This is a genomic window from Pseudomonas sp. B1-22 (genome assembly GCF_050474425.1).
Lineage (GTDB): Bacteria > Pseudomonadota > Gammaproteobacteria > Pseudomonadales > Pseudomonadaceae > Pseudomonas.
Genome location: NZ_JBCHVH010000005.1, coordinates 511,553 through 567,145, shown reverse-complemented (window position 1 = coordinate 567,145; position 55,593 = coordinate 511,553). Strand labels below are relative to the sequence as shown.

Annotated in this window: 51 protein-coding genes (2 of these 51 only partly in view); 29 read left to right on the top strand and 22 right to left on the bottom strand. The window is 65.5% G+C overall.

Annotated features, from left to right (window positions below; genetic code table 11):
* The 6 genes from ACQ5BL_RS21450 to ACQ5BL_RS21425 form a co-directional block, all read left to right on the top strand.
* Positions 1-1,027, top strand: the 3' portion of a protein-coding gene (locus ACQ5BL_RS21450) for a flavin-containing monooxygenase (protein ID WP_243807004.1). The gene continues 449 nt to the left of window position 1, outside the view; the window shows 1,027 of its 1,476 coding nt (coding positions 450-1,476); the start codon falls outside the window, past its left edge; its stop codon occupies positions 1,025-1,027.
* On the top strand, positions 1,011-1,958 hold the full coding sequence (locus ACQ5BL_RS21445) for an alpha/beta hydrolase (RefSeq protein WP_243807003.1): 948 nt from the start codon (positions 1,011-1,013) through the stop codon (positions 1,956-1,958). Before ACQ5BL_RS21450 ends, ACQ5BL_RS21445 begins: the two co-directional genes overlap by 17 nt.
* Positions 1,955-2,716: an SDR family oxidoreductase gene (locus tag ACQ5BL_RS21440; protein ID WP_243807002.1), complete on the top strand. Its 762-nt coding sequence runs from the start codon at positions 1,955-1,957 to the stop codon at positions 2,714-2,716. Before ACQ5BL_RS21445 ends, ACQ5BL_RS21440 begins: the two co-directional genes overlap by 4 nt.
* Positions 2,717-2,866: 150 nt before the next feature.
* Entirely contained in the window at positions 2,867-3,550 is a 684-nt protein-coding gene (locus ACQ5BL_RS21435) for a hypothetical protein (RefSeq protein WP_243807001.1), read from the top strand.
* Between the two features lie 382 nt (positions 3,551-3,932).
* The gene (locus tag ACQ5BL_RS21430) at positions 3,933-4,274 is read left to right on the top strand and encodes a ribonuclease E inhibitor RraB (RefSeq protein ID WP_207887148.1); all 342 of its coding nucleotides are present in this window, start codon (positions 3,933-3,935) and stop codon (positions 4,272-4,274) included.
* Between the two features lie 154 nt (positions 4,275-4,428).
* The gene (locus ACQ5BL_RS21425; RefSeq protein WP_243807000.1) at positions 4,429-5,133 is read left to right on the top strand and encodes a type 1 glutamine amidotransferase; all 705 of its coding nucleotides are present in this window, start codon (positions 4,429-4,431) and stop codon (positions 5,131-5,133) included.
* Positions 5,134-5,275: 142 nt separating this feature from the next.
* Here the strand turns inward: ACQ5BL_RS21425 and ACQ5BL_RS21420 are convergent, their stop codons facing one another.
* From ACQ5BL_RS21420 to ydcS, 5 genes are all read right to left on the bottom strand, one after another.
* Complete coding sequence (locus ACQ5BL_RS21420) at positions 5,276-6,700, bottom strand: gamma-aminobutyraldehyde dehydrogenase (protein WP_243806999.1); 1,425 nt, start codon at positions 6,698-6,700, stop codon at positions 5,276-5,278.
* Positions 6,701-6,853: 153 nt separating this feature from the next.
* The gene (locus ACQ5BL_RS21415) at positions 6,854-7,675 is read right to left on the bottom strand and encodes an ABC transporter permease (RefSeq protein ID WP_243806998.1); all 822 of its coding nucleotides are present in this window, start codon (positions 7,673-7,675) and stop codon (positions 6,854-6,856) included.
* Positions 7,665-8,516 carry an ABC transporter permease gene (locus ACQ5BL_RS21410; protein WP_243807054.1) on the bottom strand — a complete coding sequence of 284 codons (852 nt, stop codon included), beginning with the start codon at positions 8,514-8,516 and terminating at the stop codon, positions 7,665-7,667. The genes ACQ5BL_RS21415 and ACQ5BL_RS21410 overlap by 11 nt, the downstream gene beginning before the upstream one ends.
* Positions 8,517-8,563: 47 nt before the next feature.
* On the bottom strand, positions 8,564-9,583 hold the full coding sequence (locus ACQ5BL_RS21405; protein WP_430293235.1) for an ABC transporter ATP-binding protein: 1,020 nt from the start codon (positions 9,581-9,583) through the stop codon (positions 8,564-8,566).
* Positions 9,584-9,747: 164 nt separating this feature from the next.
* Positions 9,748-10,920, bottom strand: coding sequence for a putative ABC transporter substrate-binding protein YdcS (ydcS, locus tag ACQ5BL_RS21400; RefSeq protein WP_243806996.1), 1,173 nt, complete (start codon positions 10,918-10,920; stop codon positions 9,748-9,750).
* A gap of 346 nt (positions 10,921-11,266) precedes the next feature.
* On the opposite strand from ydcS, the gene ACQ5BL_RS21395 reads away from it, so the two are divergent.
* The 4 genes from ACQ5BL_RS21395 (at position 11,267) to ACQ5BL_RS21380 (ending at position 15,258) form a co-directional block, all read left to right on the top strand.
* Positions 11,267-12,679 (top strand): circularly permuted type 2 ATP-grasp protein, encoded by a 1,413-nt coding sequence (locus tag ACQ5BL_RS21395; protein ID WP_207887153.1) that lies wholly within the window; start codon positions 11,267-11,269, stop codon positions 12,677-12,679.
* A gap of 2 nt (positions 12,680-12,681) precedes the next feature.
* Complete coding sequence (locus ACQ5BL_RS21390) at positions 12,682-13,632, top strand: alpha-E domain-containing protein (RefSeq protein WP_243806995.1); 951 nt, start codon at positions 12,682-12,684, stop codon at positions 13,630-13,632.
* Positions 13,629-14,456, top strand: coding sequence for a transglutaminase family protein (locus tag ACQ5BL_RS21385; protein ID WP_243806994.1), 828 nt, complete (start codon positions 13,629-13,631; stop codon positions 14,454-14,456). The genes ACQ5BL_RS21390 and ACQ5BL_RS21385 overlap by 4 nt, the downstream gene beginning before the upstream one ends.
* 67 nt (positions 14,457-14,523) lie before the next feature.
* A complete protein-coding gene (locus tag ACQ5BL_RS21380; protein WP_243806993.1) occupies positions 14,524-15,258 on the top strand; it encodes a proteasome-type protease in 735 nt (244 codons plus the stop codon).
* Between the two features lie 248 nt (positions 15,259-15,506).
* Here the strand turns inward: ACQ5BL_RS21380 and ACQ5BL_RS21375 are convergent, their stop codons facing one another.
* Positions 15,507-16,310, bottom strand: coding sequence for a cytochrome c (locus ACQ5BL_RS21375; RefSeq protein ID WP_243806992.1), 804 nt, complete (start codon positions 16,308-16,310; stop codon positions 15,507-15,509).
* A 674-nt stretch (positions 16,311-16,984) separates the two neighbouring features.
* Between ACQ5BL_RS21375 and ACQ5BL_RS21370 the strand changes: the two genes are divergently transcribed.
* The 4 genes from ACQ5BL_RS21370 to ACQ5BL_RS21355 all read left to right on the top strand — a co-directional run bounded on the left by ACQ5BL_RS21370 (position 16,985) and on the right by ACQ5BL_RS21355 (position 22,202).
* Positions 16,985-18,190, top strand: a complete 1,206-nt coding sequence (locus ACQ5BL_RS21370) for an acetyl-CoA C-acetyltransferase (RefSeq protein WP_243806991.1) — start codon at positions 16,985-16,987, stop codon at positions 18,188-18,190.
* Between the two features lie 104 nt (positions 18,191-18,294).
* Positions 18,295-20,439: a 3-hydroxyacyl-CoA dehydrogenase NAD-binding domain-containing protein gene (locus ACQ5BL_RS21365; RefSeq protein ID WP_243806990.1), complete on the top strand. Its 2,145-nt coding sequence runs from the start codon at positions 18,295-18,297 to the stop codon at positions 20,437-20,439.
* Positions 20,440-20,705: 266 nt separating this feature from the next.
* On the top strand, positions 20,706-21,260 hold the full coding sequence (locus tag ACQ5BL_RS21360; RefSeq protein WP_243806989.1) for a cysteine hydrolase family protein: 555 nt from the start codon (positions 20,706-20,708) through the stop codon (positions 21,258-21,260).
* A 204-nt stretch (positions 21,261-21,464) separates the two neighbouring features.
* Entirely contained in the window at positions 21,465-22,202 is a 738-nt protein-coding gene (locus tag ACQ5BL_RS21355; protein WP_207887161.1) for an amidotransferase, read from the top strand.
* Between the two features lie 256 nt (positions 22,203-22,458).
* Here the strand turns inward: ACQ5BL_RS21355 and ACQ5BL_RS21350 are convergent, their stop codons facing one another.
* The 4 genes from ACQ5BL_RS21350 to ACQ5BL_RS21335 all read right to left on the bottom strand — a co-directional run bounded on the left by ACQ5BL_RS21350 (position 22,459) and on the right by ACQ5BL_RS21335 (position 25,216).
* A complete protein-coding gene (locus tag ACQ5BL_RS21350) occupies positions 22,459-23,430 on the bottom strand; it encodes a magnesium and cobalt transport protein CorA (RefSeq protein WP_243806988.1) in 972 nt (323 codons plus the stop codon).
* 104 nt (positions 23,431-23,534) lie between these two features.
* Positions 23,535-23,756, bottom strand: coding sequence for a hypothetical protein (locus tag ACQ5BL_RS21345; RefSeq protein WP_243806987.1), 222 nt, complete (start codon positions 23,754-23,756; stop codon positions 23,535-23,537).
* Positions 23,757-24,160: 404 nt separating this feature from the next.
* Positions 24,161-24,346, bottom strand: a complete 186-nt coding sequence (locus tag ACQ5BL_RS21340; protein ID WP_207887164.1) for a hypothetical protein — start codon at positions 24,344-24,346, stop codon at positions 24,161-24,163.
* A gap of 180 nt (positions 24,347-24,526) precedes the next feature.
* Positions 24,527-25,216: a crotonase/enoyl-CoA hydratase family protein gene (locus tag ACQ5BL_RS21335; RefSeq protein ID WP_207887165.1), complete on the bottom strand. Its 690-nt coding sequence runs from the start codon at positions 25,214-25,216 to the stop codon at positions 24,527-24,529.
* A gap of 210 nt (positions 25,217-25,426) precedes the next feature.
* On the opposite strand from ACQ5BL_RS21335, the gene ACQ5BL_RS21330 reads away from it, so the two are divergent.
* Positions 25,427-26,701: a hypothetical protein gene (locus tag ACQ5BL_RS21330; RefSeq protein ID WP_243806986.1), complete on the top strand. Its 1,275-nt coding sequence runs from the start codon at positions 25,427-25,429 to the stop codon at positions 26,699-26,701.
* Positions 26,702-26,722: 21 nt separating this feature from the next.
* Entirely contained in the window at positions 26,723-27,007 is a 285-nt protein-coding gene (locus ACQ5BL_RS21325; protein ID WP_152222548.1) for a GNAT family N-acetyltransferase, read from the top strand.
* 212 nt (positions 27,008-27,219) lie between these two features.
* Here the strand turns inward: ACQ5BL_RS21325 and ACQ5BL_RS21320 are convergent, their stop codons facing one another.
* Together ACQ5BL_RS21320 and ACQ5BL_RS21315 are read right to left on the bottom strand one after the other, a co-directional pair.
* Positions 27,220-28,296, bottom strand: a complete 1,077-nt coding sequence (locus ACQ5BL_RS21320; protein ID WP_207887167.1) for a 3-deoxy-7-phosphoheptulonate synthase — start codon at positions 28,294-28,296, stop codon at positions 27,220-27,222.
* A gap of 179 nt (positions 28,297-28,475) precedes the next feature.
* Positions 28,476-28,895, bottom strand: a complete 420-nt coding sequence (locus ACQ5BL_RS21315) for a PilZ domain-containing protein (protein ID WP_207887168.1) — start codon at positions 28,893-28,895, stop codon at positions 28,476-28,478.
* On the opposite strand from ACQ5BL_RS21315, the gene ACQ5BL_RS21310 reads away from it, so the two are divergent.
* From ACQ5BL_RS21310 to cysB, 5 genes are all read left to right on the top strand, one after another.
* A complete protein-coding gene (locus tag ACQ5BL_RS21310; RefSeq protein WP_243806985.1) occupies positions 28,894-29,280 on the top strand; it encodes a thioredoxin in 387 nt (128 codons plus the stop codon). The two genes, ACQ5BL_RS21315 and ACQ5BL_RS21310, sit on opposite strands and share 2 nt — an antisense overlap.
* Complete coding sequence (locus ACQ5BL_RS21305) at positions 29,280-30,227, top strand: putative 2-dehydropantoate 2-reductase (RefSeq protein WP_243806984.1); 948 nt, start codon at positions 29,280-29,282, stop codon at positions 30,225-30,227. Before ACQ5BL_RS21310 ends, ACQ5BL_RS21305 begins: the two co-directional genes overlap by 1 nt.
* Positions 30,228-30,248: 21 nt before the next feature.
* A complete protein-coding gene (locus ACQ5BL_RS21300) occupies positions 30,249-31,160 on the top strand; it encodes a 5'-nucleotidase (RefSeq protein ID WP_243806983.1) in 912 nt (303 codons plus the stop codon).
* Positions 31,161-31,252: 92 nt separating this feature from the next.
* Complete coding sequence (locus ACQ5BL_RS21295) at positions 31,253-31,738, top strand: universal stress protein (protein WP_207887172.1); 486 nt, start codon at positions 31,253-31,255, stop codon at positions 31,736-31,738.
* Positions 31,739-31,904: 166 nt separating this feature from the next.
* Positions 31,905-32,879 carry an HTH-type transcriptional regulator CysB gene (cysB, locus tag ACQ5BL_RS21290; RefSeq protein ID WP_207887173.1) on the top strand — a complete coding sequence of 325 codons (975 nt, stop codon included), beginning with the start codon at positions 31,905-31,907 and terminating at the stop codon, positions 32,877-32,879.
* A gap of 625 nt (positions 32,880-33,504) precedes the next feature.
* Here cysB and ACQ5BL_RS21285 read toward each other — a convergent pair.
* The 3 genes from ACQ5BL_RS21285 to ACQ5BL_RS21275 all read right to left on the bottom strand — a co-directional run bounded on the left by ACQ5BL_RS21285 (position 33,505) and on the right by ACQ5BL_RS21275 (position 35,926).
* Positions 33,505-34,689, bottom strand: coding sequence for an MFS transporter (locus tag ACQ5BL_RS21285; RefSeq protein WP_243806982.1), 1,185 nt, complete (start codon positions 34,687-34,689; stop codon positions 33,505-33,507).
* A 74-nt stretch (positions 34,690-34,763) separates the two neighbouring features.
* On the bottom strand, positions 34,764-35,108 hold the full coding sequence (locus ACQ5BL_RS21280) for a hypothetical protein (protein ID WP_243806981.1): 345 nt from the start codon (positions 35,106-35,108) through the stop codon (positions 34,764-34,766).
* A gap of 83 nt (positions 35,109-35,191) precedes the next feature.
* Positions 35,192-35,926, bottom strand: a complete 735-nt coding sequence (locus tag ACQ5BL_RS21275; RefSeq protein WP_243806980.1) for a phosphoadenylyl-sulfate reductase — start codon at positions 35,924-35,926, stop codon at positions 35,192-35,194.
* A 188-nt stretch (positions 35,927-36,114) separates the two neighbouring features.
* Here ACQ5BL_RS21275 and thrH point away from each other — a divergent pair, with 188 nt between their 5' ends.
* Entirely contained in the window at positions 36,115-36,732 is a 618-nt protein-coding gene (thrH, locus tag ACQ5BL_RS21270) for a bifunctional phosphoserine phosphatase/homoserine phosphotransferase ThrH (RefSeq protein ID WP_243806979.1), read from the top strand.
* Positions 36,733-36,944: 212 nt separating this feature from the next.
* Here the strand turns inward: thrH and pabB are convergent, their stop codons facing one another.
* The gene (gene pabB, locus ACQ5BL_RS21265; protein WP_243806978.1) at positions 36,945-38,288 is read right to left on the bottom strand and encodes an aminodeoxychorismate synthase component I; all 1,344 of its coding nucleotides are present in this window, start codon (positions 38,286-38,288) and stop codon (positions 36,945-36,947) included.
* A gap of 163 nt (positions 38,289-38,451) precedes the next feature.
* On the opposite strand from pabB, the gene ACQ5BL_RS21260 reads away from it, so the two are divergent.
* The 7 genes from ACQ5BL_RS21260 (at position 38,452) to ACQ5BL_RS21230 (ending at position 49,277) form a co-directional block, all read left to right on the top strand.
* Complete coding sequence (locus ACQ5BL_RS21260) at positions 38,452-41,160, top strand: LuxR C-terminal-related transcriptional regulator (RefSeq protein ID WP_243806977.1); 2,709 nt, start codon at positions 38,452-38,454, stop codon at positions 41,158-41,160.
* Positions 41,161-43,884: a helix-turn-helix transcriptional regulator gene (locus ACQ5BL_RS21255; protein ID WP_243806976.1), complete on the top strand. Its 2,724-nt coding sequence runs from the start codon at positions 41,161-41,163 to the stop codon at positions 43,882-43,884.
* A 229-nt stretch (positions 43,885-44,113) separates the two neighbouring features.
* Complete coding sequence (locus ACQ5BL_RS21250) at positions 44,114-44,569, top strand: DUF6160 family protein (protein ID WP_243806975.1); 456 nt, start codon at positions 44,114-44,116, stop codon at positions 44,567-44,569.
* A gap of 80 nt (positions 44,570-44,649) precedes the next feature.
* Complete coding sequence (locus tag ACQ5BL_RS21245; protein ID WP_243806974.1) at positions 44,650-45,411, top strand: C39 family peptidase; 762 nt, start codon at positions 44,650-44,652, stop codon at positions 45,409-45,411.
* 48 nt (positions 45,412-45,459) lie between these two features.
* Positions 45,460-46,464 (top strand): transporter, encoded by a 1,005-nt coding sequence (locus ACQ5BL_RS21240; protein WP_243806973.1) that lies wholly within the window; start codon positions 45,460-45,462, stop codon positions 46,462-46,464.
* An 18-nt stretch (positions 46,465-46,482) separates the two neighbouring features.
* Positions 46,483-48,081, top strand: coding sequence for an outer membrane protein transport protein (locus ACQ5BL_RS21235; protein WP_243806972.1), 1,599 nt, complete (start codon positions 46,483-46,485; stop codon positions 48,079-48,081).
* Positions 48,082-48,092: 11 nt separating this feature from the next.
* Positions 48,093-49,277 carry a MalM family protein gene (locus ACQ5BL_RS21230; RefSeq protein ID WP_430293234.1) on the top strand — a complete coding sequence of 395 codons (1,185 nt, stop codon included), beginning with the start codon at positions 48,093-48,095 and terminating at the stop codon, positions 49,275-49,277.
* A gap of 239 nt (positions 49,278-49,516) precedes the next feature.
* On the opposite strand, the gene ACQ5BL_RS21225 is transcribed toward ACQ5BL_RS21230, so the two are convergent.
* The 6 genes from ACQ5BL_RS21225 to ppsR all read right to left on the bottom strand — a co-directional run.
* Positions 49,517-50,503: an alpha-L-glutamate ligase-like protein gene (locus tag ACQ5BL_RS21225; protein ID WP_207887185.1), complete on the bottom strand. Its 987-nt coding sequence runs from the start codon at positions 50,501-50,503 to the stop codon at positions 49,517-49,519.
* A gap of 3 nt (positions 50,504-50,506) precedes the next feature.
* Complete coding sequence (locus ACQ5BL_RS21220; RefSeq protein WP_243806971.1) at positions 50,507-52,039, bottom strand: inactive transglutaminase family protein; 1,533 nt, start codon at positions 52,037-52,039, stop codon at positions 50,507-50,509.
* Between the two features lie 4 nt (positions 52,040-52,043).
* Positions 52,044-52,583, bottom strand: a complete 540-nt coding sequence (locus ACQ5BL_RS21215) for an ATP-dependent zinc protease family protein (protein ID WP_207887187.1) — start codon at positions 52,581-52,583, stop codon at positions 52,044-52,046.
* 252 nt (positions 52,584-52,835) lie between these two features.
* A complete protein-coding gene (locus ACQ5BL_RS21210) occupies positions 52,836-53,726 on the bottom strand; it encodes a DUF2950 domain-containing protein (protein ID WP_243806970.1) in 891 nt (296 codons plus the stop codon).
* A 10-nt stretch (positions 53,727-53,736) separates the two neighbouring features.
* Entirely contained in the window at positions 53,737-55,398 is a 1,662-nt protein-coding gene (locus tag ACQ5BL_RS21205) for a DUF3300 domain-containing protein (protein ID WP_243806969.1), read from the bottom strand.
* 160 nt (positions 55,399-55,558) lie between these two features.
* On the bottom strand, positions 55,559-55,593 hold the final stretch of the coding sequence (ppsR, locus tag ACQ5BL_RS21200) for a posphoenolpyruvate synthetase regulatory kinase/phosphorylase PpsR (protein WP_207888454.1). The gene runs 784 nt beyond the window's last position; the window shows 35 of its 819 coding nt (coding positions 785-819); the start codon falls outside the window, past its right edge; it ends in the stop codon at positions 55,559-55,561.

The following is a 55,593-nucleotide window of genomic DNA, read 5'->3' as shown; positions in this document are numbered from 1 at the left end:
GCATCTGCCTGGCATCGAGCGTTTCCAGGGCAAGGCCTTCCACTCCGCGCAGTGGGATGACCAGGCGAAGCTGCAAGGCGGCCGCGTGGCGGTGATCGGCACAGGCGCCAGCGCCATCCAGTTCGTTCCGCAGATCGCGCCGAAGGTGGCTGAACTGCTGCTGTTCCAGCGCAGTGCGGCCTATGTGATTCCCAAGCCGGACCGTCCCTATGCCGCCTGGGAGCGCAGCCTGAAGGCGCGCCTGCCGTGGCTGCAACGGCTCGATCGTGGGCTCAAGTACATCCAGCACGAGGCGCGGGCGCTGGCCTTCACCGTGTTCCCGCCGCTGATGAAGGTGATGCGCCTGAGCTTCCATCGTCACCTGCAGCGGGGCATTCCCGACGCCGGCCTGCGCGCGCGGCTGGAGCCGGATTATCCGCTGGGCTGCAAGCGCATCCTGATCAGCAACGACTACTACCCGGCGCTGGCGCGCAGCAATGTGAAGCTGGTGGATACCGGCATCCGCGAAGTCACCGAGGACGCCATCGTCACCCGCGACGGCCAGCGCCATCCGGTGGATACCATCATCTACGGCACCGGTTTCGCCGCCACCGAGTTCCTCGCGCCGATGCGCGTCCAGGGCCTCGGCGGGCGCGAGCTGAACCAGGCGTGGAAAGAGGGCGCCGAGGCCTACAAGGGCATCAGTGTCAGCGGCTTCCCCAACCTGTTCATCCTCTACGGGCCGAACACCAACCTGGGGCACAACTCGATCATCTACATGCTGGAAAGCCAGTTTCCCTACGTGCTCGGCTGCCTGCAGCGGATCCGCCGCGAGGGCCTGAAGTACCTGGACGTGAAACCCCAGGTGCAGCAGCGTTTCAACCAGCACCTGCAGCACGAGTTGCGCCATACCATCTGGGAACGCGGCTGCAACAGCTGGTACAAGACTGCCAGCGGGCGCAATACCGTCAACTGGCCGGGCTTCACCTTCCGCTATCGCCAACAGACTCGTCAGCCGGAGTTCGCCGACTATGACTGCATCCGTTGAACCGCAGGTGCCGCTGTCCCTTGGCCAGAAGATCCTCACCGCTGCCTTGCGCGGCCTGCTCAACCTGCTGTTCCGCGGCCTGATGGGGCCGCAGTTGCCGGTGCAGGCGCAGCGCGCGCTGCTGCGCGGGCTGACCGCCGCGACCCTGACGCCGCGTGGCGTGCAGCGCGAGCAGACGACTCTGGGCGGGCTGCCCTGCGAAGTCTGGCGGCCCCGCGAGGGCAGGGCGGGGACGGTGATCCTCTACCTGCACGGCGGCGCCTATCTGGTCGGCTCGCCGGCCACCCACCGGGCCATCACCGCCAACCTGGCGCGGCTCTGCCAGGCGGAGGTCTGGGCGCTGGATTACCGCCTGGCGCCGGAGCACCCGTTCCCGGCCCAGCGTGATGATGCGGTGGCGGCCTACCGCGCGCTGCTGGACAAGGGCATCCCGTCTTCGGCCATTGCCATTGCCGGGGATTCCGCCGGCGGCCACCTGACCCTGCAACTGGCGCTGCAAGCGAAGGCGCTCGGCCTGCCGGCGCCCGGTGCGCTGGTGACCTTCTCGCCGGTGACTGACCTGACTTCCGAGCACCTGCACGCACCGGCGGCGGGCGATCCCCTGATTACCCGCGCCTGGATCGACAGCGCCATGGCGATGTTCTGCCCGCCCGGCGTGCCTCGCGGTGATGCGCAGCTGTCGCCGCTGTATGCCGATCTCACCGGCCTGCCGCCGCTGCTGATCCAGGTCGGCGAGGATGAAGTGCTGCGCAACGATAGCCTGCGTTTTGCCGATGCCGCTCGGCGCCATGGCGCCGTGGTGAAGCTGCAGCGCTTCCCGAACTGCTGGCACGTATTCCAGGCCCACGCCGGGGTGCTGAAGGTGGCCGACCGCGCCCTGCAGGATGTCGCCAGTTTCGTTGCCCAACATCTGCAGGGAGTGCGTGGATGAACAACATCCTGATCAGCGGCGCCGCCTCGGGCATTGGCGCCGCTACCGCAAGGCTCTTCCACCAGCGTGGCTGGCGCGTCGGCCTGCTCGACCTGAACCCCGAGCCGCTGGCGGCGCTTGCCGTGGAGCTCGGCGGCGCCTGGCGGCGTGCGCTGGATGTCACCGATGCCGAGGCGGTGACTGCCGCCGTACGCGAATACGCCGAAGACAGCGACGGCGGTCTGCGCCTGCTGTTCAACTGCGCGGGCATCCTGCGCTTCGGCCGCTTCGAGGACATCAGCCTGGCCGATCACCAGCGCATCATCGCGATCAACGTGCAGGGCGTGCTCAACTGCTGCCATGCCGCGCTGCCATACCTCAAGCGCACGCCGGGCGCGCAGGTGCTGAACATGGGCTCGGCCTCGGGACTGTACGGCGTGCCGCAGATGGCCAGCTATTCCGCCTCCAAGTTCGCCATTCGCGGGCTGACGGAGGCGCTGGAGCTGGAGTGGCGCGAGCACGGCATTCGCGTCGCCGACCTGATGCCACCCTTCGTGCGCACGCCGATGGTCGCCAGCCAAGCGGTCGAGCCGCCGGTACTGCGCCGGCTGGGCGTGACCCTGAGCGCCGAGGACATCGCCCAGGCGGCCTGGCGCCAGGCGCAGAGCCGGGCGGTGCACCGGCCCATTGGCGCGCTGTTCCGGGCGATGTACTGGTCCGGCCAGCTGTCGCCGCCGGCGCTCAATCGCTGGGTGATGGCCTGGCTCAGCCGCGCCTGAGATTCGCCGCGAGAGATCGCGCACGCTCTGTCTCAAGGCTTTGCGCGATTTTCATCGAGGGGCTGCCCGTGACGGCCGGAGCCTCGTAGACTCCCACGCCGGCGCCGTGGATGCGGCGCCGGTTCGTACGGTCTTCAAGGAATCTGCTCCATGCAGCGCCCCCGCCTTTCCTGGAAAGCGGCCTGGCAACAGGCCTGGAACGATGTCACAAGTCCTTTCGATCGCCTCAGCGAAGGGGCTTTTGGCGTGGTCATGGCCTTGACCATCATCTCGGTCATTCCCGCCGCCGCCGACGGCGCCGGGCGTTACGACCTGATCGTCGCCGCGCTGGGCTGCAACCTGGCCTGGGGAATGGTCGACGCGATGATGACCCTGGTGGGCATCCGTGTCCGCCTGGATCATGCCCACGAGCGTCTGCATGCCCTGCGCGGGGCGGAACAGGAGGCCTGCTTCCGCGACGGCCTGCGCGACTTTCTTCCCGACGTGGTGGTCGATGGCATGTTGCCCGACGAGGTGCAGCGCATGCACCGTAATCTGCTGGCCTCCGGGATGGGAACCGGCGCGGCGCCGAGGCTGGGCCGCGAGCACTGGCTGGCCTGGCTGGTGCTGGGCTCGCATACCTTCGTCGCCACCTTCCCGATCATCCTGCCGTTGCTGCTGGTTCCTGACGACCTGTTGGCCTTGCGCGCCGCCCAGTCGATCGGGCTGGCCATGCTGTTCATCCTGGGGTGGCGCTTGGCGCGCTGGGCCGGCGGCTCGCCGTGGAAGTCCTCGCTGGGCTTCACCGCCCTCGGGGTGCTGATGACCGGCATCTGCCTGGCCCTGGGCGGATAGTGTTTCAGGCTGTTTCAGCCGTGGGTGTTGGTCTTCGGCTGAAACCTGCGCGGCGCTGCGACCTTGTGCTGGGCGTGCTGGGCGTGCTGGTGCCGGGTACCGGTCGTGCCGAATTGCCGCCTGTCGCCGCTGCCCGGGCTGAAACGGTGAAGTAGCGGCAACTCGCCGGCAGAGGCGCTACGCTGGTGAGGTAGCCTTCGCAATCCGCCAAGGGATAGTGCCTTTCAGCGTGTTCGGCGGATCTGGCTTCCAATGGGGGGACGTTGTTTGACTTGGCGTTTCCTGTGGCACATAGAGGTGCCCGGAACGCATCCTTGCCGCCGGCAAGGGGCGTTCGTTGGCGGGAAATAAACTCTGAACGTCTCGAAAGGAGGTGCGTACCATGGAAAAGCCCCTCTCGGAGGATATCAGCGTCAACGTGTTGCGCCGGATGAAGGAGGGTGGCTTCGATTTCGCTCGCATTCATCCCATCGATTTTTTCGCCATCTTTCCCGATGAACAGAATGCCCGTAAGGCCGCCCGGCAATTCCGCGGCGAGTCGCTGAGAGCGCAGGTCGAAGCCCGCGACGATGGTGGGTGGAGCCTGCAGATCAGCAAGGTGATGTTCGCGACCCACGCGGGCATCGGCGCCTTCGAACACGACCTGGAGGAAGTCGTGGCGCCGCTGGGAGGTGTTCTGGACGGCTGGGGCGTGACCCAGGAAGTGAGTTCCCTGCGTCCCTAGCAGCAACGCGTTCCGGGCCGTCGACTGACGGCCATGATTGTCTACCCGCAACCGCATACGCGCCGTCACCCACCGTGACGGCGCGGTTTACGTGCGGGTACGCCGGGGTTTATGGCGACTTCTCGATACGGCAGACTGCCGTGCGGAGGTGACCATGACCGATATTCTGATTCTGACCCACGTCGATTTCTGCCCGCCGGGCCACCTGGCCACGGTGCTGGACCGTTGCGGCCTGTCGTTCGAGGTGCGCCGCGCCGACCTCGATGAGCTGCAGGGCTATGACCTGGAGCGGCCTAGGGCGGTCGCGATCATGGGCGGGCCGATGAGTGTCAATGACGATACGCCGTGGCTGCGTACGGAAATCGCGGCGATCCGCCGTTTCATCGAGCGCGACGTGCCGATGATCGGCCACTGCCTGGGTGGGCAATTGCTGGCCAAGGCGCTGGGCGCGGACATCCGTCGTCTGCCCTACACCGAAATGGGCTGGCAGCCGATGCGTCGCCTGGAGTCGCAGAGCCCGTGGCTGGCGCACTTGCCGGACGAATTCCCGATCTACCAGTGGCACGGCGATACCTTCGACCTGCCCGAGGGTGCGACGCACCTGCTTTCCAGCCCCTGGTGCGAGAACCAGGCCTTCAGCTTTGGCGAGCGCATCCTCGGCCTGCAGGGACACCCGGAGATGACCGAGGAACTGGTGAGCGGCTGGATCAATGGCTGGCCGGAATACCTCGACCCCAGCCAGCCGAGCCAGGAAAGCGCGGAGGTGATGCTGGCCGAGCTGCCGCAGAAGGTCGCGGCGATGAACCGGGTGGCGGAAGGGTTCTACAGCCATTGGCTGAAGCTGGCCGGGTTGGTTTGATCGGCGCCTCGCTTCACACCCATGGTGCATGGCGCACTTTGTAGGATGGCGTGGAGCGCAGCGATACCCATCGATGCCGCGCTTCCGTCAGCATGGGTATCGCTGCGCTCCACCCATCCTACGTGTCACGTACCCAGCCGCTTCAATGCTTGATCATGATGTGCCGCGCCACGGTGTAGTCCTCCAGGCCGTACATCGACAGGTCCTTGCCGTAGCCGGACTGCTTGAAGCCGCCGTGGGGCATTTCGCTGCACAGCATGAAGTGGGTATTCACCCAGGTGCAGCCGTACTGCAGGCGCGCGGCTACCCGTGAGGCGCGGCCGACGTCGCGGGTCCAGACCGAGGAGGCGAGACCGTAGTCGGAGTCGTTGGCCCAGCGCACCGCCTCGTCCGCATCGCTGAAGGGCGTCACCGAGACCACCGGGCCGAACACCTCGCGGCGGACGATCTCGTCGTCCTGCTCGGCATTGGCCACCACCGTCGGTTCGTAGAAGAAGCCCTTGCCGCTGACGATGTTGCCGCCGGTGGCGATGCGGATGTGCGGGCTGGCCTTGGCCCGTTCGACGAAGCCGGAGACGCGCTCGCGCTGCGCCGCGGTGATCAGTGGGCCGAGTTCGGTGTTCGGGTCGTTCTGCAGCCCCGTCTTCAGGCTGCCGACGGCGCTGGCCAGGTCGGCGACGAAGTTGTCGTAGATCTTCTTGCCGGCATAGATGCGGCAGGCGGCGGTGCAGTCCTGGCCGGCGTTGTAGAAGCCGAAGGTGCGGATGCCGGCCACCACGTCCGCAAGGTCCGCGTCGTCGAACACAATCACCGGGGCCTTGCCGCCCAGTTCCATGTGCAGGCGCTTCACGCTGTCGGCGGCACTCCTGATGATCGCCTTGCCGGTGCCCACCGAGCCGGTGAGGGAAACCATGCGTACCAGGTCGTGGCTCACCAGTGGCGAGCCTACGGTCGGGCCACGGCCGAAGACCAGGTTGACCACCCCGGCGGGGAACAGCTCGGCGATGAATTCGGCCACGCGCAGCGCGGTCATCGGGGTCTGTTCCGAGGGCTTGAGCACCACGCAGTTGCCGGCGGCCAGGGCCGGGCCGAGTTTCCAGGCGGCCATCATCAGTGGGTAGTTCCACGGCGCGATGGAGGCGACCACGCCCACCGGGTCGCGGCGGATCATCGAGGTGAAACCGGGCAGGTATTCGCCGGCGGCGGAGCCGGGCAGCACGCGGCAGGCGCCGGCGAAGAAGCGGAACACGTCGGCGATGGCCGGGATCTCGTCGTTCAGCGCGGCGGAGTAGGGCTTGCCGCAGTTGTCGGATTCCAGGCGGGCCAGCTCCTCGGCGTGCTCCTCGATGCGGTCGGCCAGGCGCAGCAGGAGCATGGCGCGGTCCTTCGGCGCGGTCTGCGACCAGCTGTCGAAGGCATGGTCGGCGGCGCGTACGGCGGCGTCCACCTGCGCTTCGCTGGCCTCGGCGATCTGCCCGAGCACCTCGCCGGTGGCGGGGTTGAGGATGTCCAGCTTCTCGCCTTCGCCGGCGATGAACTGGCCGTTGATCAGGAGTTTGGTTTGCATGGGGGCTCCTCCTTCAATGGGTTTCCCCTCACCCCAACCCTCTCCCGGAGGGAGAGGGGGCTGTCCTCTGCACAGTGGTATCCCGCTGCACGGATGCTCCCTCTCCCTTCAGGGAGAGGGCTGGGGAGAGGGCGTTTCGCAAAACGCCAAGAGTCATTTCCCACTCCCCGCCACGTCGCTGGTCCCGCGCGTCAGGTAGTAGGCGCCGAGGATCGGCAGCATGGTGGCGAGCATCACCAGCATCGCCACCACGTTGGTGATCGGCACGTCGCGCGGGCGGGTCAGCTGGTTGAGTAGCCACAGCGGCAGGGTGCGCTCGTGGCCGGCGGTGAAGGTGGTGACGATGATCTCGTCGAACGACAGGGCGAAGGCCAGCATGCCGCCGGCCAGCAGCGCCGTGGCGATGTTCGGCAGGATGATGTAGCGGAAGGTCTGCCAGCCGTCGGCGCCCAGGTCCATGCTGGCCTCGATCAGGCTGTGCGAGGTGCGGCGGAAGCGGGCGATGACGTTGTTGTAGACGATCACCACGCAGAAGGTCGCATGGCCGATGACGATGGTCAGGAAGCCCGGCTCGATGCCGAGGGTCTTGAATGCCGAGAGCAGGGCGATACCGGTGATGATGCCGGGCAGGGCGATGGGCAGGATCAGCATCAGCGAGATGCTCTCCTTGCCGAAGAAGTCGCGGCGGTACAGCGCGCCGGCGGCCAGCGTGCCAAGGACCATGGCGATCAGCGTGGCCACGCAGGCGATCTTCACCGACAGCCAGATGGAGTCGAGCACGTCGCCGCGCTGGAAAGCGATGCTGAACCACTTCAGGGTGAAGCCCTGCAGCGGGAAGCTGTAGGCGGACTCCTCGGTGTTGAAGGCGTAAAGCAGGATCACCAGGATCGGGAAGTGCAGGAACACCAGCCCACCCCAGGCAGCCAGGCGCAGGAACCAGGAGGGGCGATCCGTGGAATGTGCGTCAGAGCGCATCGAAGGCCCCCAGCCGCTTGGCGATGGACAGGTACACGGCGATCAGAACGATGGGCACCAGGGTGAAGGCCGCTGCCAGCGGCATGTTGCCGATTGCACCCTGCTGCACGTAGACCATGGTGCCGATGAACAGCCCGCTGGGGCCCACCAGCTGGGGGATGATGAAGTCGCCCAGGGTCAGGCTGAAGGTGAAGATCGAGCCGGCCACCACGCCGGGAAACGCCAGCGGCAGGACCACCTGGAAGAAGGTCTGCCGCGGATGCGCGCCGAGGTCCGCCGAGGCTTGCAGCAACGACGGCGGCAGGCGTTCCAGCGAGGCCTGGATCGGCAGGATCATGAACGGCAGCCAGATGTAGGTGAACACCCAGAAGCGCCCGATGTGCGAGGTGGACAGGGTGTTGCCGCCGACGCCGGGCACGTCCAGCAACAGGCCGAGCGGAGCGAGCAGGTGCAGGCGCTCGATCACCCAGTAAAGGATGCCGCCCTTGGCCAGGATCACGGTCCAGGCATAGGCCTTGACGATGTAGCTGGCCCACATCGGCAGCATTACCGCGATGTAGAAGAAGGCCTTTTCCTTGGGCCCGGCGTAGCGCGCCATGTAGTAGGCGATGGGGAAGGCGAGGATGGCGCTGGCGATGGAGACGCTGATGGCCATGCCCAGGGTGCGCAGCACGATGTCGTAGTTGGCCGGGTTGATCAGCGCCTTGTAGTTGGCCAGGGTCAGCTCCGGCGTTACCGCCATGGTGAAGTCGTCGAAGGTGTAGAAGCTCTGCCAGAGCAGGGCGAACAGCGAGCCGATGTAGATCACCCCGAACCACAGCAGCGGCGGAATCAGCAGCATCAGCAGGTACAGCGTACTGCGCCGGTAGAGGAAACTGGAGATCGCCCTCACGGCGCGGGCTCCTCGAGCAGCGGGACCAGCGCGCTGCGTGCCCAATGGGCGGTGACCGTGTCGCCCGGTTTCGGCCGCTGCTCCTCGCGTTCGCCATTGGGCAGGGCCGCGACCAGGCGGCCGCCGTTATCCAGTTCGATCTCGTAGCGGCTGCTGGCGCCCATGTACTGCACGTCGAACAGGGTGCCGCTGACTTCCAGCTCGCCGTCGCCGGCACGGCCGAAGCGTACGTGCTCGGGGCGCAGGGAGTGCGGCCGGGTTTCGCCGAGCAGGCGCTGGGCGAGGTCGCCGCGCAGCACGTTGGCGGTGCCGACGAACTCGGCGACGAAGCGCGTGGCCGGTTTCATGTAGAGGTTGCGCGGGGTGTCGACCTGCTCGATGCGGCCCTTGTTGAACACCGCCACGCGGTCGGACATGGACAGCGCCTCGCCCTGGTCGTGGGTGACGAAGATGAAGGTGATGCCCAGCTGGCGCTGCAGCTTCTTCAGCTCCACCTGCATCTGCTCGCGCAGCTTGAGGTCCAGTGCCCCGAGGGGTTCGTCCAGCAGCAGCACGCGCGGGCGATTCACCAGGGCGCGGGCCAGCGCCACGCGTTGTCGCTGGCCGCCGGAGAGCTGCGCCGGCTTGCGGGAGCCGTAGCCGCCCAGGGCGACCATGCCCAGGGCTTCCTCGGCGCGTTTCAGGCGTTCGGTTTTGGCCACGCCCTTCACCTTGAGGCCGTAGGCCACGTTGTCCAGCACGTTCATGTGCGGGAACAGCGCGTAGTCCTGGAACACGGTGTTGACGTCGCGCTCGTAGGGCGGCAGGCCGGCGGCTTCATGGCCATGAATACGGATGGAGCCCGAAGTCGGCTGCTCGAAGCCGGCGATCAGGCGCAGGCAGGTGGTCTTGCCCGAGCCCGACGGGCCGAGCATGGAGAAGAACTCGCCATCACGGATCTCGATGGACACCCGGTCGACGGCGCGGACGTCGCCGTAGTGACGGCTCACCTCGGTGAACTGGACGGCTGTGGGCATGCTGCTGGCTACCTGAGTGGCGGGGCTGCATCAGAAAAGGTAGCGCATGGGGGCGAGGGTGCTCGGGAGGGGGCTCTTCGTAGGAGCGAGCTTGCTCGCGAACCCGCTGCGGGGCTGTTCGCGAGCAAGCTCGCTCCTACAGAAAAGCGGTCAGTGCCGGGGGATCACCTCCCGCCCATGATCGCGATGTAGTCCTGCGTCCACCGGCTGTATGGCACGCACTGCCCCTGGGCGCACTTGGCCTGCGGGGTCTTCCAGAAGGCGATGCGGTCGAACTGGTCATAGCCGTTGGTGGCGCAGCCCTGCGGACCGAGCAACTGGCTGCCGGTGCAGCCGGCGGGTGAGGCGGGCACCGAGCCGAACCAGGCGGCCACGTCGCCCTGCACCTTGGGTTCCAGCGACCAGTTCAGCCACTTGTAGGCGCAGGTCGGGTGCTTGGCGTCGACGTGCATCATGGTGGTGTCGGCCCAGCCGGTCACCCCTTCGACCGGGATGGTCGATTCGATCGGCTGCTTCTCGCCCACCAGCGCGTTGACCTGGTACGGCCAGGAGCCGGACGCGGCCACGCCCTCGTTCTTGAAGTCGCTCATCTGCACCGTGGCGTCATGCCAGTAGCGGTGGATCAGCTTCTGCTGGTCGCGCAGCAGCTTGAGGGTGGCGGCGTACTGTTCCTCGTTGAGCTCGTAGGGGTCCTGGATGCCCAGGGCGGGATTGGTGGTCTTCAGGTAGAGCGCGGCGTCGGCGATATAGATCGGCCCATCGTAGGCCTGCACACGGCCCTTGTTGCTCTTGCCGTCGGGCAGCTTCTGCTCGCTGAACACCACGCTCCAGCTCAGCGGCGCCTTGGGGAAGACCTTGGTGTTGTACATCAGCACGTTCGGGCCCCACTGATAGGGCGTGCCGTAGTGCTTGCCGTCCACCGTGTGCCACGGCGCGTTCTGCAGGCGCGGGTCGACGTTCTTCCAGTTGGGCACCAGGGCGATGTTGATCGGCTGCACGCGCTTGCCGTAGACCAGCCGCAGGGAGGCATCGCCGGAGGCGGTGACCAGGTCGTAGCCGCCCTTGGCCATCAGGCTGACCATCTCGTCGGAAGTGGCGGCGGTCTTCACGTTGACCTTGCAGCCGGTGTCCTTCTCGAACTGGGTCACCCAGTCGTAGTTCTTGTCGCTCTCGCCGCGTTCGATGTAGCCGGGCCAGGCGATGATGTCGAGGGCGCCTTCGGGTTGGCCCAGTTGCTTGAGCGCCTCGGCGGCCTGGAGGGAGGCGCTGCCGAGCAGGCTGGCGCAGGCGAAGGCCAGCGCCGCGACTTTCCCTGAAGACAAATGCACTGATGACATGAGTCGACTCCTGTTGTTCTTCGTTGTCGGAGCCTCTGCGGCCGAACCGCGCCGTAAGGTCGGCACCTGGTTGATAGCGATGTGCCCTATCGGGAGGGGCTCTTGCAGCGTAGTTCCGGCCCCGGAGACTGACAAGAAAGCCCCTGTGCCCCGCAAAGCCCCGCCCGCCGGCCATCGCGGCCCCAAACGGGGCGCGCCGGGGCGTAGCGGCCGGCAAAGCGCACCAAGCGGGTGCGGGGTGTTCGGGCAGCCTTTGCAAGTTATTGAATCAACAGGAAATCGACCTCTGGCACGGGCCTTGCGGTGTCCTTCCCATCCGAGGATGAGCGGCAACAAGGAGTAGAAAATGGCTCGGGTGTTCTATGACGAAATGCATGACGCCGCTGGCGCCTGCCGACCGCACTACACGGAGTTCGCCCGCTGGCTGGCGGACATGCCCGGCGAACAGTTGCAACAGCGCCGCCGCGAGGCCGACCTGCTGTTCTACCGCGCCGGGATCACCTTCACCCTCTATGGCGACGACCAGGGCACCGAGCGCCTGATCCCCTTCGACACCATCCCGCGCAGCATTCCCGCCAGCGAATGGAAGATCATCGAGGCCGGCTGCATCCAGCGGGTGCAGGCGCTCAACCTGTTCCTCGCCGACCTCTACCACGACCAGCGCATCCTCAAGGAAGGCCTGATCCCGCCCGAGCAGGTCCTGGCCAACGACCAGTACCAGCTCGCCATGCAGGGCCTGGACGTACCCGGCAACGTCTACGCGCACATCGCCGGCATCGACCTGGTGCGCGACGGCAACGGCGCCTACTACGTCCTCGAGGACAACCTGCGTACCCCCAGCGGCGTCTCCTACATGCTGGAGAACCGCAAGATGATGATGCGCCTGTTCCCCGAGCTGTTCGGCGCCCAGCGCATCGCGCCCATCGACCACTACCCGAACCTGCTGCTCGACACCCTGCGCCAGGCCAGCGAAGTGGAGCAGCCCTGCGTGGTGGTACTGACGCCCGGCCGCTTCAACAGCGCCTACTTCGAGCACGCCTTCCTCGCCCGCGAGATGGGCGTGGAGCTGGTGGAGGGCGCCGACCTGTTCGTCCGCGACGAGCGCGTCTACATGCGCACCACCGCCGGCCCGATGCCGGTGGACGTGATCTACCGGCGGGTCGACGACGACTTCCTCGACCCGCTGGCCTTCAACCCCGACTCCATGCTCGGCGTGCCCGGCCTGCTGGCCGCTTATCGCGCGGGCAACGTGGTGCTGGCCAACGCCATCGGCACCGGGGTGGCCGACGACAAATCCGTCTACCCCTACGTGCCGGAGATGATCCGTTTCTACCTCGACCAGGAACCCATCCTGCACAACGTGCCGACCTGGCAGTGCCGCCGCCCGCAGGACCTGTCCCACGTGCTGGCGCACCTGCCCGAGCTGGTGGTGAAGGAAGCCCAGGGCTCCGGCGGCTACGGCATGCTGGTCGGGCCGGCCGCCAGCAGCGCCGAGATCGAAGCCTTCCGCGCCCGCCTGATGGCGCGGCCGGAGGCCTATATCGCGCAGCCGACGCTGAGTCTGTCGACCTGCCCGACCTTCGTCGAGAACGGCATCGCCCCGCGTCACATCGACCTGCGGCCCTTTGTGCTGTCCGCACCGGACAACGTGCGCCTGGTGCCCGGTGGGCTGACCCGCGTGGCGCTGCGCGAGGGCTCGCTGGTGGTCAACTCGTCACAGGGCGGCGGTACCAAGGACACCTGGGTGGTGGAGGACTGATCATGCTGAGCCGTACCGCTTCCGATCTGTACTGGATGTCCCGTTACCTGGAGCGCGCCGAGAACCTCGCGCGCATGCTCGACGTGTCCTACTCGCTGTCGATGATGCCCCAGGACGGCCGTGGCGATGGCCTGGAAGAACTGGCCATGCCACTGCTGATCACCGGCAACCTCGATGCCTACCTCGCCCGCCACGGCGAGCCGCACGCCGAGCGCCTGCTGAACTTCTTCGCCCTGGATGCGCAGAACCCGGCGAGCATCTACTCCTGCTTTGGCGCGGCCCGCGCTGGCGCCCATGCGGTGCGCGGACGGATCACCACCGACATGTGGGAGAACATCAACGCCACCTGGCTGGAGATGCGCGATATCGCCCAGCAGGGGCTGCTGCGCTATGGCATCAGCCACTTCTGCGAGTGGGTGAAGGACCGCTCGCACCTGTTCCGCGGCGCCACCTTCGGCACCAGCATGCGCAACGACGCCTTCCACTTCATTCGCCTGGGCACCTACATCGAGCGCGCCGACAACACCCTGCGCCTGCTCGATGCCCGCCAGCAGGTACTGGGCGAGCACGGCGCCGGCCCGGCCGAGGGTTCGGCGCGCGGCTACTACCAGTGGACGGCGCTGCTGCGCGCGCTGTCGGCCTTCGAGGGTTACACCGAGCTGTACCGCGATGCGCTCAACGCGCGGAACATCGCCGAACTCCTGCTGCTGCGCGAGGATGTGCCGCGCTCGCTGCTGGCCTGCGCCGAGGAACTGCGCCAGATCCTCGCCAGCCTGCCCGGCGCCAACGGCCGCCCGGCCCAGCGCCTGGCCGCCGAGCTGGAGGCGCGGGTGCGCTACACCGGCATCGACGAAGTGCTGGGCAGCGGCCTGCATCCCTGGATCACCGACCATATCGGGCTGGTCCGCCAGCTCGCCAACGCCATTCACAGCTCGTACCTGGAGGCCGCATGAAACTCTCCATCCGCCATGACACCACCTACCGCTACGAAGACCAGGTGCGCGCGAGCATCCAGTACCTGCGCCTGACCCCCCAGGAAAGCGAGCGCCAGCACGTGCTCGACTGGCAACTGCACCTGCCTCGCCCTGCGCACCCGCAGCGCGATGCGTATGGCAACATTCTCCATGTGCTGACCCTGGACGAGCCCCACGAGGCCATCGTCATCGCCGCCCACGGCCACGTGGAAATCGACGAGGAGAACGAGCGCGAGCACGATCACCTGTCGCCGCTGCCGTTCCTGCGCAGCACCCGCCTGACCCAGGCCGACGGCGCGTTGCAGGAATTCGCCCGCGCCCAGTGCGCCGAGCGCCGCGACCGCAAGGCAATGATCCGCCTGATGCAGGCCTTGAACGAACGCATCGCCTATGTGCCCGGCTCGACCCAGGTGGACAGCACCGCCGCCGAGGCCTTCGCGGCCGGGCAGGGCGTCTGCCAGGACCATGCCCACGTCTTCCTCGCCTGCCTGCGCCACCTCGGCGTACCGGCGCGCTATGTCTCCGGCTACCTCTACACCGATGTCGAGGACCATCTCGCCAGCCATGCCTGGGCCGAGGCCTGGCTGGACGACGCCTGGTACAGCTTCGACGTGACCAACGTGCTGGACCGCCCCGAGCGTCACCTGAAGCTGGCGGTAGGCCTGGACTACCTCGACGCCTGCCCGGTGCGCGGCATGCGTCGGGGCGGCGGTGGGGAGCAGATGCACGCCCGCGTTACCGTGGCGCCGGGGCACCTGCAGCAGATGCAGCAGATGCAGCAGATGCAGCAGGCGCAGCAGTGAGGATGCATGGCACAAGCATCGGCACCGGCATAAGATCGGTGCCAGTTCCCGCTGCCATGAGAAAGCCATGACCTACTGCGTCGCCATGAACCTCACCCAGGGCCTGGTCTTCGTTTCCGATTCGCGCACCAACGCCGGCGTCGACAACATCGCCGTGTTCCGCAAGCTGCACATCTTCGGCACGGCGGGGGAGCGCCTGATCGTGGTGCAGAGCGCCGGCAACCTGGCCACTTCGCAGTCGGTCATCAGCGTGCTGCGCCAGCGCATGGGCAGCGACGAGCCGAACCTGGGCACGGTGGAGAACCTGTTCGAGGCTGCGCGTCTCGTGGGTTCGACGCTGCGCGAGGTGGTCGACCACGACGAGAACATCGGCCAGAACCAGGGCGTCGACCTGGGTAGCTCGTTCCTGGTCGGCGGGCAGATCGGCGAGGAAGTGCCGCGCCTGTTCAACGTCTACCCGCAGGGCAATTTCATCGAATCCACCCGCGACACGCCTTACTTCCAGATCGGCGAGAGCAAGTACGGCAAGCCGATCATCGACCGCGCCATGAGCTACGCCACCCCGCTGGAACAGGCCCTGCGCTGTGCGCTGATCAGCTTCGACTCGACCATCCGCAGCAACCTCTCGGTGGGCATGCCGCTGGACCTGCTGGTGTACCGCGAGGGCAGCCTGGAGGTGCCGGCGGGCTACCGTATCCAGGAGGGCGACCCGTACTTCGAGGGGATTCGCAGCCAGTGGGGGGCGGGGCTGCGCCAACTGCTGGGCGAGCTGCCGGCGCCGCCGGGGGATTACTGGCACTGATGATGGATTTGGGGCGGAGTGCTCTGGTAGGAGCGGACTCTGTCCGCGATCGACTTATCGCCGCTCCGGCCGGCCAGGGAACCGGGGTAAATCAATCGCGGACGGAGTCCGCTCCTACGCCCGCCGGTGATAGTTTCGTAGGGCGCGGTATGCGCCCTACGAGCTGAAAATCGCCACACCCTGTAGGAGCGCGCCATGCGCGCGATCGCGGGCATGGCCCGCTCCTACAGGTTCACTCCGGCGTGCAGTCAACTGCCAGCCTTCACCTTCCGTCCCGCCATGTGCTTCAGGTAGGCGACGATCTGGTCCAGCTCCTTGTCGCTGACGACATCAGCGGCGAAGCCCTTCATCCGCGCCTCCGGCCAGTGCCGCAGGCTCTGCGGGTCGCGGATGTACTGCTTGAGGTAGCCGGCGGCGAAGTACTCGGTAGGGTTGTGCGGCAGGTTCAGGTCCGGGCCGAACTGCGAGTCGCCGGCGCCGTTCAGGCGGTGGCAGGCCAGGCAGTTTTTCTGGAACTGGGCGAAGCCGGCCTGCACCGGTTTTGAGGCGTCCTTGGCGGGTAGCAGGGTCGGGAAACGCTCGGCCAGCGGTTTGAGGTAGCGGATGCTGGCGACCTGGAAGGGCCATTGCTCCGGGCCGATGCCGGCGGCTTTCGGATCGGTCCATACCAGGTAGAACGGCCCGGCGGACGGCTTGCCCTCGGCCAGCGGCGGCCAGGGTTTGTCGGCCTGCTCGATGGCCAGCCAGGCGCGCGAGCCTTTTTCCGCCAGCAGCGGCGCGGCCGGTAGTTCGGCGGCGAAGCCATCCAGTGCTACCGCCTGCAGGTGATCGGCGGACTTCACGCCATCCAGCAGCGCGGCCAGGGGCACGGCGCGGTAGTGCATGGTGCGGTTGTAGGAGACGTCGGCGGGAATCTCGATGTCCTGCGCCTTGGGATTGGCCAGCAGTTGCTCGGTGGTCAGGCGATGCTGGCCATCGGGCAGTTCAAGGGTCAGGGTGGCGGCGAAGGACGTGGGGCAGAGCAGCAGCAAGGACAGCAGCAGTGGACGCATGGAGGTTCGGTTCCGTGAACGGGGAGGGCCGGCGAACCATAGCAGAAGGTGGGGATGTGGGGAGGTGACTCCCGCGCTGCGTTGACCGTGGCTCGCTGATAGCGGCACGCGGTGCGCAGCAACGGGATCGTTGGTGTGTTGTCCCTAACCGACCAGACGACTCAGATTGGGGATGATCAGTACAACAGTGGTGGCAAAGACGATCAGGCTAGCCTGACGCCATTTTCTCGATTGTTGATGATCCATCATGGCCTTCCGCCTTTCTTGTTGTTGGCGCGGTTCCGATCCGCACTCACGGCCTGTCGGCAGTGGAGCCAGCGCCTTGGCTTCTGACCGCCCCGGCAAAACCCGGCAGCGGCACTCTTCGCAGTGTCTGCCAAATGGAGTCTAAGCCTAGTGCGACGTGGGCTTAGACCATCTGGCAGCAAGTCCTGCAGTTCCAGGCATATTCCATCTATATGAACAGCGCGTGACAGCTCTGGCCCGCCTGTCGACCGTTTGTCCGGCATTTTGCGCAGGCCTTTTCCAGAGCCTTCGCCCTCCGGCCCGCCGGTCGGAGGTTGAGCGTGGCGGTCAATGCGCCTGAGCGCTGCGGTCATTGTCGGTGTCCGCCACGCCGCTAAGGTAGGCCGACACGCCACGCCTGCGTGACGACAACTCTAAGAGAGAACGCCATGACCGAAGCATTCATTTACGACGCGGTGCGTACTCCCCGCGGCAAAGGCAAGAAGGACGGAGCGCTGCACAGCGTCAAACCGGTCAACCTGATGGCCGGTGTCCTGCGTGCGCTGCAGCAGCGCAACCAGCTCGATACCGCCCAGGTCGACGACATCGTCCTGGGCTGCGTGACCCCGGTGGGCGACCAGGGCGCGGACATCGCCAAGACCGCCGCGCTGGTGGCCGACTGGGACGAACAGGTGGCCGGCGTGCAGATCAACCGCTTCTGCGCCTCGGGCCTGGAGGCGGTCAACCTGGGCGCCATGAAGGTGCGCTCGGGCTTCGAGGACCTGGTGGTGGTCGGCGGCGTGGAGTCCATGTCCCGCGTGCCCATGGGCTCCGACGGCGGCGCCTGGGCGCTGGACCCGGAAACCAACCTGCACACCAGCTTCGTCCCCCAGGGTATCGGCGCCGACCTGATCGCCACCCTGGAAGGCTTCAGCCGCGCTGACGTCGATGCCTTCGCCCTGCGCTCCCAGCAGAAGGCCGCCAAGGCCCGCGCCGAAGGCCTGTTCGCCAAATCCCTGGTGCCGGTGACCGACCAGAACGGCATCGTCCTGCTCGACCATGACGAATTCATCCGCGCCGATTCCACCCTCGAAGGCCTCGGCGCGCTCAAGCCCAGCTTCGAGATGATGGGGCAGATGGGCTTCGATGCCACCGCGCTGCGCAAGTACAGCTTCGTCGAGCGCATCGAGCACGTGCACACACCGGGCAACAGCTCCGGCATCGTCGACGGCGCCGCCGCCATGCTCATCGGTTCCGAGGCCAAGGGCCGCGAGCTGGGCCTGAAGGCCCGCGGGCGCATCGTCGCCACCGCGGTGACCAGCACCGACCCGACCATCATGCTCACCGGCCCCGCGCCGGCGACCCGCAAGGCGCTGGCCAAGGCGGGGCTCAAGGCCGAGGACATTGACCTCTACGAGGTCAACGAAGCCTTCGCCTCGGTGGTGATGAAGTTCATGAAGGACATGGGCGTGCCGGAGAGCAAGGTCAACGTCAACGGCGGCTCCATCGCCATGGGCCACCCGCTGGGCGCCACCGGCTGCATGATCCTCGGCACCCTGCTGGATGAGCTGGAGCGGCGCAACCTGCGCTACGGCCTGGCCACCCTTTGCGTGGGCGGCGGCATGGGCATTGCGACGATTATCGAACGAATCTGATCTTGTAGGAGCGAGGGGGACGCCTAGTCCTTGCTCGCGAACCTCCCAGAGCTTCGCGAGCAAGCTCGCTCCTACAGGTCTCCCACCCTGGGAAGAGAACAAAAATGACTGACGCCATCCGTTACGAGAAAGGCCAGGACAACATTGTCGTCCTGACCATGGACATGCCCGGCCAGAGCGCCAACACCATGAACGGTGTGTACCGCGAGGCCATGGCCGCCACCGTGGCGCGCCTGGAAGCCGAAAAGGATTCGATCGCTGGCGTGGTGATCACCTCGGCGAAGAAGACCTTCTTCGCCGGCGGCGACCTCAATGAACTGATCAAGGTGACCAAGGCTGATGCCCAGGCTTTCTACGAAGGCATCCTGGTTATCAAGGGCCAGCTGCGTCGCCTGGAGACCCTCGGCAAGCCCGTGGTCGCCGCCATCAACGGTGCAGCCTTGGGCGGCGGCTGGGAAATCTGCCTGGCCTGCCATCACCGCATCGCCCTGGATGAAAGCCACGTCCAGCTCGGCCTGCCGGAAGTCACCCTGGGCCTGCTGCCCGGCGGTGGCGGCGTGGTGCGCATGGTGCGCCTGCTCGGCCTGGAGAAGGCGCTGCCGTACTTGGCCGAAGGCAAGAAGGTGCGCCCGGACCAGGCGCTCAAGGCCGGCCTTATCCACCAGCTGGCCACCAGCCGCGAAGACATGCTGGCCAAGGCCCGCGAGTGGATCGCCGCCAATCCGGCCGCCAAGCAACCTTGGGACAGCGCCGGCTACAAGATTCCCGGCGGCACGCCGTCCAGCCCCGCTGTGGCGCAGATGCTGGCCATCGCCCCGTCCGTGCTGCGCGACAAGACCAAGGGCTGCTTCCCGGCGCCGGAGAAGATCATGTGCGCTGCCGTCGAAGGTGCGCAGGTGGATTTCGACACCGCGCAGCTGATCGAGGCGCGCTATTTCACCGAGCTGACCACCGGCCAGGTGGCGAAGAACATGATTGGTACCTTCTGGTTCCAGCTCAACGAGATCAACGCCGGCAAGTCCCGCCCGCAGGGCATCCCGCCGCAGCAAACAAAAAAGGTCGGGGTGATTGGCGCCGGCATGATGGGCGCGGGCATCGCCTACGTTTCGGCCGCCGCCGGCATCGAGGTGGTGCTCAAGGACGTTTCCCTCGAAGCGGCAGAGAAGGGCAAGGCCTACTCCGCCGGCCTGCTGGACAAGAAGGTCGGCAAGGGCCAGATGAGCGCCGAGAAGCGCGACGCCTTCCTCGCGCTGATCAAGCCGACCTCCAGTGATGCCGATTTCGAGGGCTGCGACCTGATCATCGAAGCGGTGTTCGAGGACCGTGGCCTGAAGGCCAAGGTCAGCGCCGCCGCAGAAAGCGCCGCGCTGCCGGATGCGGTGATCGCCTCCAACACATCGACCCTGCCGATCACCGGCCTGGCCGAAGCCGTGGCGCAGCCGCAGAAGTTCATCGGTCTGCACTTCTTCAGCCCGGTGGACAAGATGCCGCTGGTGGAGATCATCCGTGGCGAGAAGACCGACGACTCCACCCTGGCCCGCGCCTTCGACTACGTCCTGCAGATCAAGAAGACCCCGATCGTCGTTCACGACAGTCGCGGCTTCTTCACCTCCCGCGTGTTCGGCACCTTCACCAACGAAGGCCTGGCCATGCTCGGCGAGGGCGTGTCGGCGGCGATGATCGAGAACCAGGCGCGCCAGGCCGGCATGCCGGTGGGCCCGCTGGCGATCAGCGACGAAGTATCGATGAGCCTGATGACCCACATCCGCGAGCAGACCCGCAAGGACCTGGAAGCCGAAGGCAAGCAGTTGCCCAGGCACCCGGCCTTCGCCGTGGTGGACCTGATGGTCAAGGAGTACAAGCGCCCCGGCAAAGCCGCTGGCGCCGGTTTCTACGACTATCCCGCCAATGGCAGGAAGCACCTGTGGCCGGAGCTGAAGCAGCGCTTCGAGAAGGCCGACGCGCAGATCTCCGCCGAGGATGTGCGCGACCGCATCCTCTTCGTGCAGGCCATCGAGACCGTGCGTTGCGTGGAGGAGGGCGTGCTGACCTCCACCGCCGACGCCAACATCGGCTCGATCTTCGGCATCGGCTTCGCCGCCTGGAGCGGCGGCGCGCTGCAGTTCATCAACCAGTACGGGCTGAAGGACTTCGTCGCCCGCGCCGAGTACCTGGCCGAGCAGTACGGCGAGCGTTTCCTGCCGCCGGCACTGTTGCTGGAGAAGGCGGCGCGGGGGGAGAACTTCTAAGTCAGCTCCTCAAGAGCCCCTCACCCTAACCCTGACTGCGCGTCCCGCTCCTCAAGCGGGAGAGGGGACCGTTCGGCGCAGGATGAAACTACAGCGTCAGCCGGCACGAACTGCCCCCTCTCCCTCTGGGAGAGGGTTGGGGTGAGGGGGACGTTCTGGCGCGAAGTTTCAAGTGCACTACCAGAAGTAAGCCGGTCCCATGGCCGGTTTTTTCTTGCCCGCACAGGCCGTAGGATGACGGCTTCCCACCAGCACGGATCGCCCCGATGACACCTCCCGCCCTGTTGATCATCGACCAGCAGAAAGGCATGCGCGAAAGCCCCGAGCCGCGCAACAACCCGCAGGCCGAGCAGCGCATCGGCGAACTGCTGGCCGCGTGGCGCCAGGCCGGCTGGCCACTGGTGCACATCCGCCACATCTCCCGCACGCCCGGCTCGCCTTTTTGGCCGGGCCAGCCGGGTGCGGAGTTCCAGGAGGAGCTGGCGCCGCTGGAGCATGAGCACGTGGTGGAGAAGAACGTCCCCGACGCCTTCATCAACAGCGGCCTGGAGCGCTGGCTCCGGGTGCGTGGCATCGACTCGGTGGTGATCTGCGGCGTCAGCACCAACAACTCGGTCGAGGCCACGGCCCGTACGGCGGGCAACCTGGGCTTCGCCACGCGGGTCGTGGCGGACGCCTGCTATGCCTTCGACAAGCCCGATTTCAACGGTGTGCGGCGCAGCGCGGAGGAGGTCCACGCCATGTCCCTGGCCAACCTGCAAGGCGAATATGCGCAAGTGGGGGACGCGAACTCGATCCTGCGAACGCTGTCCCTGGGCTGAGTCCTTGCCGACCGGCCGTCACCCTTGTGCGTCCACGCAATTGAAGGGTGACGGGTTTTCCGGTATTTCCCCTGAAATTCCTGCACAAGAATCGTCTTCGGCATCTTGTGCGGTGAAAAAAATGGGCGTAATTTTCACGCGCGTTTCATCAGTGCCAGGAAAACCATTCTTATCAGCCGCTAACCCCCCAGGAATCACCCCTGCATGTCGTTGCACATCTGCATTCTGGAAACCGACATCCTCCGCCCCGAGCTGATCGACCAGTACAAAGGCTATGGCTGGATGTTCCAGCAACTGTTCGCCAAGCAACCCGTTCCGGCCGAGTTCAAGGTCTACAACGTGGTGGAAGGGCATTACCCGCCCGACGATGAGAAGTACGACGCCTACCTGGTGACAGGCAGCAAGGCGGACTCCTTCGGCGACGACCCCTGGATCCAGAAGCTCAAGGACTATGTGCTGGAGCGATACCAGCGTGGCGACAAGCTGCTGGGCGTGTGCTTCGGCCACCAGTTGCTGGCCCTGGTGCTGGGCGGCAAGGCCGAGCGCGCCAGTCAGGGCTGGGGCGTGGGCATCCACGACTACCGCATCGAGGAGCAGCCGGAGTGGATGAGCCCGGCGCCGGGCGATGGCCTGACCCTGCTGGTCAGCCACCAGGACCAGGTCACCGAACTGCCCCACGGCGCGCGCCGTATCGCGTCGAGCGATTTCTGCCCGAACGCCGCCTACGCCATTGGCGACCAGGTGCTGTGCTTCCAGGGCCACCCGGAGTTCCAGAGCGATTACTCCCAGGCGATACTCGAACTGCGCAAGCACGTGTTCAGCGAGCCGGTATTCCAGTCCGGCATCGACAGCCTCGTTCGTCCGCACCAGGGCACTGCCGTGGGCGAGTGGATGATGCGCTTCGTGCAGCAGGGCCGCGAGAAGAAGCAGAACGCTGCCTGATTCCTGCTGCGTCCCATGAAAACGCCGCTCATTCGAGCGGCGTTTTCGTTTGTGTGGTTGCGCCTTTCGGCGCCATCGCGGGCATGGCCCGCTCCTACGGGTTCTGGCGTCATGCTGAGGCGTCCTTCCGGAGGGCGCGCATTCCGCCGCGACGGATTTCGCGGACAAGGTCCGCTCCTACGATCGCCGGATATTGCCGCGTCGTCCTTGTAGGAGCGGGCCATGCCCGCGATCCGGCCGCGAGGCCGGCCAGGCCTCAGAGCCACTCCGCCTGCTTGAAGCTGATGTACAACCCGACGCAGCCCAGCACCAGTAGGCCCATGACCAGGAAGTAGCCGTAGTGCCAGTGCAACTCCGGAATGTATTCGAAGTTCATGCCGTAGATGCCGGCCACCGCCGTGGGAAAGGCGAGGATCGCCGCCCAGGCGGCGAACTTGCGCTGCACTACGCTTTGCCGTGAAGACTCCAGCGCCAGCCCCACCTCGATGGTCTGGGTGGCCACGTCGCGCAGGGTGGTGAGGTCTTCCAGCAGGCGATTCACATGGATCGCCACGTCGCGGAAGTAGGGGCGCATCTGCTTGTCGATGAAGGGGAAGTCCAGGCGCTGCAGCTCCTGGCAGATCTCCACCATGGGTGCGGCATAGTGCTTGAGCCTGAGCACCTCGCGGCGCAGGCCGTAGATCTTCTCGATCTGCTCCTGGGTCAGCGACTTGCGCAGCACCTGTTGCTCCACTTCCTCGATTTCCCCGCGGATGGCTTCCACCACCGGTTCGTAGTTGCTGACCACGAAGTCGAGCAGGGCATAAAGCACGAAGTCGGTGCCGTGGGCCAGTAGGAGTGGCCGCGCCTCGCAACGCTGGCGCACCTGGGAATAGGACTGCGAGAAGCCGTGGCGGGCGCTGATGATGTAGCCAATGCCGGCGAACAGGTGGGTTTCCACGAACATCAGCCGACTGTCGGCGCGGATTGGCGAATAGATCACCATGAACAGCGCATCGCCGAAGGTCTCCAGCTTCGGTCGGCTGTGCTTTTCCAGGGCGTCGGAGACGGCCAGTTCGTGCAGGTTGAACTGCCGCTGCAGGTTGAACATTTCTTCCGGTGTCGGCTCCTGCAACCCCGTCCAGACAAAATGATCGGGCTGGCAGGCCCAGCGATAACCGTCCTCCAGGGGAATATCGGAGACCTTGCGGCCCTTGCTGTAGACGGCGGATGCAATGACACGGCCCATGGTGACCCCCGCAACTGGCTGGCGCGCGGGACGGTTCGCCCCACGATGCAGACGCTCACGCGGACAGTGTTGGACAAGCTGGCCGGCTGCGCCAGCCGGAAGGCTCAGGAGTGAGGGCGAAGGGAGTTCTGCAGGCCCTGCAGGGCCACCGGCAGCGCCTGGTTGATGCGGGTGAAGAGTCCGCTTCGGTCGATGTTGTCCACCGGTGCGCGGCGGGCGCTGTCGTAGCCGACGGCCAGTGCCATGACGACCAGGATCACCATGGTGTAGAGCCCCAGGACGGCGAGGGCGCCGTTGCGAGCGTAGCGGTGGGCTTGGCGATTCATGGTGGCGATCCGGGCGGGTGGAAACGATGGCTCAGTGTCGCTGTCGCCCTGCCGGCTGAATAACGAAGCCGGTTGCTTTCGTGTATCAGGGAAATTGATGGGGGCTCGGGAGGCGCCCGGCGAAGGCGAGGCTGGAGCACGTCGGGCCTTGCCTGAAGGCGTTTGCCCGATACCGGCATGGCGAGCCGCGTGGTACGGCCTTGCCTGGCGAACGGCGGGGCGGGCTGGGCGCTGTTGGTGGAGCGCTGCCTGGACGACCCGCGGGGCGCAGTGGTGGTCTACCGCAAGGGTGTGGCTGCAGCCGAGTGAGGACATCCCGTCGCCCTTGATAAGCCCGGCCACAAGCCGGGCTTTTCGCACAGGGCTGGACGGCATGATGTCACCTGCAGCGGGCGGGGGCGGAGTCAGCCTTGCTTGGCAGTGGCTTCCACGGTGTGGCTGGCCGCCTGCTCGGTCACTTGCTGCTGGGCGCTCTGGGTCAGCTCCAGCATGCGGTTCTGCATCAGCGGGGATTCTTCGGCGAAGCTGGCCTGGGCGGCGAGGGCGGTCACAGCGGCGAAGACGGTAGCGGCGATAACGTTGAGTTTCATGGTGAACACCTCCGATGGTGTTGCTTTGGGTTCATCCATAGGTTAATGCGCAATAATTTTTAAAAAATAGCGATTCGGCTTAATCAGTATTTACAAAAACGTAACAGTTGACCCGGGCAAATGAACGATGCGGACAGAAAAAAGCCCGGCGCGGGGCCGGGCTTTTCTTCAGCGTTGACCTCAGGCGAGGTGCTGCTTGTCCTGCTCGATGGCGCGGTCGAGGGTCTCCAGCAACTGCTTGCGCACCTTCAGCTTGGTGTTGCGGTGGGCGGTCATGTTGAGCTTCTTCAGGTGGCGTGCCGCTTCCAGGGCCGCTTCCTGCAGCTGCTCGGCCGCTACCACCTTGTCGAGGAAGCCGGCGTCCACGGCATCGCGGGGGTTGAACATCTCGGCGTTGATCACCGAGCGGGTGAAGGCCGAGCGACGCAGGCGGTCGCGGGCCAGTTCGATGCCCACGTGGTGCATGGTCATGCCGATGGCGACTTCGTTGAGGCCGATCTGGAACGGGCCGTCGACGCCGATCCGGTAGTCCGCCGAGAGCAGGATGAAAGCACCCTTGGCCACGGCATGGCCGGTGCAGGCGACGATGACCGGGTAGGGGTGGGAGAGCATACGGCGCGCCAGGGTGGAACCGGCGGCTACCAGGCTCACGGCGTTTTCCGGGCCGGAGGTCATCACCTTCAGGTCGTAACCGCCGGAGAGGATGCCCGGCTGGCCGGTAACGATGACTACGGCCCGATCCTGTTCCGCCTGATCCAGCGCCTGGTTGAAGGCCTCGATGACGGCGGGGGAGATCGCGTTCACCTTGCCGTTGCTCAGGGTCAGGGTGGCGATGCCGTCTTCGAGTTGGTAGGTGATCAGCTCACTCATGGCGGTAGTCCTTGGTTGGAAGTGGGCCAGAACATACTGACGGGGGGAGCGTGCGTAAAGCACTTTGGCTGACCGGTGAGTCACCCGTAATCCGGGCTCTGTGGGGATTCGCACACATTTCCGGGAAGCCGTCGTGGAGGGCATTCGACAGTGCTGTTAAGCTGCCACTATTGCCCGTGATGCCCCCGCTCTCGCAAGGACCGCCACCCCATGTCGAAACTGGTCAAATGGATATTCCTCGCTCTGGTCGCCGTCGCCCTGATCATCAAGGCGTCGTTGTGGCTGTCCGTGCGCAGCATCGTCAACGACGCGATCGCACAGTTATCGCCGATGATGGAGATCAGCTACGGCGGCATTTCCTCGTCCTTCGACGGCCGGGTGGGTCTCAAGAACGTGGTGATCAAGGTGCCCATGGCGCGGGACAGCCTCAAGGTTGCCCATGCCCAGTTGAAGTTCGACGGCTTGCGGGAACTGTTGAGCTTCAAGGAGCGCCTGGCCGAGCGCAAGCTGCCCGAGCAGTTGACGCTGGAGCTGCAGGGTGTCGAGCTGGAGGTGGCCGGCCCGTTCGTGCAGCAGCTGTATGCCGTGCCCGCCGAGAAGAGCGCCTTCACCGCGATGAGCGAAGTGGCTTGCGGCGACGTTCGCAACATCGGTGTCGATGAATTGCTGCAGATGGGCTATCGCACCCTGCAATCGGACCTTGAATTCTCCTACCGCTTCGAGCCCGGTGCGCAGAAGCTCAGCTTCAGCCTGCGCAACGACGCCCGCGACATGCTGGACCTGCACCTGAGCATGTTGCTGATGAATGTGTCCGAACGTCCGGGCGACATGCGCGTGAACCCGCCACGAATCGAGCAGGTCACCGTGGAGATGGACGACAACCAGTACCAGCGCCGGGTCACCGAGTTCTGCCGTGGCAAGCTCGGCCTCGACCAGAAGGCCTACGTGGCGCTGTCGCTGGAGAAGTTCGACCAGGCCCTGCGCCAGCAGCGCATCGCACTGGACAAGCCGGTGCTCGATGCCTATGGCCGCTACCTGAGCGATCCCCGTTCGCTGCGCGTCGAGCTGACCCCGACCGAGGGGATGACGTGGGATGGTCTACAGTTCTTCGAGCCCAAGGATGTGATCGGGATGCTGCGTCCGAGCGTCCTGGTCAACCAGGAGGCGGTGACGCCGTTGGGTTTCACCTGGGTCGATCCTCTGAAGCACAAAATCACTCCTGAAAACGACCTTCAAATGGTTTCGGCTGAAGAAACGGTTGAGTCGAAGCCTAGAACGCAGCAATATGAGTTCGTTAATGTTGACAGCCTTGCCCAGTACACTGGCAAGCGCCTGCAGTTCATCACGTTTGATGGTGCCTATTACCAGGGTGTGCTGCACAAGGTGGAGAACGGTCGAGCCTATATCACTGTCCTGTTAGGGACAGGCTCGGCGGAAATGTTCCTCCGCCTGAACAAGATCAATCAGGTGCGGGTCATGTTGTGAGGCCCCAGAAGGAGAGAGCAAGTGAGTGAGTCGTTGTCCATCCATCACGATGAAACCAGCCACCAGTTCGTCACGACGGTGGATGGCCATCGCGCCTATCTGGCCTATATGGATCTGGGCAAACAGACGCTCGACATCTACCGCACCTTCGTTCCGGACACTTTGCGTGGCCGTGGTATTGCCGCCGCTCTCACCGAACACGCCCTGCAGTACGCCGAGCGCAAAGGCTACAGCGTTATCCCGTCGTGCTCCTACGTGGAACGCTACCTGGAGCGCCGCCAGCGGCATACCGATACCGCGCTCTGATAGCCACAGACATGGAAAGCCCCGCTGATGCGGGGCTTTTTCTTGGGCGGCTTTTTGTTGTGGGAGCGAGCTTGCTCGCGAACGGAGTTACTCGAAACTCCTTGGCTGGGCGGTTCGCGAGCAAGCTCGCTCCTACAGATTCCCAGCCCAGGCAGCGATCGTGAAGGCGTAAAAAAGCCGGGCAATGCCCGGCTTTTTCATTACCGCAAACCTCAGCCGCGCTGACGCTTGGGCAGGACGTCCTTGAGCTTGGCGTGCATGCTGCGCACGGCCTTTTCGGTGGCGTCCCAGTCGATGCAGGCATCGGTGACGGATACGCCGTACTGCAGCTGGCACAGGTCCTTCGGGATCGACTGGTTGCCCCAGTTCAGGTGGCTTTCCACCATCAGGCCGACGATGGAGTTGTTGCCTTCGGCGATCTGGTTGGCGACGTTGTCCATCACCAGCGGCTGCAGGGCCGGGTCCTTGTTGGAGTTGGCGTGGCTGCAGTCGACCATGATGTTCAGCGGGATCTTCGCCTTGTTCAGCTCCTGCTCGCACAGGGCAACGCTGACCGAGTCATAGTTCGGCTTGCCGTTGCCGCCGCGCAGTACCACGTGGCCATAGGGGTTGCCCTTGGTGGTGACGATGGACACGCCGCCCAGCTGGTTGATGCCGAGGAAGCGGTGCGGGCTGGAGACCGATTGCAGGGCGTTGATCGCTACGGTCAGGCTGCCGTCGGTGCCGTTCTTGAAGCCGACCGCCGAGGACAGGCCGGAGGCCATTTCGCGGTGGGTCTGGGATTCGGTGGTGCGTGCGCCGATGGCCGACCAGCTGATCAGGTCCTGCAGGTACTGCGGGGAGATCGGGTCGAGCGCTTCGGTGGCGGTGGGCAGGCCCATCTCGGCGAGGTCCCGCAGCAGCTGGCGACCGATGTGCAGGCCGTCCTGGATCTTGAAGGAGTCGTCCAGGTAGGGGTCGTTGATCAGGCCTTTCCAGCCGACGGTGGTGCGCGGCTTCTCGAAGTACACGCGCATCACCAGGAACAGGGTGTCGGATACTTCCGCGGCCAGCACCTTCAGGCGCTCGGCGTATTCGTGGGCGGCCTTGATATCGTGGATCGAGCAGGGGCCGATTACCACGAACAGGCGGTGGTCCTTGCCGTCGAGAATGTCGCGGACGACCTGGCGGCCGTGGGCGACGGTGCGCAGGGCGGCGTCGGTCAGGGGGATTTCGCGCTTGAGCTGCTCCGGCGTGATCAGGGTCTCGTTGGAGGCAACGTTAAGGTCGTCGATCTGTAAATCAGCCATCGTGGTACTCAATCAGGTCACGGGTGCCGGCCGCCAGGAATCCCCGTGCGATGGGGCTCAGGCAGATATTCGCTAAGGGGAACCCGAACCTTAACCGGTCCGACGCTGGCTCGACAATGGCCTTTGGCAGGAAAATGCCCGGACCACGGGCATTTGCGCGACTTTCTGCGCGAGTGGCGTCAGAGTGCGCAAAACAATGGGAAGTCCGCGGCGTTGCGCGCGATCCATTCCAGGGCGAGTTCCTCGAATGACAGCGTGCTGCCGGTTTCATGCTCGCGTTGGCGCCGATAGCGCTCTATCTGGCACACCTGCTCGACCATGCGGGCGCGGAACAGCGTGTCTTCGTCGATGAAGGCAATGCCCACCAGGTAGTCGTCGTTCTGCTTGCGGCTCCAGGCCACCACGCCCGGATAGCGCGCCGAGTCGCCCAGCAGGGGAATGCGCAGCTCGATGGAGGTGCCACGGCGAAAGCCCCGCGGCGAGTTGCACGCCACACCGCCGAGGCTGATATTGTGCAGGCGCTGGCGCGGCAGGAAGGTCTGTTTGCGAATGACCAGCTCAACCGGAAGGTCACAGGGGTGACGCAGGAACTGCCGCATGACGGAATGCTCCGACCGCAATCTTTCTAGTATTGGCCATTTGAGTATAGTGCCGGCGCTGGAGCTGACCGACCTGGACGCCGACCGTCGGCTGCTTTCCCTGTCGGGCACATCGCTGCTGGTGTTCACCAGCGAGGGTTGCTCCTCCTGCCGCTGGGCGCGGGCGAAGCTGCCGGAATTCGGCCTGCCCGTGGACCGCCTGTGCTGGGTCGACGCCGGCCGCAGCGGCGGTCTGGTGACGCGCTACGGCGTATTCCACCTCCCGGCGATGTTCCTGGTGCGCGACGGCCACTTCCTCGGCCCGGTCCATGCCGCCCTGCGCCCCGAATCCCTGATCGACGCCGTGTGCGCTGGACTGTCGCGCCCGGCTGAGGAGTTACCTTGATGAATCTGCGAATCGGCATCATTGGAACCGGCGCCATCGGCGGTTTCTATGGCCTGATGCTGGCCCGCGCCGGCCATGACGTGCATTTCCTGCTGCGCAGCGAATACCCGGCAGTGGCGGAGAACGGTCTGCGCCTGAACAGTCAGGTGCATGGCGAACTGAGCCTGGCGCCGGTGAATGCCTATGACGATGTCGAGCACATGCCGCCCTGTGACTGGCTGCTGGTCGGCGCCAAAACCACCAGCAATGCCAGCCTGGCGCCCCTGATCGCCCAGGCGGCCTCCCGTGGCGCCAAGGTCCTGCTGCTGCAGAATGGCCTGGCGGTCGAGGACGAACTGCGGGCGTTGCTGCCCGATCACCTGCATCTGCTGGGCGGTCTCTGCTTCATCTGCGTGCACCGCAGCGCGCCGGGTGTCATCGAGCACCAGGCCTTCGGCGCGGTGAACATCGGTTATCACTCGGGCCCTGCTGTAGACGAGCAGGCGCGCGCGGCGATAGTCGAGGAGGGCGTCGGGCTGTTCCAGAGCGCCGAGCTGGGTTCCAACGCCATGCCCAGCCTTGAGCACGCGCGCTGGCAGAAACTGGTGTGGAACATTCCCTACAACGGTCTCTCGGTGCTGCTCGACAGCGGCACCCGGGCGATCATGGACAATCCCGACAGCCGGGCGCTGGTGGCCGAGTTGATGGAGGAGGTGGTGGCTGGCGCGAAAGCCTGTGGCCATGCGTTGCCGCCGAACATCGTCGGCGCGATGCTGGCCTCGACCGACGCCATGCCGGACTACCTGCCGAGCATGTACCACGACTTTGCGCAGCACCGTCCGCTGGAGCTGGGCGCGATCTACGCGGCACCGCTGGCGGCGGCACGCGAAGCCGGCAACGAGATGCCGAAGATCGAGGCGCTGTACCGCGCCCTGCGCTTCATCGACGCGCGCAACCAGGCTCGTTGAGCCACATCATCGGAGAGCGACATGGCGAAGGGGCTGGGCGACAAGCTGGTGGTGGCGATTTCCTCGCGGGCGCTGTTCGACCTGCGCGAGAGCCACCAGGTGTATGAGCGCGAGGGCGTCGAAGCCTATCGGCAGTACCAGATCGCCCGCGAGGACGAGGTGCTGCCACCGGGCGATGCCTTCGCCCTGGTGCAGAAGCTGCTGGCGCTCAACGGCGACTCCGACAGCGCGCCGGTGGAGGTCATCCTGGTCTCGCGCAACAGCGCCGATACCGGCCTGCGCGTGTTCAACTCGATCCAGCACTACGGCCTGGGCATTTCCCGCGCTGCCTTCGTCGGCGGCCGCAGTCCGTATCCGTACCTGAAGGCGTTCAACTGCCATCTGTTCCTCTCCACCCACATCGACGACGTGCGCAATGCGCTGGAGGCCGGTTTCGCCGCCGCCACCATTCTCTCCGGCGGCACCCGGCGCGAGAGCAACGGCGAGCTGCGTTTCGCCTTCGACGGCGATGCGGTGCTGTTTTCCGACGACTCCGAGCGCGTCTACCAGCAGGGCGGGCTGGAAGCGTTCCAGACCCATGAGCGCGAATCCGCCCGCGAGCCGCTGGGCGGCGGTCCGTTCAAGCCCTTCCTCGCTGCGCTCAACCGGGTGCAGCAGGCGTTCCCGCAGGAGTCCTGCCCGATCCGCACGGCGCTGGTCACCGCCCGCTCGGCGCCGGCCCACGAACGGGTGATCCGCACGCTGCGCGAGTGGGATATCCGTCTCGACGAATCGCTGTTCCTCGGCGGCCTGGACAAGGCCGCATTCCTCGAAGCCTTCGCCGCCGACGTGTTCTTCGACGACCAGGCGGGGCATTGCGAGACGGCCCGCGAGGTAGTGGCTACCGGCCACGTTCCGCACGGCGTGAGCAACGAAAAGCAAACCGCCGGATAGCCGCCAGGCCCCGATATACGGTCCCTGCGGAGCACCTCGCGTTCTGCTGCTACGCTGCTGATAGGCCCGCCGTGCAGGCAGTAGGAGGCCGCATGATCCGATCGATTCTTTACGCCACCGACCTTGGTCTTTATGCACCTTATGTTCTCCAGCATGCCCTCTCGCTGGCGCGGGCCTATGGGGTCCAGTTGTATGTGGTGCACGCGGTGGAGCCGCTCGGGCTGTTCGCCGAGTCGGTGCTGCAAACCTATCTGGACGAAAACACGCTCAAGGAAATGCGCGCCAATGGCCTGGCCAACGTGATGGGCAGCATCGAGCAGCGCGTGATGGAAGGGTTCCGCGACGAGCTGGGGGAGCCGCGTCAGGATGCCGAGCTGATCCATTCCGTGCGGGTCATTCAGGGGGACCCGCCCATGGTGATCCTCGATGAAGCGCGGCGTCTGGGGGTGGACCTGATAGTGGCCGGCAGCCACAGCCACGGGGAGGGGCTGAATACGCCGCTGGGGCGCACCGCAGGGCGTCTGGTGCAATTGGCAGAGGTGCCGGTGTACCTGGTGCCGATGCTCCTGCATCGCTGAGCGCGGTGTGACAATGCGTCGGGTAAACCCTGAATTTCCGTAAGGCTTTAGACGAATGGCGTGCAGGGCTAAAAAAAACGTCTAGTTTTATTCCTTAAACCATTAATATGGTTATAAAACCATAAGCCCTGATCGCGGGTCGCGACATTCTTTCCGAGGAAATTCCATGAAGCTTCAGCAACTGCGCTATATCTGGGAAGTCGCGCATCACGATCTGAACGTCTCGGCCACTGCTCAAAGCCTGTATACCTCCCAGCCCGGCATCAGCAAGCAGATCCGCCTGCTCGAAGACGAACTGGGTGTCGAAGTCTTCGCCCGCAGCGGCAAGCACCTTACCCGCGTCACCCCGGCCGGCGAGCGCATCATCAATACCGCCGGCGAGATCCTGCGCAAGGTCGAGAGCATCAAGCAGATCGCCCAGGAGTTCTCCAACGAGAAGAAGGGCACGCTGTCCATCGCCACCACCCACACCCAGGCGCGTTATGCGCTGCCGGGCGTGATCAGCGGCTTCATCAAGCAGTACCCGGACGTCTCCCTGCACATGCACCAGGGCACGCCGATGCAGATCGCCGAAATGGCTGCCGACGGCACCGTCGACTTCGCCATCGCCACCGAGGCGCTGGAGCTGTTCGGCGACCTGATCATGATGCCGTGCTACCGCTGGAACCGCTGCGTGATCGTGCCCCAGGGCCACCCGCTGACCAAGGTGCCGAAGCTGACCCTGGAGCTGCTGGCCGAGCAGCCCATCGTTACCTACGTATTCGGCTTCACTGGCCGCTCCAAGCTGGACGAGGCCTTCAACCAGCGCGGCCTGGTGCCGAAGGTGGTATTCACCGCCGCCGACGCCGACGTGATCAAGACCTATGTGCGCCTGGGCCTGGGCGTGGGCATCGTCGCCCACATGGCGGTCGATCCGAAGCTCGACAGCGACCTGGTAATGCTCGACGCCAGCCACCTGTTCGAGTCCAGCGTGACCAAGATCGGTTTCCGTCGCGGGACCTTCCTGCGCGGCTTCATGTGCGACTTCATCGAGAAGTTCGCCCCCCACCTGACCCGCGATCTGCTGTCCAAGGCCGTGCAGTGCCACAACAAGACCGAGCTGGATGAGCTGTTCGAAGGGATCGAATTGCCGGTTTACTGATCGGGTTCGAGTCTCCGGTATCTGCCGTAGTACGGCTTCAAGGAAAACGCCGCGATTCTAATGGGAATCGCGGCGTTTTTTATTGGGCAGGCCTGCGCGTTATTCGCCCTGCGAAGAGCAAGAGCATCGCGGACGGAGTCCGCTCCTACGGGAGTCGCGCGGGTCGGCCATGCCCTTGTAGGAGCGAGCTTGCTCGCGAACAGATTTTCCCGGTCGCATCGGCGTTGGGCGGTTCGCGAGCAAGCTCGCTCCTACGAAAAGCACAAAGCGGTTTCCAGAGAAATTTCCGCACGCGCCGGAGCGCCCCTTCAGGAGGCCGAGTGGAGTCGGAGTTTCAGGGGTTGAGCGGCATGGATGCCGCGAGAGCGTCGTTGGGCCATGGATGGCCCGTCGACGCGTGCCCCTGAAACTTCGATGGAACGAGGGAACCCCGGCGAAGCCGGGGCCGGATGATGGGGCAGAGACTTTTGCCTACTTTGCGTCGTTTGGCAAAGTAGGTCGCCCGAGGGGGCGAAACAAAGTCTCTCAGCACACACCGAAGCGGCGCAGAAACACCAAACCCCAAAACGGCGGATAACGCTTGAGGCGTTATGCGCCCTACGAGGCTACAAAAAGAGGCGGTGCCTCAGCGAATCCGCCAGCGAAGCAGCAGCAACGCTGCGAAGGCCAGCCCGGCCCCGGCAAGGAAGGTCGCACTGGCCCCGAAGCCCTGCCAGAGCCAGCCCGCCAGCACACTAGCCAGCAACATGGCGACACCGCTTGCAAGGTTGAACACACCGAAGGCGGTGCCCTTGAGGTCGGCCGGCGTGGTGTCGGCGATCAGCGTGGCCAGCAGGCCCTGGGTGAAGCCCATATGCAATCCCCAGATGGCCACGCCAAGCAGCATCAAGGCCGTGGAGTCGGCCCAGGCCAACAGCAGGTCCGCCGCCACCAGCAGAATCATGCCGACGGCCAGCAGGCCGCTGCGGTCGGTGCGGTCGGACCACCAGCCCACCGGGTAGGCCGAGAGCATGAACAGCAGCGACATCACCACCATCACCACCGGCGTCCAGGCCATCGGCAGGCCCAGGTTCTGCGCCCGCAGCACGAGGAAAGCTTCGCTGAAGCGGGCGAGGGTGAACACCGCGCCAATCCCGACCACCCACCAGTAGCGTGCCGGGAAGCTGCGCAGCGCGTCGCGGTGGATCGGCGAGCGGAAGCGGTGGGGGCCGGCGGCATGTTCCGGCTCCTTGACGAAGAAGATGATCGCCAGCACCGCGAGGCCCGCCGGAATGCAGGCGAACCAGAACACCAGCGGCAGGTTGTTGCCCAGCCAGAGCATCAGGGCGATCGCCAGCAAGGGACCGGCGAAGGCGCCGACGGTGTCCATCGATTGGCGCAGGCCGAAGCAGGCGCCACGGATGGAAGGCGGCGCCACGTCGGCGATCAGCGCGTCGCGCGGTGCGCCACGAATGCCCTTGCCGATGCGGTCGAGCAGGCGTGCGGTGAAGATGGCTTCGCCGGAGGTGGCCAGCGGGAACAAGGGTTTGGACAGCGCGGCCAGGCCGTAGCCGAACAGCACCAGCCCCTTGCGCCGGCCGAGGAAGTCGCTGATGGCGCCGGAGAACACCTTGACGATCAGTGCGCTGGCCTCGGCGATGCCCTCGATCAGGCCGACGGTGACCATGCTCAGCCCCAGGCTGCCGACCAGGAACAGCGGCAGCAGGCTGTGCAGCAGCTCCGACGACACGTCCATGAACAGGCTGACGAAACCCAGTGCCCAGACGGTGCCGGGGATGCGGGGACGGGAGCGTTCCGAACCATCGGGCATGGCCGACGTCCTTGTGTGATGCGGGGCGGTCAGTATCGGTGACGGGAAATCAAGAAAGCGTCAAGCAGGCGGGTTCAGAGGCGGTCGAGATCGTCGCGGCTGGCCAGTTCCGCCAACGCTTCGCGGGAGTCCAGCGGCAGCTCGCCGCGGCCCTCCAGCACTTCATGGAGGAAGCTCATGAACACGGTGTAGACGACCTCGCGGCCATCGTCGTGGCGGACGACGAAGAAGGGCGCGGTGTCCACGCCGTACTGCGCGGCGACCATCCAGCCGGCGCTGCCGGGGTTGCGCTCGTCGGCGACCAGGGTGCGGTCGATGCGGTCGAGATAGCCGCCTTTTTCCAGTCGCTCGTGGACTTCGCGGCATTTGCGGCAGTCCTGGCCATCGGCCAGGACTTTCTTCACCAGGGTGATGCGCATGGGATTGGCTCCGCCGCAGGCATGCAGGCGTCCGATCCTGGCTGCGGTTGACGTAGGAATTTCCGTCAGCCGAGGGTAAGGCCTCAGGCCTTGCTGATCAAATTGCCGGCGTGCAGACCGCACTCCTTCTGGGTGGCTTCTTCCCACCACCAGCGGCCTTCGCGCTCGTGCTGGTTGGGCAGTACCGGGCGGGTGCAGGGCTCGCAGCCGATGCTGATGAAGCCACGCTCGTGCAGGCTGTTGTAGGGAATTTCCAGCATACGGATGTAGGCCCAGACTTCCTCGCTGCTCATGTTGGCCAGCGGGTTGAACTTGTACAGCGGCTTTTCCGGGGTGGAGAAGGCGCTGTCCAGTTCTACGACGGCGACCTGGCTGCGGGTGCCGGGGCTCTGGTCCTTGCGCTGGCCAGTGGCCCAGGCGGTGACGCCGGAAAGCTTGCGTTTGAGCGGCTCGATCTTGCGGATGCCGCAGCATTCGCCGTGGCCGTCCTTGTAGAAGCTGAACAGGCCCTTTTCCTTGACGAAGGCTTCCAGCAGGCGCGGATCAGGCGACATCACCTCGATGGCGATGCCGTAGTGCTCGCGCACCTGCTCGATGAAACGGTAGGTCTCGGGGTGCAGGCGCCCGGTATCCAGGCTGAAGACCTTCACGTTCTTGTTGAGCTTCCAGGCCATGTCCACCAGCACCACGTCCTCGGCGCCGCTGAAGGAGATCCACAGATCGTCGCCGAAGTGCTCGAAGGCGAACTTCAGGATGTCCTGGGGGGATTTGCTGGCAAAGCTCGCGGCGATTTCCGCGACGTCGAACGGATGGCTCATCAGGCGGTATTCCTAGTTTTGGTGGCGCAGGGCGCTCTTTGGCCGGATGGTAGCAAAGAGGCGGATATGCCCCTAAATAACCTTCAGGAAGGTGCACTGTAGTGTTCGGGTATAAGCGCCGCGTTGCGCCACCCGGAGCGAGCGGCTAGAGTGCCGCCTCTCAAGTCAAACCTGCGGGGAAATCGTTCGTGGAAATCGCCTGTCTCGACCTGGAAGGGGTTCTGGTTCCGGAAATCTGGATCGCCTTCGCTGAAAAAACCGGTATCGAAGCGCTCAAGGCGACGACTCGCGATATTCCGGATTACGACGTGCTGATGAAGCAGCGTCTGCGCATCCTCGACGAGCACGGCCTGAAGCTGTCCGACATCCAGGAAGTGATCGCCACCCTGGAGCCCCTGGAGGGCGCGGTGGAGTTCGTCGACTGGCTGCGCGAGCGCTTCCAGGTGGTGATCCTCTCCGACACCTTCTACGAATTCTCCCAGCCGCTGATGCGCCAGCTCGGTTTCCCGACCCTGCTGTGCCACAAGCTGATCACCGACGAGACCGACCGTGTGGTCGGCTACCAGCTGCGCCAGAAGGATCCGAAGCGCCAGTCGGTCATCGCCTTCAAGAGCCTGTACTACCGTGTGATCGCCGCAGGCGACTCCTACAACGACACCACCATGCTCTCCGAGGCCCACGCCGGCATCCTGTTCCACGCGCCGGACAATGTGATCCGCGAGTTCCCGCAGTTCCCGGCGGTGCACACCTATGAGGACCTGAAGAAGGAATTCCTCAAGGCGTCGAACCGTCAGCTCAGCCTGTAAGACCGGCTGTGACGAAAAAGCCCCGCGATTGCGGGGCTTTTCTTTTGCGGTGGCTTTTCGTAGGAGCGGACTTTGCCCCCCGAAGCTCTCCATGCCGGCCTATCGGCAGGATCGCGGATAAGATCCGCTCCTACGAGAGCGGTGCTGCGTTCGTTGTAGGAGCGCGCCATGCGCGCGATCGCGGGCATGGCCCGCTCCTACAGGGAGGCCGGTTACAGGCCTTCCAGCGTCCGCAACAGCACACCGACCTTGGTCAGCGACTCCTCGTACTCTTCCTCCCAGTCCGAGTCGGCGACGATGCCGCCGCCGCCCCAGCAACTGACCTGGCCGTCCCTCACCAGCAGGGTGCGGATGGCGATGGAGCTGTCCATCTCGCCGCGCACGTCGAGGTAGAGCAGGCTGCCGCAATAGATGCTGCGTCGGGTCGGCTCCAGTTCGTCGATGATCTGCATGGCGCGCACCTTCGGCGCGCCGGTGATGGAGCCGCCGGGGAAGCTGCCTTCGAGCAGGTCGAGTGCATCCTTGTCGGCCGCCAGCTCGCCGGTGACGCTGCTGACCAGGTGGTGGACGTTGGGGTAGGTCTCCAGCGCGAACAGTTCCGGCACCCGCACGCTGCCGGGGCTGCAGCTGCGGCCCAGGTCGTTGCGCAGCAGGTCGACGATCATCAGGTTCTCGGCGCGGTCCTTCTCGCTGGCCAGCAGCGCCTCGGCGTTGGCCTGGTCGGCTTCCGGCGTGGCGCCGCGCGGGCGGGTGCCCTTGATCGGGCGGGTCTCCACCTGTCCGCCGTGGAGCTGGATGAAGCGCTCCGGCGACAGGCTCAGCACCGCGCCTTCGGGCAGTTCCAGGTAGCCGGCGAAGGGCGTCGGGCAGGCTTCGCGCAGCGCCTGGTAGGCCAGCCACGGCGAGCCGCTGCAGGGCGCGCGGAAGCGCTGGGTGTAGTTCACCTGGTAGCAGTCGCCGTCGAGGATGTAGCGGTGCACCCGGTCCAGGGCATCGCAGTACTGCTCGCGGGCTAGGTCCGGGCGGAACGGTGCGCCCAGGCGGAAGGGCGGCAACGGTTCGGCCCGCGCACCGCTTTCGAACAGCGCGATCAGCCGCTCGCGCTCGCCCGGCGCAAGGGTCGGGTGGAACACCAGCTGGCTGGTGCATGTCTGGTGATCGGTGATCTGCGCCCAGGCGTAGAGGCCGAGGCGGGCATCGGGTAGGTCGAGGTCGTCGAGCGCGGGGGCAGACAGGCGTTCGATGCGGCGGCCGAAGTCGTAACTCAGGTAGCCGATCACTCCGCCGACGAACGGCAACTTCCGGTCGTCCGGCAGCCGGGCTTCGCCCAGGCTCTGCAACGCACTTCTTACCCTGGCGAAAAAGCCCTTGGCCGATTCGTCGGCGGTCGGTGCCAGTTCTGCCAATGGCCAGGCGCTCAGAAGGTCATAGCGTCCACGGGTGGCAAAAGGTCGACCGGCGTCCAGCAGGACGGCGCCGGGGGCTCGATGGATCAGGGCGAAGCGGTCACCAGGGTCTTCCTGATAGGGAAGAGGGTGTATGAAACAGTGAGGCATGAGTGAAAGCGTGCAAGGCGAATGGGAGGTTTCAGACCGTCTGAATCGTCGATCCTAGAGCCATTTCTTCAGTTTACGTAGGAAACGCATTCTGTTAAGAATTGAATTATCCCGCGGGGATTATGCTCCGTACCACAACGATAATGACATAGGGATACAGGCCGTGGATGTAGTACTTGAGCCCGCAGCCGGCAGCCTTTCGCGCTCCAGATTAACACCCCCTCAGGTGCCTGCTGATTATTTGATGCGTCCCCGACTCCAGAACGCTCTGGATCGTCATCCATACGCCTCCGTGCTTTCGTTCACCGCGCCGGTCGGTTTTGGCAAGACCAGCGCGCTGGCGGCACTGGCCAGGGCGCGTGAACACGGCGGTGAAGCCGTCGCCTGGATTTCGCTCGAAGAACAGGACGACGACCCCGGCCGCTTCTGCCTGAAGCTCATCCAGGCCTTGTCCGGCGTCCTGCCGGGCATCGGCGAGGATGCCCAGGGCTACTTGCAGAACACCATGCGCGTGCCGGTGGTGGCGGTGATGGAAAGCCTGCTGATCGACCTGTCACGCCATGAGCACAAGGTGCTGCTGGTGCTGGACGACCTGCACGCGATCAGCCATGCCGACGTGTTCTCCGGCCTCAACCGTCTGGTGCAGTACGCGCCCCCCGGGCTCACCCTGGCCATCGGCAGCCGCTCGCAACCCCCGCTGAACCTCGCCACTTGGCGCGCCAAGGGGCTGCTGCTGGAGATCGGCCAGGACGAACTGCGCCTGAGCGAGGACGAAACCCGCGAATACCTCGCCCGCGACGGCCTGCAACTGGACGATAGCTGCTTGCGCAATCTGCACAGCCAGACCGAAGGGTGGGTGGCCGGGGTGCACCTGGTCAGCCTGTGGCTGCGCCAGCAGCCGGGTGCGCCGGAAGACCTCAAGCCGCTCAGCGCCGACAAGGCCGCCGTCGGCGATTACCTGCTGCGGGTGGTGTTCGAGCGCCTGCCGGGCGATATCCAGGACGCGTTGCTGGCGCTGGGCATCGCCAACCGGCTGAATGGCGACCTGGCCAATACCCTGACCGGCCGCCAGGACGGCCAGGCGCTGCTGGAGCGCCTGGACAGCATGCAGCTGTTCCTCCTGCCGCTGGACCGCGATCGCCAGTGGTACCGCTTCCACCAACTGTTCGCCGATTTCCTCCGCGCGCGCCTGCGCGAGCGCGATCCGGAACGCTTCAAGCAACTGCATTTCAACGCCAGCCTGTGGTTCACCAACCACCACATGCCGACCCTGGCCATCGAGCACGCGTGCCTCGCCGAGGACCCGGAGATGCTCGCCGCGCTGGTAGATGGCTGCGGCCTGGAACTGATCAACCGCGGCCAGCTGTACCTGATCTCGCGCTGGCGCCGCCACGTGCCGAACGAGATCGCCGAGCGCTATCCGATCCTGGTGCTCAGCGATGTCTGGACCCGCGCCTCCGACCTCAGCCTGCCCGACGCCAACCGCATGATCGATGAGCTGCTGGCGCGCTGGGGCGACCACAAGGGCAGCGGCCCGATGGGCGACCAGTACCTCTCCGCGCTGGCGGTGAAGGCGGTGCTGGCGCTGCAGAAGGACGACCTGGAGCAGTGCATCACCCTGGCCCGCAAGGTCGAGAGCCAGCTGGGGCGCAACTCCGCCTTCCTCGAAGGCGCCGTGTTGCTGATCGCCGCCTTCGCCCAGGTGGTACGTGGTCAGGCCGACCAGGCCCGGCGGCTGATGGGGCTGGCGCAGCAGCGCAATCATTTCCTCGATGGCCGCTACCTGCACATGCAACTCTCCACCATCGAGGTGGTGCTGGCGCTGGAGCAGGGCCAGGTCAAGCAGGCGCAGCTGCTCATCGAGCGTCTTCGCCAGCAGGCCATGCCGCTGTTCGACAAGCGCTCCCAGGCCCTGGCGCTGCCGACCATCGCCGAGGCGCTGACCGCCTACTACCGCACCGAAGTCGACGGCCTCGAAGAGCGCCTGCGCTGGGCACTGGGGCGGGTTGACGTGGTCAACCCGATCGACCTCTACGCCCAGGGCATGCAGTGCCTGGCGCGCATCCAGCGCCTGCAGGGGCGAGGCAAGGAAGCGCTGGCCACCCTCGGGCTGATGCAGACCCTGGCCTCGCGCAACCAGTCCTGGCGTTTCTTCGCCATGGCGGTGGGTGAGGAGATCAACCTGATCCTCCAGGAGCCGGCCGCCGACCGCTGCAAGCGCGCCGAGCAGCGCCTGAAGGCCATCGACTGGCAGAAGCTCGCCAGCCACTACAAGCAGATGCCGTTCAACCCGGTGCTCTGGGTACTGGGCATCAGCCGTGTGCGCCTGTTGCAGGCGCGCGGGCATTTCAGCGAGGCGCTGCACGAGATCACCCAGCTGCGCGGCATGCTGCAGCCGGGCTGGCATGGCCTGCAGCGCCTGCGCCTGGATCTGCTGGCAGCGTTGAGCTACCAGCGCCTGGGTTACCAGGAGCGTTCCCACAGCCTGCTCGGGCAATGCCTGGCTGGCGCCGAGCGGGAAGGGGTGCGGAGCATTTTCATCGAAGAAGGTGAGGGGATTCGCCAGCTGCTGCAGCAGCTCGAGTCCACTGAGCGACAACCGGCCCTGCAGGCGTTCATTCGAACGATGCTGACCGTCTGGCCGGGGCAGGAAGCACGCAGGTCGCCCGAAGCGCTCGAGGAAGGTCTGACCGACCGCGAGCGCGAGGTGGTGTGCCTGGCCGCGCAGGGGCTCTCCAACGAGGAGATCGGCCGACAGCTGTCGCTGGCGCTCGGTACCGTCAAATGGCACCTGCACAACATCTACGAGAAGCTCAAGGTACGCAATCGTACCCAGGCGATCCGCCGTGCCCGCGAGCTGAGTCTGCTCTGAATGACGACCCTGACCTCCCTGCCGCAGCCGCCGATGCCGCTGCTGCGTACCAAACTGTTCCCGCCGCGCACCGACAGCACCGTTCTGTTGCCGCGCCGCGCGCTGATCGATCGCCTGTTCGCCGCCCGCCAGCAGCGGGTTCTGGTGCTCAGCGCGCCGGCGGGGTTCGGCAAGAGCACCGCGCTCAGCCTGTTTCGCCAGCGTTTGCAGCAGAGCGGGGCGCGGGTGGCCTGGCTGTCCTGCGACGAGGGCGACAGCGAGCCGCAGCGCCTGGTGCAGTACCTGGTGGCGAGCATCTGCAGCGTCGAGGAAGGCTTCGGCGTCAACACATCGAACCTGCTGCAGTCGGACATGACCCTGCCGCTGGAGGGCATCATCGATGCATTCCTCTCCGATCTGCGGCGGCTCGACGGACCGCTGTACCTGTTCCTCGATGACTTCCACCAGATTCGCCATCCGGCCCTGGCCCACGGTGCGCGCTACCTGATCGAGCACCTGCCGGAGAACGTGCGGCTGGTCACCAGCACCCGCTATCGCCCGCGCTTCCTGGTCGACGAGCCGGCGCTGGCGCCGCTGACCTTCTGCCTGAGCGGCGACGACCTGCGCCTGACCCGTGAAGAGACCGATACCTACCTCATCGAGCTCAAGGGCCTGTCGCTCAGCGACGCCGAGCTCAAGCTGCTGCACAAGCGCACCGAGGGCTGGATCACCGCGTTGCACCTGGCGGCGCTGGCGCTGGCGCGGCATCCGGACCGTGCGGCGTTCCTCAAGGGGTTGTCCGGCTCCGAGCGCGACCTCGCCGACTACCTGGCCGAGGATGTGCTGCGCAGCCTGCCCGAATCGCTGCAGCAGTTCCTCGACCAGACCTCGGTGCTGGATGAGTTCTGCGCCGAGCTGTGCAACGCCCTGACCGGCCGTCGCGATGGCTTGGACATGCTGATGCGGCTGCAGAACGAGCAGTTGTTCATCATCCCGCTGGACGACCAGCGCGAGTGGTTCCGTTACCACCACCTGTTCGCCGAATTTCTCCAGGGCCGGCTGGCCCGGCACTCGGACCCGGCACCGCTGCTGCATGCCGCCGCGCGCTGGTGCGAAAGCCACGACATGGCCGACCGCGCGATCAAGTACGCGCTGCGCGCCCGCGACTACGCTTTCGCCGCCGACCTGCTGGAGCGCCAGGGCGCCAAGCTGATCGCCGGCAACCGCGTGTACGGCATTCTCGGCATGCTCGGCAGCATTCCCGCCGAGGTGATCCGCGAGCATCCGGTGTTCCAGATCTTCTATGCCTGGCAGCTGGCCTTCGAGCAGAAGTTCGCCGAGGCCGAGGCGCTGATCGAGGAGCTCAGCGTCCGGCTGCTGCAAGGGCAGGGCAAGGTGCGCAACTTCGGCCTGGCCGAGTTGCTGGCGGTGGCCCAGGTGCTCAAGGCGCTGGTGCTGTTGTATCAGGACAAGCTGGAGGGCTGCCTGAAGGTGGCCCGGCAGTGGCTGGCGCTGGTGCCGGGCAACCAGCCGGTGTTCCGCGCCAGCCTGTCGTGCATCCAGGCGGCGGCTTATGCGCTGCTGGGGGATTACGCCGAGGCGGCGAGCGCCATCGGTGTCGCCCGCGAATGCCTGCGCATGGCCGACAGCGAATACCTGCAGGTCGTTGCGAGCATGATCGAGGCGCTGATCTGCAAGGAGCGCGGGGAGCTGGAGCGTGGCCGGACCATTGCCGAGAGCGCGCGCAGCCGGGTGGAGCGGGTGTTCGGCCGGCGCAGCCGGGTTGGCGGCCCGCTGTCGCTGGCCTATGCCGACATCCTCTACGAGCAGGATCGGCATGCCGCGATCCTTGCCGAACTGCCCCTGGCGACCACCTGGCGCGACGTTGCCACCCCCGTGGAACTGATCAATCGCGGCCAGTTGGTGATGGCCAGGGCGCGTTTCTTCGCCGGCGAGGCCGAACAAGGGTTGGCCCAGCTCGACGAATGGCTGGTCGGCCTGCAGTCGCCGGGCTATGAGCGGGTCTATGCGCTGTCCATGAGCTGCAAGGTGCAGTTGCTGCTGTGGATGCGCCGGCCCAACGAGGCGGAGCGGGTGTGCCTGCAACTGGCGCGGCACTTCTCCGGGCTCTCCACCGAGCGATACGCCGACGCCCAGGCCGCGCTGGTGATGGCCGAGGCGCGCCTGGCGTTGTCCGAGCGCCATGCCGAACGCGCGCAGCAGCGTCTGGAAGCCTGTCTGGCGGGCTTCACCTCGCCCTATCAGCGCGACCGGCGGTTGCGTCTGTCGTTGTTACTTTCTGTGGCGTTCTGGCAGAAAGGTAACAGCGAAAAAGCCTTCGCCTTGTTCGCGCCGACGCTGGAGGAGGCGTGGAACCTGGGGTACCGCCGGCTGTTCCAGGACGACGCGCTGTGGCTGCTGCCGCTGTGGGAGGCCTGGAAGGCCGCCGAGCCCAAGCGCGCATCGGCGTGGCAGGGGGTGGCGGAAATGCTCCGCGAGCAGTGCCGCAGGCTCTCCGTGGACCCTGAAAGTTTCGATGAAAATCAAGATGTTAGTCACCGCGAGCGGGAGATCCTGCGGCTCGTGGCGGCGGGCTTGTCGAACCGGGATATCGCCCAAGCGGTGCATCTGTCGGAGGCCACCATCAAGTGGCACCTGCACAACCTGTTCGCCAAGCTCGGCGTGCGCAGCCGGACCCAGGCGGTACTCAAGGGCAAGAGTCTGGGACTGCTCAGCGAAGCCTGAGTCAGACGGTTGGTTTTGCGCCATCCCTTGGATGGGCTGGCAGGTGGGGAGCGGGTCAGTAGCTTGGAGACCAGGACGCGAAGCATGGTGCTTCACGAATCCATGCCCACGGCGCCTAGGGAAGCAGTCGTGGGTCTGGAGGGCCGGCGTAGCCGGCCTACCTGCAGCGGGGCAGGACGCCTCCTGCAGTGCCTGGGGCAACCCACCTGAACACTGGAGAGAAATAACAATGAAAAAAATCAAGCAACTGGTTCTTGCAAGCGCAGTTCTGGCCACTCCGTTCCTGGCACATGCCGACATGCAATCCATGGATGACGCTGCTCTGTCCGGTGTGACCGGCCAGGACGGCATCAGCATCGCCGGTACCTTCAACGCATCCATCGGCGCTGTCACCTACAAGGACGCCGACACCAACGGCGGCACCCTGTCCCTGGAAGGCATCCACCTGCCCAGCCTGACCATCGCCGACAACGCCCCGATGACCATCGACGTGGTGACCACCAATATCACCCCGGCCGGTGGCGGCACCGCTGTTGCCACCCAGCAGCTCGCCATCGGTCTGCCCTCCGTGACCGGCGACGTGACCGTCGACGCCGTCAAGGTCGGCTCCGGCGCCAGCATTGGCTCCCTGACCATTTCCAACCTGAACCTGGCCGGTTCGACCGTGAAAGTCTGGGGTCACTGATCCCCGAGGTTGCAAGCGCAGTAACCCTTGCCGGCATCTGCCGGCAAGGTCCTTCCGGGTGTTGAGTAGTAGGGGGTGGGATGTTCGAGATTCTGCTGGGAAGCCTGCTGGGGCTGTTCGGTTTCACCCAGGCCGTGGATACCAAGCCACAACAGCAGGGCACAGTGAACATCTCGCAGCCGCTCACGCCCAATGGCCCGCTCCGCGAGTCGGTACAGCTTGAACCGATGAGCCAGGTGCAGTTCCGCAACGTCATCCACCAGGCCTATGACTACAGCTGTGGCTCGGCGGCGCTGACCACGCTGCTGGACTACTACCTGGGGCGCAACCTGGAAGAGCGTCAGGTCATGGAGGGCCTGATCAAATACGGCGAGGCCGACAAGATCGTCCAGCGCCGTGGTTTCTCGCTTCTGGACATGAAGCGCTACGCCGCTGCACTCGGCTACAAGAGTGGCGGCTTCCGTGCCGAGTTCTCCGACCTGGACTCGCTCGAACACCCGGCGCTGGTGCCGATCCACTATGCCGGCTTCAAGCATTTCGTCGTGGTCCGCGATGTCTACAACGACCACGTCTTCGTTGCCGATCCTGCCTTGGGCAACATCAGTTTTACCCGCGCCCGTTTCGAGGACATCTGGGACCAGAACGTCCTGTTCGTCATCTACCCCAGCGGCCAGGAGCCGAAGAATGCCCTGGCGCTGCGGGACGACGACATGCGTCTGGTGGACGACCGCACCGTCAGCTTGCTGGCATTCCGGGAGTTCCCGGAGATGAGCAAGTTCACCCAGAACCAGATTGGCGAAGCCGCCACCAATGGAGATGTGCAGTACATCCGGCGCAACTGATTGCCCGATCGGCCCGTACGAATAAGAACAAGACCAGGGGATAGCAACATGAATTTGAAGGGGTTTGCGTGCGTTGCCGCTCTGGCCTTGCTGGTCAGCGCCGCCGCCAAGGCGGAGGAGGCGTCCTCCGAGGACGCACGCGATGCGCTGGCCAAGAAGGACACCGACGCCGACAGCGCCAAGGCGCTGGAGCAGGTGTTCCAGGCCACCGAGAAGAGCTACACCCTGCTCAAGAAGGGCGAGCGCCAGCTCACCTATGGATTCGACTATTCGCTGATGCGCGACACCCGCATCCAGGCCGTGCGCTCCGGCGAGAACGTCTACAGCGTACTGGCGCAGAGCGAGGCGCAGCACACCTTCACCAACTCGTTCACCTTCGACTACGGCATCTGGGACAACCTGACCTTCAGCATGCGCCTGCCGTTCGTGGCCAAGTACGACACCGAACGTGACATCCATGCCTACAGCCTGGGCGACATCTCCGCGACCCTGCGCTGGCAGCCGTGGGAGTCGCGCCGCGGCCGCCCGGTCACCACCCTCTACGCCACCCTCGGCCTGCCCACCGGCGACAGCCCCTACGACATGAACGTCGAGAAGGACGTCTCCACCGGCAACGGCTACTACAGCCTGGGCGTGGGCGCCAACACCTCCTACGTGATCGACCCGGTCGTGCTCTACGGCTCGCTCGGTTACACCTACAACATGCAGGTCGACGACATCCACCAGTACCAGTACGGCGAAGAACTGGAGAAGGTGGTGCCCGGCGATACCATCAACTTCGCCATGGGCATGGCCTACGCGCTGTCCTATGACGTCTCGCTCGCCACCTCCTACCAGATGGCCTACTCGCTGAAGAACAAGTACTACTTCAACGACCGCACGGTGGAGGCGCCCGAGCAGACCAGCGCGATCATGAACTTCTCGCTCGGTTTGCGAACGTCACCCGACTACATCGTCAACGTGAACGCCGGTTTCGGTATGACCGAAGATTCGCCGGATGTGCTGCTGGGGCTGTCCCTTCCCCTGGATATCCAAGGCCTCAAGGCCCAGTAACCGACGAGCGAACACCACATGACAATGCGCATTTCGCCACTCGCCCTGGCGATGGCAGGGGTGAGTCTTGGCTGGTCGTCGCTGGCCGGCGCCCAACTGGCCAACGACCTGACCATCGGCAACCCCAAGGCCATGGCCATGGCCAACGCCGTCACCGCCGACTCCACCGGCATCGACGCGGTGCACTACAACCCCGCGGCACTGACCAAGCTCAAGGGTCGGCAGACCCAGCTCAAGCTGGTTTCCGGGGTCATGGATATCCGCGCCGACTTCAAGGCGCCGCCGAACTATGGCGATGCCGCGTTCGGCCTGGACGACGACCCGGTGGCCAACAGCAGCAGCCGTACCCTGACGCCGACCATGTACCTGCCGGGCCTGGGCGGGATGACCGACATGCCGTTGCTGGTGGCTCCGCTGGCCGGGGTGTCGATCAACCCGCCGGGGTCGAAATTCACCTTCGCCACCAACGTCTACGCGCCCCAGGCGCTGGGGTACTCGCGCGACTCCGACAGTGATCCGGCGCGCTTCGAAGGACGCCGGGTGTCGTTGCAGCGCATCACCTACTTCTCGCCCTCGGTGGGCTACGAGGTCAACGACACGCTATCGGCGGGCCTGTCGATCGGCTTCTCGCACCAGGCGATGGCGCTGGATACCGACTTCCGCAACCCCGGCCTGCTCACCGGCCTGCTGCAGACTTTGCACGACACCACCTGCGTGCCGGGCGCACAGGAAATCGTCGAACTGGTGTTCAACGTCTGCGGCGGCCGCATCGGCCCCTACGACTCGCTGGCCAACCTGAAGCTGGACATGCAGCAGAGCCTCTCGCCGAGCTTCAACCTCGGTGTGCTGTGGGAACCCCGCGACTGGTTCGCCTGGGGCGCGACCTACCAGAGCGAGTCGCGCATGCACCTCAAGGGCAAGTACCGGGTCGATTACAGCAAGGACTGGCAGGGCTTCTGGTCGGGCCTGCAGGGCTCGATCTTCGGCGCCTTCCTCAGCCCGCTGTTCCCCTACGGCAATACCGACGAGGAACACGGCGTGGCGACCATGAACATGGTCAACCCGGACAGCTTCTCCACCGGCATCAAGCTGCGCCCGTTCGACAAGTGGCAGTTCAACTTCGATCTGAAGTGGACCGACTACAGCGACTGGAACAAGCTGGAAATCGAGTTCGACAAGGAGCTCGACCTGCTGCGCATCGCCAAGAACTTCGCGCCCAATGGCGCCACCGACCACAGCATCATCCTCGACCGCGGCTACCAGGACACCTGGAGCTACGCCATGGGCATGCAGTACGACGTCAACGACCGCCTGCAGCTGCGCGCCGGCTACGAGTACCGCCCTTCGGCGATCCCCAAGGACAAGGCCGATGCCCTGGTGCCGATCGGCGACGCCGACCTCTACGGCCTGGGCCTGGGCTACCAGTGGGACAAGGACACGGTGATCGATCTGGGCTTCAACTACTTCGTCTCCAAGCAGAGCATCAAGTCCGGCACCAGCTGCAACCTGAACTGCACCGGCATCGACAACCTGGTCTACAACCCCTACGCGGGGCTTGACGTCAGCACCACGGTGAAGGCCTATATCTTCGCCATGACGTATCGGACGACTTTCTGAGGGCATCGGACATGGGCAAGCGGACTCTGCTGACAGGCTGCCTGATCGCCGCCGGACTGGCTGCCCCGGCGATGCAGGCTGCCAGCGGGCGATACCTGTCCTGGGTGGACGACAACGGCCAGGTGCACAATACCTTCGTCGACGCCAGCTTCAGCCAGCAGCAGCGCCAAGCCGACAAGCGCATCGACCAGAGCGACCGCGCTCGCCAGCTCGACGCGTCCGGCACCCAGTGGCCGGGCACGCAGGCGTCCGGGGAGAGCAAGCGCCGCTACTTCACCTGGGTCGATGCCCAGGGCAACCTGCAGAACAGCTTCTATGCCGCCGGCCAGGTGCCGCCGGGCCGCACCGATTACGTGTTGCCCAACGGCGACCGTTCCTCCGAGTACATTGATGCCGAGGCGTACGAGGACAAGGGCTTCGTCCGCAGCGAGAACGGCAACCCGTACTACACCTGGGTCGACGAGAAGGGCCACATGCACAACTCGCCGATCAGCGCCGAGCAACGCGCCGAAGCCTTCCGTCGGGGCGAGGAGGGTGGCGGCAAGGTCGCCTATACCGAGGGACGGCAGATCGAGTTCAAGTCGCGTCCGGCGAACCTGCCCGGGCTGGACGGCAGCGGCGAGCAGTCCGATGCGATGAAGGCGCTGCTCAAGGGCAGCGGCAAGACCCTCGACGACCTCTACCAGGACCTGCAGCGCCGCTGCTGCGAGCAGATGGCCGATGGCGACTTCACCGAGCTGAGCGCGGAGGAGCCGCGCTTCGAGGAGCTGAACAAGTTCTCCCCGAGCTTCGACTTCCCCATGGGCAAGAGCTACTTCGTGGCGATGAAGCTGCCCAGTTCGCAGCGGGTCTACGGCCTGCGCGTGCGCAGCTTCGCCAACCACCAGGTGGTCTATCCGTCGCTGCTGTTCCTCGACGAACGCAAGCGCCCGACCCGGCTGGTCAGCGATGCGGTGTACAAGCTCAACCCGGAAACCTGGTACCGCTATGCCTTCATCGAAGGCACGGTACCGGTGCGCGCCAACCAGGGCGAGCGCTATGTGCTGCTGCTGACCACCGATGAAGACCGCAGCCTGCAGACCCTCGACAACAAACCCTACAAGCGCCCGCTTGAAGACCTGGCGGTGAACGAGGCGGGGATGAAGGTGCGCGAGCATGGCGACCAGGGTGGGTTCGAGTTGGCCGTTGTACGCTGACGAGGTTCGTTCTCGCGCCGGGCTGTTTTTGTAGGAGCGAGCTTGCTCGCGAACCGCCCAACACCGAGGTGGCCGGGAATCTGTTCGCGAGCAAGCTCGCTCCTACAGGCTTACGCCGATGCTCATTGTAGGAGCGCCCCATGGGCGCGATCGCGGGCGTGGCCCGCTCCTACAGGGCTACACCTTGAAGCCATGAAAAAGCCCGGCAATCGCCGGGCTCTTTCATGGGGCAGGGCGCCTCAGATTTCCTTCGGCCGCACGTGCCCGAACAACTGCTGGGTGAAGCGCACGCGCTCCTCCACGGTCTCCTTCACGCCCTTGGCTTCCATCTCGGCGATGTGCGCTTCGACGGCATGGGTACGCAGGGTCAGGCCGCAGTCGTTGGCGATCTGGATGTTCAGGCCGGGGCGGGCGTTGAGCTCCAGGATCAGCGGGCCCTTGTCCTGGTCCAGCACCATGTCCACGCCGATGTAGCCCAGGCCGCACAGCTCGTAGCAGCCGGCGGCGAGCTTCATGAAGCCGTCCCAGTTGGGCAACTGCACGCCGTCCACCGCGTTGGTGGTGTCCGGGTGCTTGCTGATCTTGTTGTTCAGCCAGGTGCCGCGCAGGGTCTGTCCGGTGGCCAGGTCCACCCCCACGCCGATGGCGCCCTGGTGCAGGTTGGCCTTGCCGTTGGACTGGCGGGTCGGCAGGCGCAGCATCGCCATCACCGGGTAGCCCATCAGCACGATGATGCGGATGTCCGGTACGCCCTCGTAGCTGATGCTCTTGAAGATCTGGTCCGGGGTCACGCGGTACTCGATCAGCGCACGGTCGCGGTGACCGCCCAGGGAGTACAGGCCGGTGAGGATGCTCGACAGCTGGTGCTCGATTTCCTCGTGGCTGATGATCCGCCCGGACACCGTCTTGTAGCGCCCCTCGAAGCGGTCGGCGATCACCAGGATGCCGTCGCCGCCGGCGCCCTGCGCCGGCTTGATCACGAAGTCGCTGCGGTCGCCGATGATTTCCGGCAGGCGCTCGATTTCCTTCTCGGTGGAGATGATCCCGTACATTTCCGGTACGTGGATGCCCGCTTCGATGGCACGCTGCTTGGTGATGATCTTGTCGTCGACGATCGGGTACAGGTGCCGCTGGTTGTACTTGAGCACGTAGTCCGCGTTACGCCGATTGATACCCATGATGCCGAGGGCACTCAGGGCTTTCCAACGCTTGATCAGGCCGAACATGGCTTAGTCCTTGAGGAAGGCTTTGAAGCGGAACAGTTCGGTCAGGCGGTATCCGCGGTAGCGACCCATCGCCAGCATGAACGCCACCAGGATCAGCAGCACGGCCGGGAAGGTGAACACGAAGTACACCAGTTCCGGAATGCGCATCAGGATGTGCGCCAGGGCGGCGGCGACCAGGGTGCCGATGGCGGCCTTCATGGCGTGGGCGGCGCCGCGCTCTTCCCAGGTGATCGACAGGCGCTCGATGCTCATGGTCAGGATCACCATCGGGAACAGGGCGACCGACAGGCCGCTCTCGAAGCCGAGCTTGTGGCTGAGCAGGCTGATGGCGGCGATCATCACCACCACGAAGGTCAGTACCACCGACAGGCGCGGCAGCATCTGCAACTTCAGATGTTCCAGGTACGAGCGCAGCGACAGGCCCAGCGCGGTGATCACGGTGAACAGGCCGATACCCCACTGCAGGCCGGTCTCGCGGAAGGCCAGGGCGATCAGCACCGGGGTGAAGGTACCCAGGGTCTGGATGCCGATCAGGTTGCGCAGCACCAGGATCACCAGCACGCCGAACGGGATCATGATCATGATCTGGAAGGTCTGCTGGGTGGACAGCGGCAGGCCGTACAGCGAGTACTCGAGGAAGGCCGCGTCGGTGTTCTCGTCCGACAGCTTGGCCAGGCGGATGGCGTTCATCTCGCTGCTGTTCAGGCTGAAGTTGACCTGGGCCTTCTTGCCGCCCTCGATGGACAGCAGGCTTTCGTCACCCAGCCACCAGATCAGGCGGTCGGCGGGCAGGCCGCGTTCGCCGCTTTCGGGGTTGAAGTACAGCCACTCCTTGCCGTTGAAGCTGCGCAGCCAGAGTTCGGGCTGCTGCGGCTGGTTGGCTATCAGGCGAATGGTGTGCACACGCTCCAGCGGCACGTGGGCGACCGCCAGCAGGGTCTCGACCACATGGGAGCGTTTTTCCAGGCTGGTGTCGCCGGCCAGCAGCAGCTTGACGTTGTCGTCGCTGAGGTTGTTGGCGCGCTTGATGGCTTCGCTGACGAAGGTCTCGACGTCCGCCGAATGCTGGCGGATGGGCGCGATCAGGGCTTCGGCGGCGATCTTCTCCGGGCCTTCCAAAGGCAGGCTGTCGCGGAAGATCGGGCCTTTCTCCTTGGGTTTCTCGTTGGCGCCGGTGTAGCGCTTGGTCAGCACCAGGCGGTAGTAGAGGGTCTGCTGGCCGCTGGCGCGACGCGAGGACCAGGTCACCTTGCGGTTGCCGTCGGCGCGGTTGATGCCCACGCCGTAGTTGTTGGACACGAAGCTCTCGTTGAGGCTGACGTAGTTCTGGCTCAACGGCGGCACGAACATCTGCACCTTCACCGGGGTCTTCGGCGTGGCTTCGAATTCGACCTTGGCGTCGATGTTCCACAAGTCGTCGGTCTCGGCCTCGGTCATCGGGATGCCGAGGATGAAGATCTGGTAGGCGGTGATCGCGACGCCCAGCGTCAGCAGGATGGCGATCAGGACCTTCAGATGCAGGGTAAGAGAGCGCATGGGATTACTCGGCAGGTTTCGCTACGGGTTGGCAGCCGGGTTTGCCGGCGGCGTATTTCAGGCTCGGGTCGACCAGGGCGCCGAATCGCTTGAGCGCGTCGGAGCCGATCAGAAGCGGGTATTGGAAGGCACTGCGGTCGGTAAGGTTCACTTCGATGGTGCGTCTGATCCTGCCCATGCAGACATCCAGCTCGATCACCGGACGTGCGGTATAGGCCTTGCCTTCGTCGGGGTCGTAGTCGCCATGGCGGCGCTTGATCTTGCTGATGCGCGCCAGGGGCTTTTCGATCGGCTGGCTGTCGGCGGTGTCGGTGGCCAGATAGAAGCGCACCCAGGTCTCGCCGTCGCGCTTGAAACGCTTGATGTCGCGGGCGCTGAGCGAAGCGGTCTTGGCGCCGGTATCGAGTTTGGCGGCCAGTTCCAGGCTCAGGTCGTCGATACGGGCGTACTCGTTCAGACCGTAGACAGTCTTGCCGGCAGCGGTGCTGGCGCCGGAAAACAGGACGATGCAGAGGAACAGCAGGGCAGTGGGCTTGAATCTCATGGGTCTTGATGAGTGAGTGGCCGCAAAGCCTTGGAAAAGTGGGTGTGCCGGTCGTCACCCGCGCGGGGGAGGGTCGGACTGCCATCCGGCAGGGCCCGGACGCCAGGCAATAGCGCGGCGAATTCTATCACGCGATTTTTACGTGGCGACAGTCGGTTACCCTCCTGGCAGGGTAATTGTGGCGGCGTGTGACGGCCGGGCCGCGCGCATCGGGCGCAGGGGCACGACCGCCACACTGATGCGTGCGCTGGCTCAGGGATTGTCCTGGACCTTGAGTTCGCTCCAGCTGCTGTCGGGGTCGAAGCGGGTCATCTTCAGGGCGATCTTGTCGCCATCGGGGCCCAGGTTCTTGGAGAAGATTTCCCCGTCGTGGCTGATCATGAAACTCATCACGCCACTGTCGCCATAGCGGACCGGCCAGGCGACCAGGGCGAAGCCGCGGGTCATCTTGCCGCCGATCAGGTAGTCATAGGCGCCGCCGGGGGCCGAGGGGCCCTGGGCAGTGAGTATCCGGTAGTGGTAGCCGTGCCAGCCGCCATCCGGGAGCTCGTCGCCGAACAGCGGTCCGAGCGGGCTTTCCTCGCCGCCTTCTTCCTCCGGCCAGTACAGGCCGTCATGGCGCCCGTCGCTGCTGACGAACTTCTGCGCGTACTCCAGGATGCCGTCGCCATTGCGGTCGACCTCGGCATAGTCCATCTGCGCATCGTGGTAGGCCTGTACCGCGTCTACCGCCGCGGCTTCATTGCGACCGATGCGACGGACGCGGATTTCCTCGCCGCCGGCCTTGGCATTGAAGGCCCAGCCCTGCTTCCCGTGCAGGATGGGCAGCGGCAGTGTCCAGGGGTCGGTGCCGACCACCAGGTGGGCGCGGTCCGGGCCATCCTTCTCGATCTGGTGCTTGGCCTTGTAATAGTCGAGGAAGGCATTCACCTCTTTCCGGTCGATGCCTTCGGGGGGAATGTAGCTGCGCCAGTCCTTGCCGAGCAGGGCGGTCAGGCGTTCCGGATCGGCTTTCTCGGTACCGAGCGCGGCGACGAAAGCGTCGGCGGCGGCTTCCGGCGTGGGGAAGGCTTCCTGCGCCAACAGGCTGCAGGGCAGTGCGCCCAGGAGGGCGAGCGCCAACAGGCGCGATGCGAGATGCATGACTCGTCTCCTATCGGCGCCGTCCGCCGCCGGACGGCGCGCGGGCTGGACGTTGTACGGTGTGTCCGGCGCGTGCCGCCGCCTGCGGTCGGCTGGCGGCGGCGCGGCTGACTTGCCCGCGGTCGCTGAGCGCGCGGGACTGTCGAGGGTTGTTGGCGCCGGCGAAGGCGTTGTTTCGCGGTGCCTGGGTCCTGGCGCTCTGCTGGCGGGCCTGTGCGCGGATTTGTGTGTTGTTCTGCGCCCGTGGCCGCTGTTGCACCTGGGAGCTGCGGTTCTGCGCCACGTTCTGGGCGCGTTGGCGAGCGTCCGGGTCGTTGCGCAATTCGCGGGTGGCCGCCTGCGCGCGATCGCGGGCCTGCTGGTTGTCGCGCAGCTGGTTGCCTTGCTGGGCGCGCTGCAGGGCTTGCGGGTTGTCCCTCAGGTCGCGGGTGGCGGCCTGGGCGCGTTCACGAGCCTGCGCATTGTTCAGCGCTGGTGGCTCGATACCGCGTTGGGTAAGGCTTTCGCGGGCTCGCGAGCGCTCCTCGGCGCGGGCGGAGTCGAAGCCGCGCAGCGCCTCGCGTTGCTCGCCACCGGCCAGCCTGCGGTTGTACTGCTCACGGCTGGCGGCGTCGCGGTAGGGCACACCATTGCGGTAGGTGGGGTCATGCCGCCAGGTGGCGCGGTTGCCGTTGACGTTGCCGTTGAAGTCGCGATTGACGTTCCGGTTCACGTTCCGGTTGCTGTTGAAGTTGTTGTAGTGCTCCACGTCCACGTCGATCTCATGGTCGTCCCAGTCGCAGTCGCCCCAGAGCGAGTTGACGATGGCGATGCCCGCGCCGAATGCCAGGCCGGTGGCCAGCGCGGTGGCGACGGGGTATTCGTACTGGGGAGGCGGCGGGTAGTAGGTCGGCGGACTGGAAGGGTAGGCCCAGGTGCCATAGACCTGATTGGGGTTGTAGCTGGGTACGTAGACCACCTGCGGGTTGGTCGGCTCGATGACGATCGTCTGTGAGGGCGCGGGTTGCTGCACGACCACGGTATCGCCGCCAGAGGCCGATTGTTGCACCGGAGGCGCGGCGGCTGGCTTGATGCTGATGGTCTGTTGTTCGTTCGATTTCAGGTTGCCTGCGGCCTGGGCCTGGCGGCGCAGGCGCTGGACCGAGTCCATCACGGCGTCGGGCTGGGCCAGGAAGGCATCGCCGACGCGCTGTACCCAGGCGGGGTCCTGTTCCAGCGTGGCCAATACCACCGGGAAGGCGACCAGCGACTGGACGCTCGGGTCCCACGGCTGGTTGGCGACCTGCTTCACGGCCTCGTCGCCGCTCACGCCGGGGTGGGCCTTGGCCCAGGCGGCTGCGTCGGCCACGTTGCCCGGATAGGTGGTGGCCATCAGCACCTGGGCCAGCAGGGAGTCGGGGTAGAGCGCCAGTGGCGCGAGCATCTGGTCGAGCTCTTCGGCGCTGAACACTGCCTGGGATGGCGTTGCGGGAGCGGCGGGCGGCGCTGTCGTCGGAGCGGCGGCGGGTGGCGAGGTTGCCGGAGCGGGGGGCGGTGCCGGAGTGGGGGCGGCAGCGGGCTGGCTGGCGGCCGGGGTAGCGGGTGCGGCGGCTTTGGCGTTGGGCGGTTCGCTTTTGTCGCAGCCCGCCAACACCAGCAGGGCGACCAGAATCAGGTACTGACATTCGCGCATGGCGCTCTCCTTTGCCTGTGCCGGGGAAGGCCCGGCCCGTTGAAAATGCCACGGGCAAATCTCGGGTTACAGAATGATAGGCGGGTTGGCGAGAGGCTGCAGAAAGACTAACGGCCGGGAATGCCGGCCGTCGATTGAGGGTACTTCGAGACTTTGATGGTTACTTGAGCCGGCGTTCCACGCCTTTCTCGACCA

Excerpts from the sequence above, each read along its gene's own strand:
- ACQ5BL_RS21435 (WP_243807001.1), top strand. The coding sequence starts at position 2,867 with ATGCAGCGCCCCCGCCTTTCCTGGAAAGCGGCCTGGCAACAGGCCTGG.
- ACQ5BL_RS21345 (WP_243806987.1), bottom strand. The coding sequence starts at position 23,756 with ATGAATCGCCAAGCCCACCGCTACGCTCGCAACGGCGCCCTCGCCGTC.
- ACQ5BL_RS21240 (WP_243806973.1), top strand. The coding sequence starts at position 45,460 with ATGAATTTGAAGGGGTTTGCGTGCGTTGCCGCTCTGGCCTTGCTGGTC.
- cysB (WP_207887173.1), top strand. The coding sequence starts at position 31,905 with ATGAAGCTTCAGCAACTGCGCTATATCTGGGAAGTCGCGCATCACGAT.
- ydcS (WP_243806996.1), bottom strand. The coding sequence starts at position 10,920 with ATGTCATCAGTGCATTTGTCTTCAGGGAAAGTCGCGGCGCTGGCCTTC.
- ACQ5BL_RS21245 (WP_243806974.1), top strand. The coding sequence starts at position 44,650 with ATGTTCGAGATTCTGCTGGGAAGCCTGCTGGGGCTGTTCGGTTTCACC.
- ACQ5BL_RS21350 (WP_243806988.1), bottom strand. The coding sequence starts at position 23,430 with ATGGGCCGTGTCATTGCATCCGCCGTCTACAGCAAGGGCCGCAAGGTC.
- ACQ5BL_RS21235 (WP_243806972.1), top strand. The coding sequence starts at position 46,483 with ATGACAATGCGCATTTCGCCACTCGCCCTGGCGATGGCAGGGGTGAGT.
- ACQ5BL_RS21425 (WP_243807000.1), top strand. The coding sequence starts at position 4,429 with ATGACCGATATTCTGATTCTGACCCACGTCGATTTCTGCCCGCCGGGC.
- ACQ5BL_RS21390 (WP_243806995.1), top strand. The coding sequence starts at position 12,682 with ATGCTGAGCCGTACCGCTTCCGATCTGTACTGGATGTCCCGTTACCTG.
- ACQ5BL_RS21285 (WP_243806982.1), bottom strand. The coding sequence starts at position 34,689 with ATGCCCGATGGTTCGGAACGCTCCCGTCCCCGCATCCCCGGCACCGTC.
- ACQ5BL_RS21430 (WP_207887148.1), top strand. The coding sequence starts at position 3,933 with ATGGAAAAGCCCCTCTCGGAGGATATCAGCGTCAACGTGTTGCGCCGG.
- ACQ5BL_RS21370 (WP_243806991.1), top strand. The coding sequence starts at position 16,985 with ATGACCGAAGCATTCATTTACGACGCGGTGCGTACTCCCCGCGGCAAA.
- ACQ5BL_RS21210 (WP_243806970.1), bottom strand. The coding sequence starts at position 53,726 with ATGCATCTCGCATCGCGCCTGTTGGCGCTCGCCCTCCTGGGCGCACTG.
- ACQ5BL_RS21215 (WP_207887187.1), bottom strand. The coding sequence starts at position 52,583 with ATGAGATTCAAGCCCACTGCCCTGCTGTTCCTCTGCATCGTCCTGTTT.
- ACQ5BL_RS21220 (WP_243806971.1), bottom strand. The coding sequence starts at position 52,039 with ATGCGCTCTCTTACCCTGCATCTGAAGGTCCTGATCGCCATCCTGCTG.
- ACQ5BL_RS21225 (WP_207887185.1), bottom strand. The coding sequence starts at position 50,503 with ATGTTCGGCCTGATCAAGCGTTGGAAAGCCCTGAGTGCCCTCGGCATC.
- ACQ5BL_RS21275 (WP_243806980.1), bottom strand. The coding sequence starts at position 35,926 with ATGAGCCATCCGTTCGACGTCGCGGAAATCGCCGCGAGCTTTGCCAGC.
- ACQ5BL_RS21295 (WP_207887172.1), top strand. The coding sequence starts at position 31,253 with ATGATCCGATCGATTCTTTACGCCACCGACCTTGGTCTTTATGCACCT.
- ACQ5BL_RS21380 (WP_243806993.1), top strand. The coding sequence starts at position 14,524 with ATGACCTACTGCGTCGCCATGAACCTCACCCAGGGCCTGGTCTTCGTT.
- ACQ5BL_RS21365 (WP_243806990.1), top strand. The coding sequence starts at position 18,295 with ATGACTGACGCCATCCGTTACGAGAAAGGCCAGGACAACATTGTCGTC.
- ACQ5BL_RS21360 (WP_243806989.1), top strand. The coding sequence starts at position 20,706 with ATGACACCTCCCGCCCTGTTGATCATCGACCAGCAGAAAGGCATGCGC.
- ACQ5BL_RS21250 (WP_243806975.1), top strand. The coding sequence starts at position 44,114 with ATGAAAAAAATCAAGCAACTGGTTCTTGCAAGCGCAGTTCTGGCCACT.
- ACQ5BL_RS21305 (WP_243806984.1), top strand. The coding sequence starts at position 29,280 with ATGAATCTGCGAATCGGCATCATTGGAACCGGCGCCATCGGCGGTTTC.
- ACQ5BL_RS21385 (WP_243806994.1), top strand. The coding sequence starts at position 13,629 with ATGAAACTCTCCATCCGCCATGACACCACCTACCGCTACGAAGACCAG.
- ACQ5BL_RS21300 (WP_243806983.1), top strand. The coding sequence starts at position 30,249 with ATGGCGAAGGGGCTGGGCGACAAGCTGGTGGTGGCGATTTCCTCGCGG.
- ACQ5BL_RS21310 (WP_243806985.1), top strand. The coding sequence starts at position 28,894 with ATGACGGAATGCTCCGACCGCAATCTTTCTAGTATTGGCCATTTGAGT.
- ACQ5BL_RS21330 (WP_243806986.1), top strand. The coding sequence starts at position 25,427 with ATGTCGAAACTGGTCAAATGGATATTCCTCGCTCTGGTCGCCGTCGCC.
- ACQ5BL_RS21405 (WP_430293235.1), bottom strand. The coding sequence starts at position 9,583 with ATGCCCACAGCCGTCCAGTTCACCGAGGTGAGCCGTCACTACGGCGAC.
- ACQ5BL_RS21205 (WP_243806969.1), bottom strand. The coding sequence starts at position 55,398 with ATGCGCGAATGTCAGTACCTGATTCTGGTCGCCCTGCTGGTGTTGGCG.
- ACQ5BL_RS21420 (WP_243806999.1), bottom strand. The coding sequence starts at position 6,700 with ATGCAAACCAAACTCCTGATCAACGGCCAGTTCATCGCCGGCGAAGGC.
- ACQ5BL_RS21320 (WP_207887167.1), bottom strand. The coding sequence starts at position 28,296 with ATGGCTGATTTACAGATCGACGACCTTAACGTTGCCTCCAACGAGACC.
- ACQ5BL_RS21375 (WP_243806992.1), bottom strand. The coding sequence starts at position 16,310 with ATGCGTCCACTGCTGCTGTCCTTGCTGCTGCTCTGCCCCACGTCCTTC.
- pabB (WP_243806978.1), bottom strand. The coding sequence starts at position 38,288 with ATGCCTCACTGTTTCATACACCCTCTTCCCTATCAGGAAGACCCTGGT.
- ACQ5BL_RS21395 (WP_207887153.1), top strand. The coding sequence starts at position 11,267 with ATGGCTCGGGTGTTCTATGACGAAATGCATGACGCCGCTGGCGCCTGC.
- ACQ5BL_RS21440 (WP_243807002.1), top strand. The coding sequence starts at position 1,955 with ATGAACAACATCCTGATCAGCGGCGCCGCCTCGGGCATTGGCGCCGCT.
- ACQ5BL_RS21445 (WP_243807003.1), top strand. The coding sequence starts at position 1,011 with ATGACTGCATCCGTTGAACCGCAGGTGCCGCTGTCCCTTGGCCAGAAG.
- ACQ5BL_RS21410 (WP_243807054.1), bottom strand. The coding sequence starts at position 8,516 with ATGCTGCTGATTCCGCCGCTGCTGTGGTTCGGGGTGATCTACATCGGC.
- ACQ5BL_RS21335 (WP_207887165.1), bottom strand. The coding sequence starts at position 25,216 with ATGAGTGAGCTGATCACCTACCAACTCGAAGACGGCATCGCCACCCTG.
- ACQ5BL_RS21230 (WP_430293234.1), top strand. The coding sequence starts at position 48,093 with ATGGGCAAGCGGACTCTGCTGACAGGCTGCCTGATCGCCGCCGGACTG.
- ACQ5BL_RS21255 (WP_243806976.1), top strand. The coding sequence starts at position 41,161 with ATGACGACCCTGACCTCCCTGCCGCAGCCGCCGATGCCGCTGCTGCGT.
- ACQ5BL_RS21315 (WP_207887168.1), bottom strand. The coding sequence starts at position 28,895 with ATGCGGCAGTTCCTGCGTCACCCCTGTGACCTTCCGGTTGAGCTGGTC.
- ACQ5BL_RS21415 (WP_243806998.1), bottom strand. The coding sequence starts at position 7,675 with ATGCGCTCTGACGCACATTCCACGGATCGCCCCTCCTGGTTCCTGCGC.
- ACQ5BL_RS21355 (WP_207887161.1), top strand. The coding sequence starts at position 21,465 with ATGTCGTTGCACATCTGCATTCTGGAAACCGACATCCTCCGCCCCGAG.
- ACQ5BL_RS21280 (WP_243806981.1), bottom strand. The coding sequence starts at position 35,108 with ATGCGCATCACCCTGGTGAAGAAAGTCCTGGCCGATGGCCAGGACTGC.
- ACQ5BL_RS21340 (WP_207887164.1), bottom strand. The coding sequence starts at position 24,346 with ATGAAACTCAACGTTATCGCCGCTACCGTCTTCGCCGCTGTGACCGCC.